General features: G+C 30.7%; 68 protein-coding genes and 1 pseudogene (1 of these 69 running past the window's edge). 61 read left to right on the top strand and 8 right to left on the bottom strand.

The window, feature by feature from the left end; genetic code table 11:
- The 10 genes from ABWP20_RS10085 to ABWP20_RS10040 all read left to right on the top strand — a co-directional run.
- Positions 1 to 197: the final stretch of a hypothetical protein gene (locus ABWP20_RS10085; protein ID WP_353095674.1), read on the top strand. Its footprint begins 856 nt before the window's first position; the window shows 197 of its 1053 coding nt (coding positions 857–1053); its start codon lies off the left edge, out of view; the stop codon is at positions 195 to 197.
- 1 nt (position 198) lies between these two features.
- Entirely contained in the window at positions 199 to 564 is a 366-nt protein-coding gene (locus ABWP20_RS10080) for a hypothetical protein (RefSeq protein ID WP_313755974.1), read from the top strand.
- 88 nt (positions 565 to 652) lie between these two features.
- Positions 653 to 1528 (top strand): toll/interleukin-1 receptor domain-containing protein, encoded by an 876-nt coding sequence (locus ABWP20_RS10075; protein ID WP_353095673.1) that lies wholly within the window; start codon positions 653 to 655, stop codon positions 1526 to 1528.
- A gap of 575 nt (positions 1529 to 2103) precedes the next feature.
- Complete coding sequence (locus tag ABWP20_RS10070) at positions 2104 to 2760, top strand: hypothetical protein (protein ID WP_353095672.1); 657 nt, start codon at positions 2104 to 2106, stop codon at positions 2758 to 2760.
- 293 nt (positions 2761 to 3053) lie between these two features.
- On the top strand, positions 3054 to 3977 hold the full coding sequence (locus ABWP20_RS10065; protein WP_353095671.1) for a DNA adenine methylase: 924 nt from the start codon (positions 3054 to 3056) through the stop codon (positions 3975 to 3977).
- Between the two features lie 38 nt (positions 3978 to 4015).
- Positions 4016 to 4432: a hypothetical protein gene (locus ABWP20_RS10060; protein ID WP_353095670.1), complete on the top strand. Its 417-nt coding sequence runs from the start codon at positions 4016 to 4018 to the stop codon at positions 4430 to 4432.
- Positions 4429 to 4719: an AbrB/MazE/SpoVT family DNA-binding domain-containing protein gene (locus ABWP20_RS10055; RefSeq protein WP_353095669.1), complete on the top strand. Its 291-nt coding sequence runs from the start codon at positions 4429 to 4431 to the stop codon at positions 4717 to 4719. The genes ABWP20_RS10060 and ABWP20_RS10055 overlap by 4 nt, the downstream gene beginning before the upstream one ends.
- Entirely contained in the window at positions 4712 to 5299 is a 588-nt protein-coding gene (locus tag ABWP20_RS10050; protein ID WP_353095668.1) for a hypothetical protein, read from the top strand. Before ABWP20_RS10055 ends, ABWP20_RS10050 begins: the two co-directional genes overlap by 8 nt.
- An 83-nt stretch (positions 5300 to 5382) precedes the next feature.
- Positions 5383 to 5781: an S-layer homology domain-containing protein gene (locus ABWP20_RS10045; RefSeq protein ID WP_353095667.1), complete on the top strand. Its 399-nt coding sequence runs from the start codon at positions 5383 to 5385 to the stop codon at positions 5779 to 5781.
- Positions 5741 to 6247: a hypothetical protein gene (locus tag ABWP20_RS10040; protein WP_353095666.1), complete on the top strand. Its 507-nt coding sequence runs from the start codon at positions 5741 to 5743 to the stop codon at positions 6245 to 6247. The genes ABWP20_RS10045 and ABWP20_RS10040 overlap by 41 nt, the downstream gene beginning before the upstream one ends.
- A 311-nt stretch (positions 6248 to 6558) precedes the next feature.
- Here the strand turns inward: ABWP20_RS10040 and ABWP20_RS10035 are convergent, their stop codons facing one another.
- A complete protein-coding gene (locus tag ABWP20_RS10035; RefSeq protein WP_353095665.1) occupies positions 6559 to 7191 on the bottom strand; it encodes a hypothetical protein in 633 nt (210 codons plus the stop codon).
- Between the two features lie 246 nt (positions 7192 to 7437).
- Here ABWP20_RS10035 and ABWP20_RS10030 point away from each other — a divergent pair, with 246 nt between their 5' ends.
- The 13 genes from ABWP20_RS10030 to ABWP20_RS09970 all read left to right on the top strand — a co-directional run bounded on the left by ABWP20_RS10030 (position 7438) and on the right by ABWP20_RS09970 (position 18845).
- The gene (locus ABWP20_RS10030; RefSeq protein WP_353095688.1) at positions 7438 to 8073 is read left to right on the top strand and encodes an ABC transporter ATP-binding protein; all 636 of its coding nucleotides are present in this window, start codon (positions 7438 to 7440) and stop codon (positions 8071 to 8073) included.
- Between the two features lie 327 nt (positions 8074 to 8400).
- Entirely contained in the window at positions 8401 to 9417 is a 1017-nt protein-coding gene (locus tag ABWP20_RS10025; protein ID WP_353095664.1) for a virulence RhuM family protein, read from the top strand.
- A 79-nt stretch (positions 9418 to 9496) separates the two neighbouring features.
- Complete coding sequence (locus ABWP20_RS10020; protein ID WP_353095663.1) at positions 9497 to 9838, top strand: hypothetical protein; 342 nt, start codon at positions 9497 to 9499, stop codon at positions 9836 to 9838.
- Entirely contained in the window at positions 9828 to 10031 is a 204-nt protein-coding gene (locus ABWP20_RS10015) for a hypothetical protein (RefSeq protein WP_353095662.1), read from the top strand. The genes ABWP20_RS10020 and ABWP20_RS10015 overlap by 11 nt, the downstream gene beginning before the upstream one ends.
- Positions 10032 to 10487: 456 nt before the next feature.
- Positions 10488 to 11144 (top strand): response regulator transcription factor, encoded by a 657-nt coding sequence (locus ABWP20_RS10010; protein ID WP_353095661.1) that lies wholly within the window; start codon positions 10488 to 10490, stop codon positions 11142 to 11144.
- A complete protein-coding gene (locus ABWP20_RS10005) occupies positions 11141 to 12475 on the top strand; it encodes a sensor histidine kinase (protein WP_353095660.1) in 1335 nt (444 codons plus the stop codon). The genes ABWP20_RS10010 and ABWP20_RS10005 overlap by 4 nt, the downstream gene beginning before the upstream one ends.
- 83 nt (positions 12476 to 12558) lie before the next feature.
- Positions 12559 to 13698 (top strand): hypothetical protein, encoded by a 1140-nt coding sequence (locus ABWP20_RS10000; protein ID WP_353095659.1) that lies wholly within the window; start codon positions 12559 to 12561, stop codon positions 13696 to 13698.
- 157 nt (positions 13699 to 13855) lie between these two features.
- Complete coding sequence (locus ABWP20_RS09995; protein WP_353095658.1) at positions 13856 to 14341, top strand: RNA polymerase sigma factor; 486 nt, start codon at positions 13856 to 13858, stop codon at positions 14339 to 14341.
- Positions 14334 to 15404 carry a hypothetical protein gene (locus tag ABWP20_RS09990; RefSeq protein ID WP_353095657.1) on the top strand — a complete coding sequence of 357 codons (1071 nt, stop codon included), beginning with the start codon at positions 14334 to 14336 and terminating at the stop codon, positions 15402 to 15404. The genes ABWP20_RS09995 and ABWP20_RS09990 overlap by 8 nt, the downstream gene beginning before the upstream one ends.
- A gap of 541 nt (positions 15405 to 15945) precedes the next feature.
- Complete coding sequence (locus ABWP20_RS09985) at positions 15946 to 16887, top strand: hypothetical protein (protein WP_353095656.1); 942 nt, start codon at positions 15946 to 15948, stop codon at positions 16885 to 16887.
- A gap of 253 nt (positions 16888 to 17140) precedes the next feature.
- Positions 17141 to 18040 (top strand): PhzF family phenazine biosynthesis protein, encoded by a 900-nt coding sequence (locus ABWP20_RS09980; protein ID WP_353095655.1) that lies wholly within the window; start codon positions 17141 to 17143, stop codon positions 18038 to 18040.
- 366 nt (positions 18041 to 18406) lie between these two features.
- The gene (locus ABWP20_RS09975; RefSeq protein WP_353095654.1) at positions 18407 to 18553 is read left to right on the top strand and encodes a DEAD/DEAH box helicase family protein; all 147 of its coding nucleotides are present in this window, start codon (positions 18407 to 18409) and stop codon (positions 18551 to 18553) included.
- Positions 18489 to 18845 carry a hypothetical protein gene (locus ABWP20_RS09970; RefSeq protein WP_353095653.1) on the top strand — a complete coding sequence of 119 codons (357 nt, stop codon included), beginning with the start codon at positions 18489 to 18491 and terminating at the stop codon, positions 18843 to 18845. Before ABWP20_RS09975 ends, ABWP20_RS09970 begins: the two co-directional genes overlap by 65 nt.
- A gap of 869 nt (positions 18846 to 19714) precedes the next feature.
- On the opposite strand, the gene ABWP20_RS09965 is transcribed toward ABWP20_RS09970, so the two are convergent.
- Both ABWP20_RS09965 and ABWP20_RS09960 read right to left on the bottom strand, forming a co-directional pair.
- Positions 19715 to 20272, bottom strand: a complete 558-nt coding sequence (locus tag ABWP20_RS09965) for an HAD-IA family hydrolase (RefSeq protein ID WP_353095652.1) — start codon at positions 20270 to 20272, stop codon at positions 19715 to 19717.
- 31 nt (positions 20273 to 20303) lie between these two features.
- Positions 20304 to 20927 (bottom strand): YczE/YyaS/YitT family protein, encoded by a 624-nt coding sequence (locus ABWP20_RS09960; RefSeq protein WP_353095651.1) that lies wholly within the window; start codon positions 20925 to 20927, stop codon positions 20304 to 20306.
- Between the two features lie 234 nt (positions 20928 to 21161).
- Here ABWP20_RS09960 and ABWP20_RS09955 point away from each other — a divergent pair, with 234 nt between their 5' ends.
- From ABWP20_RS09955 to ABWP20_RS09850, 22 genes and pseudogenes are all read left to right on the top strand, one after another.
- The gene (locus ABWP20_RS09955; RefSeq protein ID WP_353095687.1) at positions 21162 to 21644 is read left to right on the top strand and encodes a helix-turn-helix domain-containing protein; all 483 of its coding nucleotides are present in this window, start codon (positions 21162 to 21164) and stop codon (positions 21642 to 21644) included.
- Between the two features lie 619 nt (positions 21645 to 22263).
- On the top strand, positions 22264 to 22887 hold the full coding sequence (locus tag ABWP20_RS09950; RefSeq protein ID WP_353095650.1) for an ankyrin repeat domain-containing protein: 624 nt from the start codon (positions 22264 to 22266) through the stop codon (positions 22885 to 22887).
- Positions 22888 to 23025: 138 nt separating this feature from the next.
- The gene (locus ABWP20_RS09945; protein ID WP_353095649.1) at positions 23026 to 23595 is read left to right on the top strand and encodes a hypothetical protein; all 570 of its coding nucleotides are present in this window, start codon (positions 23026 to 23028) and stop codon (positions 23593 to 23595) included.
- A 108-nt stretch (positions 23596 to 23703) separates the two neighbouring features.
- A complete protein-coding gene (locus ABWP20_RS09940) occupies positions 23704 to 23895 on the top strand; it encodes a hypothetical protein (RefSeq protein WP_353095648.1) in 192 nt (63 codons plus the stop codon).
- 235 nt (positions 23896 to 24130) lie between these two features.
- Positions 24131 to 24967, top strand: a complete 837-nt coding sequence (locus tag ABWP20_RS09935; RefSeq protein WP_353095647.1) for a DUF2262 domain-containing protein — start codon at positions 24131 to 24133, stop codon at positions 24965 to 24967.
- Between the two features lie 490 nt (positions 24968 to 25457).
- On the top strand, positions 25458 to 25928 hold the full coding sequence (locus ABWP20_RS09930; protein WP_353095646.1) for a hypothetical protein: 471 nt from the start codon (positions 25458 to 25460) through the stop codon (positions 25926 to 25928).
- A 114-nt stretch (positions 25929 to 26042) separates the two neighbouring features.
- Complete coding sequence (locus ABWP20_RS09925) at positions 26043 to 26675, top strand: hypothetical protein (RefSeq protein WP_353095645.1); 633 nt, start codon at positions 26043 to 26045, stop codon at positions 26673 to 26675.
- A 283-nt stretch (positions 26676 to 26958) separates the two neighbouring features.
- Entirely contained in the window at positions 26959 to 27138 is a 180-nt protein-coding gene (locus tag ABWP20_RS09920) for a hypothetical protein (protein WP_353095644.1), read from the top strand.
- 156 nt (positions 27139 to 27294) lie between these two features.
- Positions 27295 to 27849 (top strand): NUDIX hydrolase, encoded by a 555-nt coding sequence (locus ABWP20_RS09915; protein ID WP_353095643.1) that lies wholly within the window; start codon positions 27295 to 27297, stop codon positions 27847 to 27849.
- A gap of 116 nt (positions 27850 to 27965) precedes the next feature.
- Positions 27966 to 28109, top strand: a complete 144-nt coding sequence (locus tag ABWP20_RS09910; protein WP_353095642.1) for a hypothetical protein — start codon at positions 27966 to 27968, stop codon at positions 28107 to 28109.
- Positions 28110 to 28257: 148 nt separating this feature from the next.
- A complete protein-coding gene (locus ABWP20_RS09905; protein WP_353095641.1) occupies positions 28258 to 28818 on the top strand; it encodes a hypothetical protein in 561 nt (186 codons plus the stop codon).
- 10 nt (positions 28819 to 28828) lie between these two features.
- Positions 28829 to 29209: a hypothetical protein gene (locus ABWP20_RS09900; protein ID WP_353095640.1), complete on the top strand. Its 381-nt coding sequence runs from the start codon at positions 28829 to 28831 to the stop codon at positions 29207 to 29209.
- 63 nt (positions 29210 to 29272) lie between these two features.
- Positions 29273 to 29995, top strand: a complete 723-nt coding sequence (locus ABWP20_RS09895; RefSeq protein ID WP_353095639.1) for a Cache 3/Cache 2 fusion domain-containing protein — start codon at positions 29273 to 29275, stop codon at positions 29993 to 29995.
- 447 nt (positions 29996 to 30442) lie between these two features.
- Positions 30443 to 30514: pseudogene (locus ABWP20_RS09890) on the top strand (hypothetical protein); the annotation flags it as partial.
- A 93-nt stretch (positions 30515 to 30607) separates the two neighbouring features.
- Positions 30608 to 30760 (top strand): hypothetical protein, encoded by a 153-nt coding sequence (locus tag ABWP20_RS09885; protein WP_353095638.1) that lies wholly within the window; start codon positions 30608 to 30610, stop codon positions 30758 to 30760.
- A gap of 141 nt (positions 30761 to 30901) precedes the next feature.
- The gene (locus ABWP20_RS09880) at positions 30902 to 31792 is read left to right on the top strand and encodes an ATP-binding cassette domain-containing protein (protein ID WP_353095637.1); all 891 of its coding nucleotides are present in this window, start codon (positions 30902 to 30904) and stop codon (positions 31790 to 31792) included.
- Positions 31782 to 32903 (top strand): hypothetical protein, encoded by a 1122-nt coding sequence (locus ABWP20_RS09875; RefSeq protein ID WP_353095636.1) that lies wholly within the window; start codon positions 31782 to 31784, stop codon positions 32901 to 32903. The genes ABWP20_RS09880 and ABWP20_RS09875 overlap by 11 nt, the downstream gene beginning before the upstream one ends.
- Positions 32904 to 32998: 95 nt before the next feature.
- Positions 32999 to 33178 (top strand): hypothetical protein, encoded by a 180-nt coding sequence (locus tag ABWP20_RS09870; protein ID WP_353095635.1) that lies wholly within the window; start codon positions 32999 to 33001, stop codon positions 33176 to 33178.
- Positions 33179 to 33325: 147 nt separating this feature from the next.
- Entirely contained in the window at positions 33326 to 34231 is a 906-nt protein-coding gene (locus ABWP20_RS09865; RefSeq protein ID WP_353095634.1) for a hypothetical protein, read from the top strand.
- A 592-nt stretch (positions 34232 to 34823) separates the two neighbouring features.
- Entirely contained in the window at positions 34824 to 35387 is a 564-nt protein-coding gene (locus ABWP20_RS09860) for a GNAT family N-acetyltransferase (RefSeq protein WP_353095633.1), read from the top strand.
- A 476-nt stretch (positions 35388 to 35863) separates the two neighbouring features.
- On the top strand, positions 35864 to 36415 hold the full coding sequence (locus tag ABWP20_RS09855; protein WP_353095632.1) for an RNA polymerase sigma factor: 552 nt from the start codon (positions 35864 to 35866) through the stop codon (positions 36413 to 36415).
- Positions 36345 to 36836, top strand: coding sequence for an anti sigma factor C-terminal domain-containing protein (locus tag ABWP20_RS09850; RefSeq protein WP_353095631.1), 492 nt, complete (start codon positions 36345 to 36347; stop codon positions 36834 to 36836). Before ABWP20_RS09855 ends, ABWP20_RS09850 begins: the two co-directional genes overlap by 71 nt.
- 345 nt (positions 36837 to 37181) lie before the next feature.
- Here ABWP20_RS09850 and ABWP20_RS09845 read toward each other — a convergent pair whose 3' ends face one another.
- Positions 37182 to 37484, bottom strand: coding sequence for an LPS biosynthesis protein (locus tag ABWP20_RS09845; protein ID WP_353095630.1), 303 nt, complete (start codon positions 37482 to 37484; stop codon positions 37182 to 37184).
- Between the two features lie 186 nt (positions 37485 to 37670).
- Between ABWP20_RS09845 and ABWP20_RS09840 the strand changes: the two genes are divergently transcribed.
- From ABWP20_RS09840 to ABWP20_RS09830, 3 genes are all read left to right on the top strand, one after another.
- Positions 37671 to 37940: a hypothetical protein gene (locus tag ABWP20_RS09840; RefSeq protein WP_353095629.1), complete on the top strand. Its 270-nt coding sequence runs from the start codon at positions 37671 to 37673 to the stop codon at positions 37938 to 37940.
- 62 nt (positions 37941 to 38002) lie between these two features.
- Positions 38003 to 38584: a helix-turn-helix transcriptional regulator gene (locus ABWP20_RS09835; protein WP_353095628.1), complete on the top strand. Its 582-nt coding sequence runs from the start codon at positions 38003 to 38005 to the stop codon at positions 38582 to 38584.
- 226 nt (positions 38585 to 38810) lie between these two features.
- Positions 38811 to 39050, top strand: a complete 240-nt coding sequence (locus tag ABWP20_RS09830) for a hypothetical protein (RefSeq protein WP_353095627.1) — start codon at positions 38811 to 38813, stop codon at positions 39048 to 39050.
- A gap of 10 nt (positions 39051 to 39060) precedes the next feature.
- On the opposite strand, the gene ABWP20_RS09825 is transcribed toward ABWP20_RS09830, so the two are convergent.
- On the bottom strand, positions 39061 to 40014 hold the full coding sequence (locus ABWP20_RS09825) for a helix-turn-helix transcriptional regulator (protein WP_353095626.1): 954 nt from the start codon (positions 40012 to 40014) through the stop codon (positions 39061 to 39063).
- Positions 40015 to 40250: 236 nt separating this feature from the next.
- Between ABWP20_RS09825 and ABWP20_RS09820 the strand changes: the two genes are divergently transcribed.
- The 6 genes from ABWP20_RS09820 (at position 40251) to ABWP20_RS09795 (ending at position 46603) form a co-directional block, all read left to right on the top strand.
- Positions 40251 to 41597, top strand: a complete 1347-nt coding sequence (locus tag ABWP20_RS09820) for an MATE family efflux transporter (RefSeq protein WP_503012530.1) — start codon at positions 40251 to 40253, stop codon at positions 41595 to 41597.
- A 184-nt stretch (positions 41598 to 41781) separates the two neighbouring features.
- The gene (locus tag ABWP20_RS09815; RefSeq protein ID WP_353095625.1) at positions 41782 to 42708 is read left to right on the top strand and encodes an ABC transporter permease; all 927 of its coding nucleotides are present in this window, start codon (positions 41782 to 41784) and stop codon (positions 42706 to 42708) included.
- 2 nt (positions 42709 to 42710) lie between these two features.
- Complete coding sequence (locus tag ABWP20_RS09810) at positions 42711 to 43502, top strand: ABC transporter permease (protein ID WP_353095624.1); 792 nt, start codon at positions 42711 to 42713, stop codon at positions 43500 to 43502.
- Positions 43495 to 44295: an ATP-binding cassette domain-containing protein gene (locus ABWP20_RS09805; RefSeq protein WP_353095623.1), complete on the top strand. Its 801-nt coding sequence runs from the start codon at positions 43495 to 43497 to the stop codon at positions 44293 to 44295. Before ABWP20_RS09810 ends, ABWP20_RS09805 begins: the two co-directional genes overlap by 8 nt.
- Complete coding sequence (locus tag ABWP20_RS09800) at positions 44262 to 44984, top strand: ATP-binding cassette domain-containing protein (protein WP_353095622.1); 723 nt, start codon at positions 44262 to 44264, stop codon at positions 44982 to 44984. The genes ABWP20_RS09805 and ABWP20_RS09800 overlap by 34 nt, the downstream gene beginning before the upstream one ends.
- On the top strand, positions 44981 to 46603 hold the full coding sequence (locus tag ABWP20_RS09795) for an ABC transporter substrate-binding protein (protein WP_353095621.1): 1623 nt from the start codon (positions 44981 to 44983) through the stop codon (positions 46601 to 46603). Before ABWP20_RS09800 ends, ABWP20_RS09795 begins: the two co-directional genes overlap by 4 nt.
- 37 nt (positions 46604 to 46640) lie before the next feature.
- On the opposite strand, the gene ABWP20_RS09790 is transcribed toward ABWP20_RS09795, so the two are convergent.
- Positions 46641 to 47627: an AraC family transcriptional regulator gene (locus ABWP20_RS09790; protein ID WP_353095620.1), complete on the bottom strand. Its 987-nt coding sequence runs from the start codon at positions 47625 to 47627 to the stop codon at positions 46641 to 46643.
- Positions 47628 to 48215: 588 nt separating this feature from the next.
- Between ABWP20_RS09790 and ABWP20_RS09785 the strand changes: the two genes are divergently transcribed.
- From ABWP20_RS09785 to ABWP20_RS09760, 6 genes are all read left to right on the top strand, one after another.
- Positions 48216 to 48614 (top strand): hypothetical protein, encoded by a 399-nt coding sequence (locus tag ABWP20_RS09785; RefSeq protein WP_353095619.1) that lies wholly within the window; start codon positions 48216 to 48218, stop codon positions 48612 to 48614.
- A 65-nt stretch (positions 48615 to 48679) separates the two neighbouring features.
- Entirely contained in the window at positions 48680 to 49096 is a 417-nt protein-coding gene (locus ABWP20_RS09780) for an immunity 22 family protein (protein ID WP_353095618.1), read from the top strand.
- Between the two features lie 231 nt (positions 49097 to 49327).
- Positions 49328 to 49507, top strand: coding sequence for a hypothetical protein (locus tag ABWP20_RS09775; protein WP_353095617.1), 180 nt, complete (start codon positions 49328 to 49330; stop codon positions 49505 to 49507).
- Positions 49508 to 49564: 57 nt separating this feature from the next.
- A complete protein-coding gene (locus ABWP20_RS09770; RefSeq protein ID WP_353095616.1) occupies positions 49565 to 50719 on the top strand; it encodes a hypothetical protein in 1155 nt (384 codons plus the stop codon).
- Positions 50720 to 51293: 574 nt separating this feature from the next.
- Positions 51294 to 51527, top strand: a complete 234-nt coding sequence (locus ABWP20_RS09765; protein ID WP_353095615.1) for a hypothetical protein — start codon at positions 51294 to 51296, stop codon at positions 51525 to 51527.
- A 59-nt stretch (positions 51528 to 51586) separates the two neighbouring features.
- The gene (locus tag ABWP20_RS09760) at positions 51587 to 52363 is read left to right on the top strand and encodes an SDR family NAD(P)-dependent oxidoreductase (RefSeq protein WP_353095614.1); all 777 of its coding nucleotides are present in this window, start codon (positions 51587 to 51589) and stop codon (positions 52361 to 52363) included.
- A 442-nt stretch (positions 52364 to 52805) separates the two neighbouring features.
- On the opposite strand, the gene ABWP20_RS09755 is transcribed toward ABWP20_RS09760, so the two are convergent.
- The gene (locus ABWP20_RS09755; RefSeq protein ID WP_353095613.1) at positions 52806 to 54854 is read right to left on the bottom strand and encodes a sensor histidine kinase; all 2049 of its coding nucleotides are present in this window, start codon (positions 54852 to 54854) and stop codon (positions 52806 to 52808) included.
- A gap of 57 nt (positions 54855 to 54911) precedes the next feature.
- Between ABWP20_RS09755 and ABWP20_RS09750 the strand changes: the two genes are divergently transcribed.
- Positions 54912 to 55598 (top strand): response regulator transcription factor, encoded by a 687-nt coding sequence (locus ABWP20_RS09750; protein WP_353095612.1) that lies wholly within the window; start codon positions 54912 to 54914, stop codon positions 55596 to 55598.
- 41 nt (positions 55599 to 55639) lie between these two features.
- Here ABWP20_RS09750 and ABWP20_RS09745 read toward each other — a convergent pair whose 3' ends face one another.
- A complete protein-coding gene (locus ABWP20_RS09745; RefSeq protein WP_353095611.1) occupies positions 55640 to 57472 on the bottom strand; it encodes an FAD-dependent oxidoreductase in 1833 nt (610 codons plus the stop codon).
- Positions 57473 to 57671 lie beyond the last annotated feature (199 nt).

Genomic DNA, 57671 nt, shown 5'->3' with positions numbered 1-57671 from the left:
GTGTTAGTGCGATTGAATGGGGAAAGCTAATTTTAAATATTGAACAGAAACAACTTGGACAAGTTATTTTTATATTAAGCGATGATGAAGACATATCTTTTATTGATAAATTAGAGAAGTATAGTGAATTGGATATTAGAATTGTGAGAGATAAAACAATAGAAAAAGGTCAGATAAAAATAATAGAGGGGGAATAACATGATTAAACATATTTTAAGTAAATATTCAGAGAAGGATATAGATATTAGAAAAAAAGCTGTTAAAGACACACCAGGAAAGACTACATACGAAACAAGTACAATTGAAATAAGTGATCCAGATGAATTCTTTGATATGGGGAGTACCCTAGAGACTAGAACCAAAGAAAATTCAGATCCAGACGAATTTGTATTGGGACCAACAATACTTACAGAGAATGTTGAGGTTTCTGATCCAGACGAATTTGAGGCTGCTGGACCTACTAAGAGTACTTTTACAAAAGAAGATAGTGATCCAGATGAATTTTCGGTTGATGATGCAGGGATATGTTCTAATGGAGATTTCGATGAATTTTTATTAATTTAAAATAAGGGCAAATAAAGTAAGATAAGGTTGAATGCATTTTGTAAGTACTGAGAAGATAAAAAAATGAGCACAAGTAACGGAGGTAGAAATGTCAATTGAACAGTATCAGAGAAGTGTAAATTCTCTGGATAAAGATTTAGAAACATTAGAAAAAAAGAAAGCAGATATCGATAAGAAATGTTCAGATTTACAATCAAAGATTACTTCAGCAAAAAAGAGTATAACATCCAGAACTTCTGCCTCCATGATATCAAGTAAGATGAGACAGGTTAATGGATGGCAGTCGGACTATTCAAAAAAATCATCTGAAAGTGCTAATCTTGGGAGAAAGATTTCGGATAAGCGTCAAAAACGCAATGATGCTTACCTGAAACTTCAAAAGGCACAGCAAAATGAACAGAAAAAGCAGGATAAAGAGATGAAGCGTATAAAGATGTCCTACGAAGGTAGAATCAATGAGTTAAGTAGGCAAGCAATACCACAGATGATTGTTCAGGCGCCTCCTACTCTAATAACTTCTAATGATCCTGAGGAATATGAATTATTTGTTTCCCATGCATGGGAAGATAAGGAATCTTTTGCAGACGAATTTGTTCAGGAGCTACGTGACTTAGGTGTGAAAGTCTGGTATGATACAAGTCAAATTAAGTGGGGAGATTCCATGAGAGTTAAAATTGATGACGGCTTAAAAAAATCAAAATTTGGTGTTGTAGTTTTGTCTCCTGACTACATAAGAGAAGGAAAATACTGGACAAAAACTGAGTTGGACGGCTTGTTCCAATTAGAAAGCGTTAATGGTAAAACATTACTTCCGGTTTGGCACAACTTGACCAAGAAAGATGTTATGGCTTATAGCCCCATTATTGCGAGCAAATTAGCAATGACTACAGCAAGTATGACTCCTCAAGAAATTGCAAAAGAATTAGTTACGCTGTTACCTGTAAGTGAACAAGAAGAAGCATGAGGATTTATGCTAATAATAAGATTTTCAGCTCCTTGCATTCGAAGAATTTTATGCAGCATATCATTTATAAAGTATATAGTAATATTGTAAACAATGAGTGTTATGCAGTAGTATGTATCCTAGACTAAGATAATACTTTAAATTGTAATGAACAAAGCCTTCAAATATTTTGAGGGTTTTATTGTTTACAATTGTGATATAAAAGTATTTAGATTATATTTGCAAAATAGTAAATGTCGAATTGTTAAAAGAATACTATTAAGGAGTCAATATAACTTTGATGATTTAGTATAATAAAGGTTATGATAAATTAGGGTCTCAAAACAGTTTTTTCGGAATTATACTCTTCCACTAAGGAGGTACTAGATACTTCAGACATCTTTATTGTCACCTCAAGGCACGTTGAGACGATAGTACAACTATGTCGTCAGAATCTTTGATTTGACTAGTGTTCAAGCAGTTTTGTGATTGCTATTCTTTTAGGAAAAATAGCGAAAATTACCCTGGAAAAGACCTAAATCGGAAAAAACCAGAGAGAGGCGGAAAAAGGTATCTACTATAAGGGATATTATGTGATGAATGATGCTGATGTGCTTAAACAGGTCTATGACGGTATTTATCTACCGGAACAGTCAGTTTTGGAGGATTATATTTTTGAACTTATGGTATGTGACGACACATTCTACCCATCAGATATTGATGAATGCACCATGCTCAGATTACCAGCTACCCAAGATGAAATAGCAGAAGTTCTGAAGGAACAAGACATAAAGAATTTTGATGGTTGTGTAGTATTTACCAACAAGAGTTCTATCCCAAAATTAAACGGTGTGTTTGGTGAATATGAGGATATAGAGAAAATAAAGCTGCTGGCAGAAAAAATTTATGAACTTCGTTGCCAAGGTCAGGAAGCAAAGTACAAAGCTGCACTTGAATTAATGGATTGTGCAGATATAGATCAGGCACTTGATTTGACACGGAACCTTGATTGTTATGATTTTTATTCAGAACTGTCTACCGTAGAGGATTACGTAAGGAAGGAATTTTTGGAACGCTATCATATTCCAAAAGATGAACCTTTCCTGAAATTTATACATTTCTACTGCTGTGACCATGCTCATATGCAGGAAGCAAATATGTGTACAACACCTTATGGTATTATCCGTAGCAATGACCGGGAGATGAAGCTGGAGTATTCTAGTCCGCAGCAGTTTGGCCAGCAGATGCTATAGTATCTAACATAATAATAGTAAAAAGGCGCTGTCTTATAAAAAAAGGCAGCGCCTTTTTTGTTTTTCAGAGAAAGGAGCTGAACCATGAAACATGATAAAAACTCTATACAAAAGACAGGTGTAGGAGCAACCAGCCTACCGATAAAATATACCGTACCCCCACCTAAAGATCCCAATCGCTGCGCGGGTTGCCCTTATCCCGGTGTCGGTTTCATTTGCTGGAGCACAGATGGTTCCTGTATGAAAACTGACATGGATAAGATCAGCCGTCGGAGTAAAGGTAGGTGATATAAATGAATAGCATAATAAGTTGGGTGGGTGGTAAAAAGGCATTGAGAGATATGATTTATCAAAGGATGCCCAAGGAATTTGCACGGTACATAGAGGTGTTTGGAGGTGGAGGCTGGGTATTATTCGGTAAGCTGCCCGACACTTCAATGGAGGTCTATAACGATTTTAATTCAGACCTTGCAAATCTATTCCGCTGTGTCCGTGACCGTCCAATGGCGCTTATAAAGGAACTGAATTTTTTTCCGCTCAATAGCCGGGATGAATTCAGCGTTCTGAAAAAGTATCTAGAGAAAGAGGAGTTCACCAACGGTTATCTACGGGAGGAACTGGAGATTGCTGAGCAACATCTTTCACCAACGCAATATGAAGAAATCAAATCTATCCTCTTAGAGAAAGCGCAGATGAATGATGTGACTTTCTTTAAGATCATCCGTTACAGCTACGGAAGTGGCTGTACCAGCTATGGCTGTCAGCCCTTTGACATCCGCAAGACCTTCCACTTACTTTGGCAGGGAAGACGTAGGCTTAAGAATACTGTAATTGAGAATAAGGACTTCGAGGAACTGATTCGCCAGTACGACCGTGAGAACACCTTTATTTATTGTGACCATCCATATTATCAAACAGAAGGACATTACGCGGTAGAGTTTAAAAAGGAAGATCACTACCGTCTGCATGATACGCTGGCAGCCTGTCAGGGCAAATGGTTGGTCAGCTATAACGATTGTGAATTCATCCGAGAGTTATATAGGGATTTTCATATTGAGGCTGTAAGCTGTCTGAATAATCTTGCCCAACGTTACGACAATGGCTGTGAGTATGCCGAAGTGCTGATTTCCAATTATGATACAAGCGAGCGTGTGCGAGATATACCGTCCCAGATGAATCTCTTTGAAGCCAATCTGATACCTGATGAACAACTATAACCCCGTTGCGGGGCTAAATTTTAAGGAGGAATTTTTTTATGAAAATAATTGAAATGAAACTCACAGCAGACAAGGAAAACCAGATAATCCTTCAGGCAGAAGCAATGAGAATTGCTGATCTGAAACCCGGAGATGAGGTGTATGCAATCATGGTAATGCCAGAGGAAGTGGACAGTCCGATGCTTGTCATCGCTCCTCAAGGTATGGAAGCTGCCGTCCAATTCTGTAAGGACGATGATGAGGATGAAATCCAGTTACCGCATGCACTTTTAGAAGAAGCAGGCATCCCTGTAGACAGCAATCTGGAAATTATCTGTGGTAATGGAGAAATTACCATTCGTCCTTCCGACTTGCTGAATCAGCTGCCGGATGAATTGCGCAGACTGTTTGATAACCTGGGTATCAATCCGGATACCGTCCGCGAGATTATGAAAAAGGAGGGATATTTCGTATGAAACCTATTTACAAAATTGTAGACGGCAAGGGCCGTGTGTTGATCCCCAAGGAATTTCGCTCTGCTTCCGGCATGGATCATGGGGATATTGTAAAACTGCACATCCATCAAGGCACAGTCTGTGTCAAAAAGGTTGATCTTATTGAGGGGGGTGACCAATCGCCAGAGGCTGTGGAAGCCTTTATTTATGCCGCAATAAGAGAGATGCCAGCAGAAAAGAAGATATCCATTGCAGCAAAGCTGCTGGAGCAGATTGAAAGAGGAAAGGAGCCGGATAAAATTGAGTGAAAAAGCATTGCTAACCCAGGGTGATTGTTTGAAAACGGGGGATGACATATTCATTGACAAAAAGGTGATTATCCTTCATTCTTCTGCACTTTCTGAGAATTGCAGGGAGGCAAAGCATCAGGTGTACTTCTGTATTGGAGGCAATGGCAGCAATCCTAACCCGATTGGAAGTTCTATCTTCGCGGTTTCCCTAGCAGATGGAGAGCACATTCGCTGGAACCGCAGTGACGTATTGGGAATTGCAAAACCTGAGATATTGACTGATCATGCCCGCCTCCAGCTCTCGCAGATCCGTCCGGCAGGAGCGGTGGATCTGAAAAATTATGAGCCACAGTACAGCGGTTATTGTTTTTTGCCGAATGGTCGCTATACCTCAGGCGTGTGGCTTTGCAGCCCGCAGGAGGTTGAGGACTACATTGGGATGCAGAAAGAGTACCAGCATAGAATCATGATTTGTGACCGGGATGACTTCTGTGTCTTTGAGATGGTGGACGGGCAGATTGTTCATCCATCGATGGAAAGCATAGAAGCTTTTCAAAAAGGACAACAAGAACAGGACGGGATGGATATGAAGCTATGAAATCAATAAGGAATAAAGCCGGAGGCAGGGTGCTGATTCCGGCTTTGTTATAGCCAAAAATAAAAAGAAAGGACTGAAAACCTATGAAACAAAAAGGAAAACGCATTGGCATTCTTGCTCTTGTTCTCCTTTTTCTGCTTTGCGGCGGGATTTATACGGCATACCGCCTGCATCCGGAAAACTTCATACAACAAAATGAAATCATAACCCGCGGCGAGTTTGCTGCCATTATGGTGAGGGATATTCCGCTGGATACCACAAATGCAGTGAAAGACCCGGCAAGCTTCCCTGATATTAGAGGACATTGGTCAGAGGCTAACATTGAGGCTCTGATTGATGCTGGCATCATTGATCCTGCCGATTATCCGAACGGTTTCCATCCGGATGACCCTATCACCCGTGCCGAAATCATTAAGATGCTTGTAAGGGCAATGGGAAAGGATGAGGAAAGCAAAAAACACCAAGGGACACAGTGGCTATAAGGACCAGGATGACATCAAAGATAAGGATAAAGGATATGTCATCATTGACCGTGAGGATGGTATCATCGGGGATACAAACGATGGCAAGCTCAATCCTAACGGTTCGGTGACTAAGAAAGAAGCAGATTATCTTATCGACAAGATGAAGCCGGAGAAGCCTGTGCCAGAAAAGCCTAAACCGGAGAAGCCAATGCCAATACCTCCTTCGACGACCCCAAGTACACCGGCTCCGGAGAATCCGGAACCAACTAATCCAGGCCAGAACAAGCCTACGTCTAAACCGGAACCGACACCTAAACCGGAACCAACCCGCGGTTACAACGTGGTGACCAAACAATGGGATCAGTTAGACTATGGAACAACCACAAATGGCATCACATTTACACGTAGCCTATCTCCAGGACTCTACAGTCAATTGGAGTTTTATTATTACACTAATCACGATTGCATGTACGTGCGTCCGTAAGGGCTTTATAGTATCGCCCGTATGTGGGCATTAGATTAAAGAGAAATCTAATTGGTTAGCCGACTTACCAGTAGCTGAAAGGTCAATGGGAACAAAGCACGTCGGAAAAGCATATTTGTTTGGAAGTCAGAGAAAAGCAAGATATGCAAGACCACAGCATAATATGGCTAAAACTATACTGTTTTAATCCCAGTTTCTTCGCTCTAACAGTTCGGGCAAACACACACTCACTTAAGTGGGTAATGTAAAAAGTTCTATGAAAAAATAAAAGACAAAAAAACAGAGCTGAATAGGCAAAAATCGCCTTGGTTCTACCGCCTAACAGGAGAAATTCTAGATAAAGGTTTAAAATCAATATTAAATGCTCTGTAAATATAACGCATTTTAAAAGAATGAGGTTTAATTTCAAAGAGTTCCTTCTGGTCCTTAGATAAAGAATTAAGATTCTTAACATAAAAGGAACAATCATTGTTCTTGCATTTGTAGATAACAAAGAATTTACGATCTTTAATAGGCTCAAGAGTCTTATTGCAATGAGGACACCTTAAGATCACAGATTTAGAGAAATAGTTTTTGCGGTTAAAAACAGAATTACAAACTTTACACTTAAATTGGCCTTTACCACCATTGTTATCATATAGATATAAATGAGGTGCACCACAGCAAGGGCAAGAGATAGATTCAGGAACAGGAACTTTAGAATTTACAGGTTTAAGCTCCTTACCCTTATCAAGCATATGCTTTTTAAGAAGAGCTTTATAATTGTACTTTTTAACCTTATCAAAGATAGGCATATCAGCAACTTTAAGTTTACGATAAGGCTTGTCAATTGGCTCATCAGATTGTTTGGAAGCTTTCATAGCACCTAAGGAAAATAAAAGATACAAAATAATATTGTTTTGGACTTGAATAAAGTATAGTAAATAAGTTATAATATCGAACATGGATGACAATTCCTTTCTAGTTATTTGATTGTTTTCGTCGACGATATTATAACTGAGAAATAGATATTTGTCATCCGTTTTTGTGTAAAAATATAAATTAATTTATTCTCCAAATAGGGGGTAACTAATTTTATTGATATAAAGATTTAAAAATCAAGGGTTGTCAGAAATAATCCTTAATATTTTTGACAATACCAATTAATTAGAGGAAGTGAATAGTATGATCAACATAAAAAGGCTTAAAAAATATTTTACTTAAATGATAAACCTATAGAAATATTAAAAGGTATTGACATTAATATTGATAAAGGGGAATTTATTTCTATAAGGGGGACATCTGGCTCTGGGAAAACCACACTTTTAAATATAATAGGTTTGCTGGATTCCTATAATAGTGGTGAATATATTTTCTTAGATAATGATGTGCAAAAATTATCACAGAATAATAAGGCAAATATTAGAAGAAAAGAGCTGGGATATGTTTTCCAAAACTTTAATTTAATTTCTGATATGACTGCAATAGAGAATGTGGAGATGACTTTGGGTATTGATGGTGTAAACAAAAAAGAAAGAAGAAGAAAAGCTGAAGAACTACTAGAGATGGTTAAATTGAAAAGCAAACAAAATAACCTTCCAAGCCAATTATCAGGTGGAGAGAAGCAAAGGATAGCAATTGCAAGGGCATTATCGAACAATCCTAAGTTATTAATTGCTGATGAACCAACTGGAAATTTAGATAAAGAGAACTCACTGAATATTATGAAGTTACTTTCTGATTTAAATGATAAAGGTGTTGGAATTATACTGGTTACACATGACGATAATATTGCCCGGTATGCAGAAAAACATTATATATTAGAAGATGGGTATATAAGAAAATAGGAAGGAAAAATAAAATACAAGGCTGATGAGTCTTTAAAATACAACCAAATAAAGAATAGATTGATTATGTTTTTATTTTACCTATAGATGTCAAAAATAAGTCAGGAGTATATTTAATATAGCATTGACAGTTTGAGTATATGGCAAGTAAATGAACGGCTAAAAGCTATTTTTTCTGTGTTTGATATTTGGGGGAGAAAGGATTATAATTTAATGTAATAGATAAATAGGAAATTATGAAACAGATGGGGCATAAACATTGATTATACATATGATTTAGTTAAAATATCGTGATTAGAAAGGAATTTTAATATGGAAGGTAAAAATATGCAAATACGGAATAGTACAGTAGATTTTATGGTTTTTACTAAAGATGCAGGAAGTGATTCCATAGAAGTGCGTGTACAAGATGGAGATGTCTGGCTAACCCAAAAAGCCATATCTATGCTATTTGATGTGGATAGAACTGTAGTGACAAAACATTTAAAAAATATATTTGAAACTGGTGAACTGGAAGAGAATTCAGTATGTGCAAAATTTGCACAAACTGCGGATGATGGTAAAACCTATCAATATAAATTCTATTCTCTATCTGCAATTATTGCAGTTGGTTATCGTACAAATTCTGAGAGAGCATTACAGTTTAGGCAGTGGGCAACTAAAGTCTTAGATACTTTTACAAAACAAGGATATATTTTAGATAAAAATAGATTAATCAATGGACAAATTTTTGATGAAGATTATTTTGAACATTTGATTTCTGAAATTCAGGAAATAAGAGCTAGTGAGAGACGGTTTTATCAAAAGATTACTGATATATATGCAACGGCCGTTGATTATTCTAAAGACAGTAAAATCACAAGGGATTTTTTTGCCACTGTTCAAAATAAAATGCATTATGCAATTCATGGGAATACAGCAGCAGAAGTAATAACTACAAGGGCAAATCATAAAAAGGATCACATGGGTCTAACTAGTTGGAGAAATGCGCCAGATGGTAAGATTGTAAAAACGGATGTATCCATTGCTAAAAACTATTTAGCAAAACATGAAGCAGAGGAACTGAATGAGATCGTGACAATGTATCTGGATTATGCAACAAGACAAGCAAGAAGGCATATACCCATGACTATGGCTGATTGGGCAGAAAAATTAGATGCGTTTTTAAAATTTAACGATGCTGAAATTTTATCAGGTAAAGGAAAAGTAACTGCAAAGATTGCAAAAACATTTGCAGAAAGTGAGTTTGAAAAATATCGTATCATTCAAGATTCATTATATAAAAGTGATTTCGATAAATTAATGGAAGAAAGCAATAAAGAACTAGAGAAAAAAGATGAGTAGACAAATAATTTCATACAATTTAGTTATAAGGGTTGCCATATAGTAGCTCTTTTTTCATGCTGTAAAGGAGGGTATACTTATGGCAACAACTCGCTTAATTTCCATGCACAAGAACAAGGGAAAATCCGTAGCTGATTGTATTTCTGACTGTCTTTGTCTTGAAAATGGACTGTCAATTATTCAAAATCCAAAGCGTGGAAAAAATCATTATGGTAAATGGCTTGGAGATAAAAAACCTATTACCCATTCACAAAAGCTGAGAGATGCTATAGATGAAATACTTTCAAAAAAACCTTCAGATTTTGATGCTTTTCTATTGCAAATGGAACAAGCTGGCTATTCTATTAAGCAAGGAAAACATCTTGCCTTTAAGAACAAAGAACAAAAGAGATTTATCCGTTTGCGTTCTCTTGGAGACTAAGAAAATACCTACGATAAATGCTTTGCAAAGAGAATATTTAGAATTACTTTCTGAAAAGAAAAAAGCTTATGCAAAGTACCATTCTGCTAAAAAAGAAATGAAAAATGTACTGACTGCAAAGGCAAATGTTGACCGTCTTTTAGGTGAAGATATATCAGAGAAAGAAAAAGAAAAACATAAAAAACAAAGGTGATATTGCTTATGATTTGTCAGCTCCCAAAGGGAGCGTAGCCACATAATTTATTGTGTGTTCAATGGGGATTGGGGATACTCCCCAACAAGCAGATTTGGCAAAAATCCTGTAAGGGAATTTTATGCAAAATTGCAAGGTGTGTACCACCTTGCCCTGCTTGCCACTTTTGTTTGGAATGTAATTATAGGAATACTAAATATGGAATTATTAATATGTTTACAGAGAGAAATGATATAAACATAGAAGATAAAGTGACAAATTCTTCAATCAACTTATGAGTGATAGTCTTCATTTCTTTTTATAACTAATAGGAAAGTTCTACCTTTTTGTTCTTTTAAGGGTTGTCTATAACTATAAAAAGTGATACCCTGTTAGCAAAACTAGCATTGATTCAATAAGGATTCTTACTTTTATAATATTGAAATTAGAAATCGAGAGATAATGGGGGGCAGAAAGATGGCAAAGATTTTAATAGTAGAAGATGATAAGTCTATAAATGATCTAATAGCAATGAATCTTTCTATCATTGGTTATGATTGCGAAAAAGCATTTGATGGTTATGTGGCTACGGAAATGATTAAGAATACTAGGTATGATTTAATACTACTTGACATTATGATGCCAGGAGTTAGTGGTATTGATTTATTAAAATCAAATATATGTGAAAGTACTAAAGTAATTTTAATCACTGCAAAAGGAGGATTAAATGATAAATTGGAAGCTTTTAACCTTGGGGCTTATGATTATATAGTAAAACCCTTTGAAATGCTAGAGTTAGTTGCAAGGATTAAGGTTGCATTAAAAAATGATGATGTTCAAGAGAATATAAAAATTAAGGATGTAGAAATTAGGCTTAGAGAACACAAAGTATTAAAATCAAGTGAAGAGGTTGATTTAACTATTTTAGAATATAATTTATTAGAAACACTTGTCATAAATAAGAATATAGCTTTATCCAGAGAAAAACTACTAGAACTTGTCTGGGGCTATGATTTTGAAGGAGATACCAGAACAGTTGATGTCCATATTATGAAGTTACGTAAGAAGTTAGACTTTGATGATATTATTAAAACTGTTTATAAAATGGGATATAGACTTGAGGTAAGCAAATGAAGATAAAATACAAATTAATTTTAACAACTGTATTAGTTTTTATAGTTACAATAAATATTGTAGCAGGCATTGCTATAAGTCAATATAATTCATTATTTATAGAGAGGGAAATAAAATCAGCAGAAAATGAAATGAATTTTATTATAAACAGCATTGAAAACTATGCAAAAGACTTACAGGCAAGGGGTGGAACCTATAACAAAGACAGCTTAGTTTCAATTATTGAGATATACAAAAGATATTATATAAATCAAGATATTAATTTAGACTACAGTGATGATTATAGCAAGAATAATGTTTTCCTAGATACTGAAGAAGGAAGGATTATAATTCAAAATAGATTCAGTGAGCCTTTTGAAAATATTTCTCTTGTTTTCAAGAAAAGCTTTCAAGATATTTATGATTTACAAAAAAACTGGAATAGTTTCTTTATAAAGATATATCTTCTTCTCTCAGGAATATTAGCGATTGTTCTAATGTTTATAATTAGCAGGTTATTCAAACCCTTAGAAAACTTAATCCACAAGACAGAGGAAATAATAATTGAAAATTCCAATGAAAAGATACCCATAATAGCCAACGATGAAGTAGGAGAACTTAGTATGAAATTTAATGTAATGTTAGATTTGCTAAATGAGAATATGGAAACTATTAAAGAAAGCTCGATTCAAAAACAATGGCTTTTAGATAATTTAACCCATGAAATGAGAACACCACTTACAAGTATTCAAGGATTTAGTGAATATCTCATGAGAACAAATGCCACTGAGAAAGATAGACTTGTCGCACTTACTCATATTAATGAAGAAGCAAATCGTTTGAAACAGCTTATCAATAAAATGTTTGATTTAATGACATTAAAAAAGGAAAGTTTAAATATAGTAAAATTAAATTCTGGTGAAATATTTAATACAATAAGGAAGATAGAGTTTCAAAAATTAAAAGAAATGAATATAGATCTTAAAGTAAATATTGAAACAGATTATTTTTATGGAGATGAACAATTAATTTTGGTTTTGTTGACAAATTTAGTAGATAATGCAATAAATGCCTCCAAGGATAATACTAGGATTGAAGTTGCAATTTATACCAAGGATGAAAAGACCATTATAAAAATATCAGATCAAGGTCAAGGAATAGACAGCAAGGATCTCCCTAATATTTTCCAACCTTTTTATAAACCAGATAAAAATAGACCTGCTATTTATAGGGGGGCTGGTTTGGGTTTAAGTTTATGCAAAAAGATTGTTGACCTACATAAAGGAAGTATAGAAGTAAAAAGTCAAAAAGATATAGGTACTAAAATATATATTTCATTAAAATTCACCTAAATTTACAACTCCATTACAACTTTATAACATCTTAATAAAATAACAGTGTTATTATTAAGAAAAAAATAAGGGGTGTTATAGAAATGAAAAAGATTAAAATTTTCAAATCAATGCCAGTTATTGCTGTATTAATGTTATTGATAGCATCTGCGATAGCTTTTCCTGTACTAGCAGAAAGATTCCAAGTTAAAGGAATGGAGAATGGAGCTAGAAATTTAGAGATAAGCTCATTAAAAATGCCAGATTTAGTTGTAGAGAAAAAACAGGATGAAATTAAAGTAAAAGATATTATAACTATGACAGAGGAAGAAGAAAAGGTTTTTGATGAAATTGTTTTACTACTACAAAAATCTACACTATTAATATCTCCTAAGAGCCGGGAACTAAGTGAAACTGAATCAAATAAAATGATAGAGTTAAGAAAAAAGTTTAGAACTGGAAGTATTATGAGTCAAAAGCCACTGCCAATAGGAGAAAATTTGGAGAAACCATATTTTAACCCAGAAAATGAAACATATTATTATCCTGAAGCAGAAATGACAGATGAAGAACTACTTCAGATCATAGATTTTGATGCAAAGCTAGATAAAGCATTTGCAAAGTTTTATGAAGCATATATACAGAATGAGATGGAGAATACAGACATTAAAATTACAGAAGAAGAAGCCATTAAGTCAGCTAAGAATACTATTGAAAGAATATTTGATGTAGACCTTGATAATATGGATATTAATTGTCATTTCTCTATAGATGAATATCGAAATGAAAGATTTTGGAGGATTATATTTCAACCGAAAAATATAGATATTTTAATAGAGCAGGAAAAACTTTATTGGATGTACTTTTCAAAAGTTAATATATATACTGGCAAGGTAGAATATGTAGACACATTTTACAGTGGGCAGGTGGAGGAAGTTGGGAATTCGCCAGTAACTGACTTGAAAAACATAGATGATCACAAAGAAATTGCTGAGGAATTCCTAAAAAACAAACTCAATGGAAAAAATATAGAATTCCTTAAAGCTTATATACCAAAGCATAGCAATGCACCGTTACTTAGTAGAAAGGTCTACCTTGTATATAAAGCTGAGGATAAATATATTGAGTTTGAATTTATATATGGAAGCAAAAGAATGATGGCATTATTTTTCCATGATAATCCAATAAGGTTAAATGAGAAAATCAATGGGATGGAACAAGAACCAATAGGGAGTATAAATTAGAAAAAGAATGCAGGTTCGGGGTAACTTTTTTGACAGTTATCCCATTCTCGTTTTTATTCGGAATAATTGATCAAATCTTAATAAAGAAAAAATAATTTTACATATCTATGCAACTTAAAGCGAGGATGAAACGTTTTATAGTTAAGGAGGTGGTTTTGTGGCCAGTGAATCATTGAGTGAAAATGATAAATATGTCAAAATTGTAGAAAAATATTCTGATATGGTCACAAGGATATGCTACATCCGTTTTAGTTGTCTTGCAGATGCAGAAGATTGTTGGCAAAATGTATTTATTAAGCTTTTTAACTCAAGAGAAATGTGGCAAGAATCTGAAGACTATCTTAGGTACTGGCTTGTAACTGTTACTCTCAATGAATGTAGAGATATGCATCGAAAGCTATTTCGTAGAAATCACTTGGATATTGATATATTAGTAATCCCAGACATAGAGGAGTTTGACAAGAGCCTTTTACATGCCGTAAAATCTCTTCCACATAAATACTTTGAAGTAATCTATCTCTACTATTTTGAGGGATACAACATTATCGAACTTTCTAAAATTCTCGGTAGAAAAGAAAATACCATCAAGTCTCAGCTTAAGCGAGGCAGAGAAAGATTAAAGGATGTGATTAAAAGTGAGTGATTTTAATGATTTTAAAAAAATCAAAACACCGACAGAATGGAAAGAGAGACTATACGCTAAAACAAATGAGAGACAAATAAGTTCTGTTCGCCGAAAGCGACTACCATTGACTATAACAGCGGTAATTGTATTAGCAGTAATTTTATCTACATCAGTTCTTGCAGTTTCACTTATTGGAGGGGACTTTTTCAGACAGATGTTTATTAACAAGGCTGAAACAACGAAGAATTCATATGACTATATGAATGTTGACCAACTTAGATCTATCGCAGGCACTACCATAGGAACTGTATTAGATTCTGATGAACTAAAAATTGAGATTATGGATGTGATTTCTAGTGGAAATATGGCAATGGTAATGTTAAGAGTTACCGCAAAAGAACTGGAAAGTGTACTTTTTGATACAGGATATGAAACACTAATGAATTATAGGTTTGGATCTGATAACGATGGAAGTTTATTCGAAAATATGGACCAGACTTCAATACGGTACTATTACAGTGATAATGACCCGACTCTAGCAAAGAATCAATTTGAGATACTTTACACCATTGTAAATCATCATATATTTAAGGTTGGCACCTATTCCATAAAGCTCAAAGATTTGGGGTATTACTTTAGCAATGGAAAAACCCTCGTATTGAAACCGTTGCATAAGGGCAATTGGGAATTTCAGGTGGAGTTAGCAGATGGCAATGAATACAGTCACACTGCTCTTGTACGACAGCCGGTTACAACTGGTGGATACAATTTCATATTTGAAGATATACGAATAACCCCTATGAGTTGTACAAGTGTTTTTTCATATAATTCCAATGATGTATCTTCAACTATTTTTAAAGCATTTTCATCTAATGTAGAAAGTTTAACCATTACACTTTCTGATGGTACTATACTTACAAAAGATGATTTCAGTTATAGCATTAGTAGTGGTAGTGATGGAACGGGTAATCTTGTTTCAGCTATTGTTATAAACCTCACTTTCAATCTTCCAATTACAGCAGAGTCTGTAAGAGAGTTCTCTATCTTTAATAAAACATTTTCGATTTCCAATTGGGAATAAATACATCTTCCATAGGAGGACTTGTGATCTAAAAGGTAAAGATAGCAGGAAGTAATTATGCTAATTCTAATCTACTATCTTTACTATCTTTACAATAATAAGGAAAACAAAGGACAATTGCAAAATGAAGAAAAGTAGAATAAATGAGTAATATTAAATTTATTGAGAGGGGAATCATATCTAATTGTTTTTATAGGCATTCGCTTTTTTTACTTTTTAAGTATTATATATCTATCAAAGAAGAAGAATGCTTTGCTTGCATTAATTTTACCCTTAATACTTGGATGTATTTCTATATATTATCTTCTAAGACCAATGTTAGTATACAATCCTTATCCTACTATGAAAGAGGGCATGTATATGACTTTTTTTGAGTGCTATCAATAGTTGGATTTAGTATTTCCTTTTTTACTAGATATCGTTGAAAAAAGAAAGGATAGATTAGAATGAGAGCAAAGTATGATCATTAAGAAGCGTTGTATACTAAATGTATACCAGTTAATTTATGCACAACAAGTAGAGTTATTTGGGAGGGTAGCATATGGCAAAAAGGAGAAGATATATTATTAGTGTAATATTAATTGTTTGGATTGCATTTATAATTACGGACCTTTCCTTAGCAAAGGCAAATAAATCACCTATCTTTGCAATTCCATTAATAAGGTATAAAGATGGTGGTTCAACAGAATATTACGGTTTAGGATATAAAGTCATAAAATATGTCAATTTAACTGTTGAGGAAGGTCCAGAGATAAGAAGGGTTGATTTTGGGACATGGTTAATGGTGTTTTCGCCTGCACAACTTGACCAAGGACATAATGAAGAAAAAATAAAAGAACATCTGTCAGATAGGCGCCCTATGGTAATGATTAATGGTGAATTGTACTTTGACACTAATAGGGAAAGTGATATTAATGGTAGGTGTGGTGTGATGGATGGGGAAATATCCTCGACTGTAGACACCTCTGAAATACCAACCCAAAATAATCAATCCAATTTTGGAGCTGGTTATGAATATCAATATATAGACGAAATTAGCATCGATATTTATATGAGTGGGAAGTGGATGCGCTTTGAAAAAGAAATAGATAAAGCCTATAAAAACTATGATAGAATAAATGAATACATGAAAGAAGAATCTATTGCTGTTTTCTCTTCGTACTATGAACTTTTGGATTTTCAGATTTCAAACTACGTTGAAGAGGTTGTTGACGGTGATGTTGAGGCTACATTTTTTTATAAGATAATTCATAAAAACTATGACAAAGACCCAGATACCGTAGGATATATTAAACAAGCAAAGGAAAGCGGTAATAAAAATTATCAGCAAATGTACGATGAATATTTAGAGCTTAAGGAAATGAATTTTGATTTAAAAGTTGTTATTGATAAAAATGATATAATCACTTTATACTCCAATGTTTCCCCTAATGGGGTTGAATGGGAGGAAACTGAGATGTCTGATTTTATTCTAAAAAAATAAAAGTATAAAGTGGAGGTTGATATGGCTGAAACCAATAAATGCAAAAAAATAAAACTATGTGGAGAATTATTATGATTGGATTACTTGGGGGGTTATCTCTAAATCAAGACAAGTAAAGTAATAATTTATTTCAACGATAAAAAGAGTAGACAATAAATATAATATATAATATTAAATTAAATATGAAATTTATTACTGGTGTATATCGGTAGATTTAGACGAAACAAAAATTAAAATACGAGGGGTGTTAATTATGAAGAAAATACAAGTCTATCATGTAGATGCATTTACAGATCAAATTTTCGGCGGAAATGCCGCGGGTGTAGTTCCCGAAGCAATAGGGCTAAATGAGCGCGACATGCAGAAGATAGCAAGAGAATTAAATCTTTCAGAGACTGCATTTCTATTTCCTTCTAATGATAAAAATTATGATTATGTGGTGCGTTATTTTACACCAAGTAGAGAGGTTGATTTTTGCGGTCATGCTACGTTGGGTCTGTCATGGGTTATGGCAATGGAGTATGGCTGGATGGAAAAAGCCTTACAAATTAGATTGAAAACAAATATTGGTATTGTTCCAGTTGAATGGTCTATGCAAGGAAAAAAATTAAATAGTATTGCGATGACTCAAGTTGCACCTAAAACAAAACAAGTTGAGATGGATAAGGAAGAAATCTGTCGTGCAGTCGGGATTAATCCAATGGATATTGATGATAAATATCCAATTAGGTTAGCATATACAGGAAATTGGCATTTGTTAATTCCAGTAAAGAGCAGTAAAGCAATCGACGCATCAGTACCGATATTTGAAGAATTAAAAGAATTAAATCTTAAATTGGGTGCTATTACTACACATTTATTTACTTTTAATAGTTTTGATGAAAGATATAAAATATATACAAGAGATTTTGCACCAGCAATCGGAATTGCTGAGGATCCAGTTACGGGAGCAGCCAATGGTGCGTTAGCAGGATACTTAGTATTGGAAGATATTTTAGACTCAAAAACAGACCATGAATTTATAATTGCCCAAGGAAATGCAGCTGGAAGGCTAGGAGAACTTACAATAAAGATTATTGCAGGAAAAACTAATCCGACTATTAAAGTTGGGGGAAAAGCGATTATTTCAATTAATGGAACTATAAATTTTTAATGAAACAATTGAATGAATTTTTCATTATACCAATGATACACTAGCTCTAAGTGAAATAATTATTGTACTTACAAGGTATATTGATTCCATAATTCTGACGACGAGGGTAAAAAGTGGAGATTAACCACAATATATAGCGGTTGAAGGACAAAATTTGGGTCAAAGAACAGTGAAAAAGCACCGTTTTTTGGCCCTTGAAAATAGGATGAAATATAAGACATAAGATAATTTGAATGTTGAAGAAAAGAAATAGAAAAAGTTGAGGAGATATATAGAGTAATAACTTGATGGGTTAACAGAGAGAGTATACAATGAATATAAGTAATTTTATGTGAAGTAAAGTTGTGCATAAAGGAGGATGTATAAATGATTATTTGGTTAAACGGTGCATTTGGTTCTGGAAAAACGACATGTGCCTTTGAATTAAGTAGAAGATTTCCTAATTCCTTTGTCTACGATCCTGAAAATATCGGATATTTTATTCGTAACAATACACCAAAGGCTTATAGATGACGGTATAATTTTAAAGCATTATATTTTATATGCTAATAAAGAAACCATATTAAAGCGATTGAACAAACGACTTGAACGAGGTGAAACTTGGGCAAAATCTCAAATTGATCGTTGTATTGAAGCTTTTAATACTGAAATTACTGAAGAAAAAATCATAACAGATAATAAAAGTATCGACTATGTCATTGAAGAAATTACAAAAAGAAGTGGAGTAACTCTTTTACCAGACAAAAGAACATTTTTGAAAAAAATAATTGATAGAGCAACAATATTAATAAAATATATACGTTAATAAAGAGATTTTATCAATATGTACTTGGATATGAGCACATATATCATATTGTTGATTGTAATAGGATAATTATATAAATAATCCTTCAAGTCAAGACCACTGGCTTACCCGGTGATCTTGACGTTGTTCTACACCTAAGCTTGTATGTTTCTGTCAAAAGAAATATAATGAAATCGCGGAGGAATACCCTAACAATGGACGGAGAGCTGCTTTTGATGGTGCTTAGCTTCATTGTTTACGGGATTTTAAAAAGACTTTTAGGGTTAATTCATTATGTCTTGAAAATATTGGTTTAATAAAATATAATTATGGCATATATAAAATATTTGAAAGCGATAGAGGAAGCACCACATTTTAATATGAACCAATTAAGCCATAAATAGGAATTTGGTGGTCAGTTTTTAACTGCGGATTATTTATATAATGAGAAAATGTAATCATTAAAAGGAGGTAGTGATGAATTCCAAAGAGAAAAAGAATACAATCCTACGTGAAGTTGTAAAACCTGAACTGAAACGTGTGGGATATCGTGGCACAGGGCAGACTTATAAATCTATGAGGAGTGATTGATATTCCGAATCTCATACATAATCGGCAGTGGGTTGGAACAACGGCTCAGGAAATCAAAGAGAATTACCCACTGTACCAGCAAATCAAGGCATTATCTCTATGGCCAAATGAGGATAAGTGAGCATTTATTATTGCTGCTTTGATGGCAGAGGAGGAAACAAGTGGCTAATTAAAATAAGTATTCTAACAGGATTTAAGTAAACAGGAATAGCCCGATGCAGCCTGATTTGAAAACGACTTGCTCAACATCGACTGCTCACTGATATTCAGTGTATTATTTAAGTGAATTTTCAAATCAACTAAACTATATCCAATAGTTCGGAAATATTACGTATGGTGTATTTCGCATAGGTACATATAACACTTTTGTTATGTTGATAGAAACAGGAATCAATCCCTGCATTAACGGCTTCCTGTATATCAGAAGTAGGACTATCGCCTACCATAATTATCGATGTATTATTGACTCCACATATGTTTTTGATGCAGAAGTCAAAGAAATAAGATGAAGGCTTTTCATGTTTTATTCTGTCAGATATAAAATGTCCATCAAATAGGTCTATTATTCCAGCATTTGACAGGCGTTTTATTCGTGTTGAATATACACCATTAGATGCCGAATAAATTCTTTTCCCACTTTTTTTCAGTTCTGTTAATGTGTATTCTGCATTGGGAATGAGAGCGGAAGAATTATCAAGGTAAAACCTGTATGTTTTTTCTATATCCATGCCATCAACATTAATATCATACAGTTTAAAAAACTCGCTGAAACGCGTATTAAGAACAATTTCTTTGGAAATCTTTCCTTGTTCGAGGTTATTCCATAAAGATTTGTTTATTTTTCTGTATTGCTGCAATAACTCATCTTTATAGTTTAGTCCTATTGCTTCAGTGATTTTTTTGAAAATAATATGAGAAACCCATTAACCGGGACAGCAGAAAAAAATTAATGATAGTCCCTTCCCTTATATAGAGATTATGGCTGGTCATTAAAGTTAGTATTAAAGTGCTAAGCATAAAGAAAATATCAAATCGCATTCGAATAGTCGTTAGATTGTATCTAAGTTTTTGACCTAATACAATACATAAACTTTCAAGTGGGAACTGAATGATTTCCATAGCCAAAATTGCACCTAAACTAAGAGAGGCTAAACTAAGCCCGATCATAAATGTCAATACTCTTAAAAAATATGATTGTATTATCAAATGGTCAAAAAGAAAATAGACAAATAAGTTGACAATATAACCATTTACTATAGTTGCCACAACTTGAATAATATCTCGATGGCTTATGTGAGATTTTCTAATAATAAGGTAGAGAATAAAAAATAACATATTTAATAAGTTAAGCATGGTACCAATCTCTAAATTAAATAATTCTGCTAAAATTAAAGCGAATGCATTAAGCATACTTTGACCAATTCCGGCCTTGATTTGCAAAGAAATGCCTAAGCCAAGCATCAGAAATGCTGATACTGAGTATAAAACTTTTTTCATATATTGTGGAATCATATTTCACCTCGGATAATATATTTTCTTCTTACTATAAAAATGTTATGATAAAAAAAGAGAATTTGATATGAGAAATATCATATATAGGAGAGAAAAGAAATGATTTTTGATAATGAAATACCCTCAATAATATTTGAAAATGGAATGAAAAGGACTTTTATCAAAGATAGTAATATTTATAAAATAAACAGTAGTGTAACACATTGCTACTTTCTTTTATCGGGTACCGTTTAAATTTATATTGATCATAAAAATGGCCGACGCTCAACCCTTGATTTTGTCGGAAGTAATGGCTGGTTGGGTGAGCTTTCTTTGTTCTGTAACGAATCAGACATAAAAGAAAATAAGGTTCTTCAAGATGTAGAATGTTTGGAATTTAATATTGGTGAATTACGAAAATTATGCAAAGAAGATGCAAAAGTTGCATTTTATTTTGCTTCGTATATTGCCGATAAATTATTAGCAAGAAGTTATAGAATGAGTGAGAGCTTGAATTATTCTTTGGATATCAGACTTGCTTCCTTTATTCTTCAACATCAGCAGAAGGGAATATATAATATTCCACATACAGATGTATCTGAATACATGAATGTTAGTTACCGTCATGTGTTGTACGTCATTAAGAAATTCTGTGAGTTAGGGATATTAACAAAAGAAAAGGGAAAAGGGTATACTATTTCTGACATGGAAAAATTGAAACAATTGCAGGATAAATGAAAGGGAACTATAGGGGAGATAAAGTACTTGGTGTTGGTTTCAGAAAGGTAGTCTATTACTAAGGGGATAATGTTCACTTATGACATCATTATTGTAGTTCAGAGGATGGAAAATAGGGTTTAATAACCATATATAGTAGTTTTGAAGTGAAAAACAGATGAAAATTTGGGTCGAAAGGTGCATTTTTAGACTCGATTTTTTAAGGATTTTTAGAGATGATGTTCAGTATTTTTGAAGATTGCACATTAAAACATAAATTAAATAGAGGAAATTTAAAGGTATCAGGATGAAAAAATTCTGATGTCTTTGTTTTCGTAAAAATCAACATGGCTGAATTATTTCGATATCAGGTAAAAAATTTAAGAAGCCATGTTTTTCATGTATAGGAAAGTGTAACTCTGTTCCTATTGCTTATAACAGCAAATTTTATTATAATGATGAAAAATAGGATTATTCGTAGTATTCCATAGTGAAAGTTTTAGACAAAGAACGGAACTGATAAGACAAAGTGTAAATAAATTTTATTGGTTAGATAAACGAGAATTTATTGAACAGTTTTATGCTAAAGGTTATTTATATAATCTCATATAAAGACAAATCGGAAGTTGTGGAGGAGAAAATGAAAAACAATACAAAACCAACCAAAGCGGAAAGCTATATAAATCCAGAAGAAAAGATGCTGTTTGATGAAATAGAAAAGGAGCTTTTCCATGAAGCAAGCCCTGGCCATTTCATAAAAAAAGAAGAACCATTAACTATAGATCCGAATGAAGCGTGCTATAAAGTCATCGCTACTTATATTTATGGTTTTCAAGAATATGCTGAAAAGATAGGGAAAGTCACAGATATTAACTATGTGAGGCAGAAGTTCCACAAAAGTATGCTCCATGAAAGCATTTCAACAAACAACAAATTTGATATTGCCATTGACCTTATACAGCGTGGCATAGATGTGGATATTCAAGATTACAATGGTAATACAGCACTCCATTATCTTGCAGGTAATATACATCAACCGGGAGCTTGCCAAGTGTTTCGTCTGATTTTAGAACAAAATCCCAACATAAACCTTTTGAATAAAAGGGGATGTTCTATCCTTTGGCTTTTGGTATCTTATGTTGGAATAAATTCCACGGATGAAGAATGGTCTTTGATTAAGAAGTTAGTAGAAATGGGGGCCGATAAGAGTGTTTTGCCAGAAGTTTTTCAAGAAAAGTTAGAACTGATTTTAGACATGAAATAAAAATGCAAAAATCCAGTTTATTGGTGAGATTATGAGCATAATCGGAAGCTGAAATTCCAATTTAGGTGAGATTTTGAAATACAGGTTATTTATATAACACTATAGAACAATAAATCAGAATATGGCGGAGGTATTTGAATGGATATAATTAAAAAGCTGCAAGAAGATGGTGATTTAGCTGGAACTTTATGTGATATTTGTGATGTGAATATACTTCCGGAATTCATTTTACCACAGGATGAAAGGGGACATCTAGCTTACAATATTCATGGAAAAACATTTGCAAAGGAAGGAACTGGAAGTGAGTATATTTTGCTCGAAGATGGTTCGGTTGGTTTTTGGGGAAGTGAGGGAGAAGGAGGCAGAATTGCCGACACTCTTTATGACTTTTTTGTATTAATGGTGAATTGTCCATTTTGGAGAGAATATGTGAGTAGTGGACCCTATCAAGATATGGAAAATCTTCATGAGTTTGCTGAAGAACTTTATGAAGAACATACGGAGATGGCTCAAGAAGATATGGAGATAGATTTGCGTGAAGCACAACAAAAATTAGCAGGTGGGTTAGGAATTACACTTGATGATGATATTTCCAAGATTCTGATGAAATTTTATCATTGCGCCAATCGTGAGCCAAGGCTAACCGCCACATATACTGAAGATGATGGCAGTAAGCATAGTAACTCTGGATCATTGTTTGAAGATTGAAGGACAATCAATGCAAGATAATGAGCATTCGCTCCTGTAGGCGAATTAAACAAAGCTACAGGAAATTTATTTGACAAGAAGATAATTTAAAGTAAAGAGGATGATAGAATGACAAAGAGGCTTGAAGAACTAAAGAGAAATCAAGCTTGCCATAATCTTCTAAAAAATATGCCAGCACTTAAAATTGTTGGTATTGAAGAGAGTATACGATATGACGATTTTTTAGATGCTTATTTTGATAAAGCACTTTCAATAAGTAAAATTTCTTGTCATACAAATATCAATGAGATTATAATCTGATTACTAAATTCATTAGAATTGGAAATAGGAAAAGAATATATCTTTTTTGATGAATACAATTATCAGATATATTTAACTCATTTCCAACAGGAGAAATTTTAAGCTAGTTAGAAATATAAAAGGAGTATTCACTCCTAGAGGCAGATAAAACATAAAATTGTAGGAATTTTATGTTTTATCTAAGGAGTGGATTCTGTAATCTGGATCATAAAGAGTAATTGGAGGGATAATTATTGTGGAAAAAGAGCAACTAAAATTTGAAAAAAGATTTGATACAAGCATTAAAGAAGTTATTGTATTGACCCAAGATGGCGTTGGTGCTGGTAAAGTAGGAGCAGCAACATTATGGAATGCACATATGAAGACTTTGGCTTATGTTGATGTTCAAACAGGGGCGGTGATTAAAAAAAACACCATATTGACCTGGCAGTTGACGGATGCAGAATGTCGAACAAAGGAACGAATTTTTAATCTTAAGAAAGAATGGATTTATCGTCTTAAGGTGCGAAAATCACTGCCGGATGTTCATGAGAATGTTAGCTGCGGACTGAATTTGATGGTGGTTGAAGTGCTGGAAAGAAATTGCAGAGATGATCGTCTAGAGGAAATATTAAGGGAATATCAGAAGCCAGTAAAGATTCATCCACTTGGATGCAGTGAACTGTTACTGGACAAATCTTTAGGAATGTTTGATGGTGATTGTAAGTGGAATGGAGAAAGATGTATGGTCCACCTAGATGTAGATGAGGACGGCGCTGAAACTGCAGAGGATGCGATTGTAACATTGGCAGAACTATTATCACACAGCAAAATATGGGATGACCAAGCAAGAAAGTTTGCAGCATCCGAACTGGCAGAAATGGCTAATGAATGGCAACCAGAAGACGAGGAAAATGCGTTAGAAATTTCAAAGGAAGATTTTGAAAAACGATTGACTATCAGTGAACTTTGTATTTCGATAGATGGTGATTTCGAGATTTTTTATGACGATGATGATATGTTTTGGGGGCATGTAATTATTGTCAGTGGCAATATTAAGAAAGGACTGGAGGATGCTACTATCGCTGGATAATTGATTCTTTATAGTTTATCTGGAGAGATTATGATCATTTGCTCCTATATGCAATACAAAGATATAGGAAATGTATATTTGGCGTGGTACGCAATATGGCAATAAGACGAACAGTGAAAATCGAAATTTGGAGATGATATGTATGAAAAAAATCAAATTTGGAAAATAATTAAAATGAGCGTAAAGCATGTTTGCAGCGAGCCGCACAGGGATGACGTTATTTTTATATAATATTACAGATATAAAAATCAAAATGTGAGGTGCGAAAGTGAAATACAACATAAGTTTTGGTTCCGATGATATTGAAGAGGGAATATTGCTCTATATCAAGCAACCTCTTACATACTTTTTTGAATGTCAGTAATAAAATTCGGTTTGACTGTGAGATTATGAGCGAACAATAGGTAGGTGGTCGATCAAGGACAAGTGTGAGGTGTTTTATGGTATCTTTTTATAGTGTTATTTATCATTTATCGAAGGGGAAACCATTATGGATATTAGAAATGAAATAAAGAATATCGACTGGAGTCAATATGAAACTGCTTACGGAAATGCTAATCAAGATATTCCACAATATTTGGACCAATCAAAATACATTCCCAAAGTTTCAAGCTTGCTATTGGATTTATTTTCAGAAGATAAAGAATGTGCTATGAAAGCAACACATTATTTATGGTGTGGTTTATGCCATCAGCATGTATCTGTATCTTCTGCTGCGCTTCCTGCCTATGATTTTCTTATTTACGGTCTAAAGAATTTGGATGACAATTTGAAGATTGAAATATTAGACATACTAATAGGTTTTTCTATTTGTACAGCTGGAGCGAATCTACCTGATTCATGGCAAGGGAAATTAAGAAATAAGTTAAAGGAAGATATGGGATATTTTCAAGAATTGGCATTGAATACAAATGAAGAAATCTTATCTTTTGCTGAAAGTGTTATTGAATGTTTGGGGTAAATTAGATTTTTTGTAGAAAATGAGCATTCGCTTCTGTAGGTGAATTATAGCAAAGTTACATGAAATTTATATAAACAGATGAATAAAGGGTTGAATTATTGGAGGTATATTATTGTGTCAAGAGCTAGTGAAGAATTTATAACCGAGTTTAATCAAATATATGAATTAAAAAAACAAAGCGAAGAACTTATTTACAAAATGAATGATTTTTGTTCGAAATGGGATGGCAATCTAACTGTTTCAGAGATTCCCTATTTAATTAAACTTTTTGATGATAATTGTTCTACTTCTGAACAAAATGAGTTTATCGTAGAGGCAATTAGGAGTATTTATGAAAAATCTCCATTAGATACTGTAAGATGTATTTTAGATAATACAAGCATACTATCGACTGAAAATTCGGAGGAATGTTTCTTCTGGTTATGTATCTTTGTGATTCCTACATATAATGGATACAAAGAATTTTTGCCAGATATCATTTCTATTTTGGCGAAGTATCCTGGTGAAGTCGTAAAAGAATACATTTCATACTGTGAAGAACAAATTGAAAAAGAGAAAAATAGTATTAAAAAACGTAAAGAAAAGATAAAAGACTATGAAAAAAATATACAAGAAAAGCCAGGACAACAGAAGACTTATAAAAGATTAATCGAAAATGAGAAAGAATGGATTGTTTTTGATAGTAAGTTACTATATTTTTATCAGAATTTTTTAAAGCAATATCGCAAATTCCAGTTTGAATTATGATATTAATTTCAATCTTCAATGAAGTTATTGAAGTAAAATTTATATAGTTTAACTTGTTGTGGTAGTTAAAATTTACAAATAGGAAGACTCAAGCAAAATATGTTAACCTAGGTGCAGATATTTGGGATATTTTAGTAGGTGAATTTAATACAACTAACTAGATTGCAAGTATATCAAAGCAACTTTTAACTAGTTATTATTTTAAAATAAGGTGTCTAGATTAGTAGATTTTAATGAGAAAGGAATAGAGATATGGATGAATTGAATTAGGAATATAAGATTATTGGTGAAGATAAAACTGAAGAAGGAAGCAATTTTATATGAAAATGAGTGGTGTAAACTACAAATTGAGTTATCAAACCTTTCAGATGAAGGAAGATTAATAATTGCTGAAAATAGCGACCACGAAATTTATTTGGATCGACCTGATGTAATTATTCATAATTTAAAGACATTAATATAGAGTCTTTTATCTGATAAATACATTTTGTATTGATAATTTCAGTTATGATAGGGGAAAAGTAGAAAAAGTTGAGTTGATAAATTGATGGATGAACTATATGCTATAATATATATTAGTATAATATGATGAATTATATTTAGAAGGGCAGGTGGGAATATGAGTTGGGTCGATTTAATAAGAGAATTTGTCCCTTTCAATGAGCAAGAGATAAAAGACAAGGAAGCAACATTGAAGTACATAAATATGTTTGAGAATATTCTAAAAAGAGACAATGAACTTATTCATATAACAAGCTCTGGGTTTGTTATAAATAAAAATAAGGATAAAGTATTGATGGTACACCATAATATATTTAATGCTTGGTCTTTAACAGGAGGACATGCAGATGGTAAAGAAAATTTAATAGATGTTGCCATGTCAGAGATTACAGAAGAAACGGGAGTGAAAGATATTCATCCTATTACTAATAAGATTGTTTCATTAGATATTTTACCTGTACTTGGACACCTTAGAAAAGGAAAGTTTATAACATCACACTTACATATATCAGTCACATATTTATTTCAGGCTGATGAGAATGAACAGTTGATTGTTCAGCAAGATGAAAACAGTGCTGTCAAGTGGATACCAATCAATGAGATAGATATTTATTCAAGTGAATTTCATATGAAGAAAATTTATAACAAAATAATATCTAAAATTGAAAATTAACTTATATAAATATAAAATTATACTAAAGAATAAGTGATAATGTAAAATAATCTGTGTTTAAGTAAAAATAAATGCTTTTTTCTGGCAAGAATTAAAACCAGAAAGGAGCATTTGTTATGCCAATGGCAAGAAAAGAAGTTTTAAGAAATATGATTAATGATGGAGATTTAAAAACAGCAGGAGATCTTCATCCTTATCTAAGAAGAATTTGCATAAATTCAGTTCAATATTGCTTTATAAATGAATATCAATTAAACTAAAGGTATATGGTATAATTGCACTTTATAATTATTTAATAAATATGGTCGAAAAATATAAAACAAATAAAAAGGGAGGAAGTTACCAAGGAATAGAGATATATAAAAGCATTCAAATTATAGAGTTTTGTAAATCTTTGGTAGCGGTAAAATGAATAGAAAGTTATTTAGTAAAATGAGCACAAGGCTATTAGGATTAATAGCCTTTATTGCAACTGGAGGAGGCTTAATTATTTCAACAGCAGCTAATGAAAAAAATTTTCATAAGACAGAAATTTTAATAATTTTTGGATGCTTTTTTGCCATAAGTTTAGCAGATCATTTTAAAAAGTTGATAGAAAGAGACGATAAAATTAAGTTTAATAAGAGAAGTTTATATGTTCTAATATGTTCATTTATAGGAGTTACTTTAACATGGTTTATAAATCATAAAATGGGATACGGACCAGTTATTGCTAATGGATTAGTAGGTGTAATGGCTGCCATATTTCTTCCAAACGACTTAGCTGGCATAACTTATACATCATCATTTGTTGGAATGAGTTCATTGACAGTAATACCTTCTATGACAGTAGCTGCACTAGGAAGTTTGATAGTGGGCTTAATTCTTTTAACTACTGTGGAAATTTATGCAGGTATTGGTGGAAAAGGTGGAACGACAGCAGCATTGTCTACAATAATTACGAAAACAATAATGAGAATTTTTAGTTAGGAGGTATTAAATGGAGGAAATGATAATTTTAATAATATCAATAGCTGCAGGTCTGGCTACCTATATAGTATCTAATATTTTACAGAGAGGAGCGGTTATTGCTTCAGCAATAATAACTTTGGTATCGGGTCTTATGCTTCCATATTTTTTCCCTTTAACTGGTGATGTATTGGCAACAGCTGCAGCCTGTTCTTCTTATGCTGGAATGATTTCTCTTGAAAATGCACTAAATCTTTTAGAAATGGCTGTAATATCTTTAATGACAGGAATACTGTTTATAGCAGCTAGAAGTGCATATATAGGTATTGGTGGAAGGCTCGGTACAATAGCTGCTATATCATGTTTTGCATGGTTGGGCTTTAAGAAAGTATTTGTAGGGATAGATGAATAATCGGGGCTAAATATTTGTTACATAAAGTCTGAAGTGTAAATGGTAAAACGGAGGGAGCAATTTATGAAAATTAACAAAATAAAGTTAATAGCATATTGTGGGATGATAGCCTTGTTGGCTAGCTTGATTGTAGGATTATTAGGATTTTCATACAGTACCAAAGAAATAGATAATATTAAAAATCAATTGTTAAAAAATCATGTTGAAAATAATATAAATTTAACAATGAAATATATCAATAACTCTTATGGTACATTAACTCAAGGAGATGGAACTTTACTTGATAGTGATGGTAATAGTATAGAAGGTAGATTTGGAGTAGTAGACACTGTATTAGAAGATTTAGGTGATAAGTCTTCTATTTTTGTTAAAGTTAACGATGACTTTAAAAGAATTTCAACAAATATTATGTCTGATGAAAACGAAAGGGCAATAGGTACATTTTTAGGTAATGAACATAATGCATATCAAACAGTAATGAATGGGGAGTTATATATAGGAGATGCAGAAATATTAGGTGAAAGCTATTATACAGCTTACCAACCGATAAAAGATAAAAATAATAATATAATAGGACTATTGTTTGTAGGTACACCAACAAGAATATTGGATAATATTATAAAAGTACATGATGCAGAAATGAGCAAAATCAACATATTAATTATCGTATTAAGGACCATTTCATTAGGATCATTAATTGCACTGGCCGGTGCATCAGTGGCGGGTACTAAATTTAATAATGCTAAGACACATATATTAGAGGAACTTTCTGATATATCTGAATAACTATCTCTAATTTTAGATGATATATAATCAAGACTTAGTAAAAAAGCAGAATAAATTAAGATGAAGGAGACTATATATTTAAGACATCATTATTGTACTATCAGGGCATATGGAATCCATAATTATATTACAACGAAAAAATGTGTTAAATATATAGAAGAAAAGTTGATATAATGAGTTAGTTAGAATTAAGGGCATGAAAATAAAAGTCTTCATGTCTTTTTTTATAGAAAACTAGAGTCTTTTATATTTACAAATTCTACTATTATTTTATTATTTTGCTTAGTTTAACTAGTTCAATAGATTAAGCTATTAAATATAGTGAAGTTTATTTGTTTGTTCTTATATTTTTATTTTAGAAAATTTCAAAAAATATACAAAAGTTAGCTGACAAGGATTTTATTATAAAATATATTTTAATCATAGAAACAAAGAAGAAGTAGACAAATTTCAATAGGTCAATGGCAAAAGTTAGCACTTGCAAGAACAATAATAAAAGAAGCTGATTTATATATTTTTGACGAGCCAAATTCGCCTTTAGATTTAGTTTCTGAAAATATGGTTTTAAAGTCAATACTTTCAGAAATAGATAATAAGATTGGGATTATTATAATGCATAGATTTAATAATATGGTTTCAAAAGCAACTAAAATTGTAGTATTAAAGAATGGTTGTGTAGAAGAGACTGGAACTCATAGTGAATTATTAAAAAATAGAAATATATATTATGAGTTATATTCAATACAAAATAATTTAGAGGAATAAATTAAATTTACAAAGTATTACTTATATAACAAGTTTAGAATATCGACAATAATTTTATTTATATACATTTTTATAGTTTTGAAGTATCTATATAGATACTTCAAATATTTAAGCACTATTTTATTAGGAGGGACAAACATTATGAGTTTACAAATAAAAAACATTAAAAAATCATATGGAAACAATGTCGTTATTGATGATATGAGTGCTACCATAGAAAATGGTATCTATGGATTTTTAGGGGCTAATGGTGTTGGTAAGACAACTCTTTTTAAAATAATTAGTGGATTTTTAACTGATTATCAAGGAACGGTAATTTATCCTGACATAGACGATAAAAAAGATGTTCTGCTAGGATTTTTGCCACAAAAATTTAACGGCTATCCAGATATGAGTATCTGTGAATTTCTATCATACTTAGGTAATATAAAATCCAATGCTAGTCAAAATAGAATAAATAATGATATAGATGAAAAGCTTAATTTGTTTAATTTAACAGATCTTAAACATAAAAAACTAAAAAGATTGTCTGGAGGTCAATTGAGAAGAGTTGGGTTAGCTCAAGCTTTTTTGCTTAATCCAAAGATTATTATGCTTGATGAACCGACTACAGGTTTAGATCCAACTGAAAGAATTAATTTTAAAAATTATATTTCAAATTTTGGACACGAGCAGATTATACTAATATCAACCCATATTGTTACTGATTTAGAATTTATATCAAAGGAAATTTTTATTTTAAAAGATGGACATTTTGTAATGAATGGTACCGAAAAAGATCTAATTAATCGTTGTGATGATTTCGTATGGGAGGCAAACTTCAACAATCAACTAGACATGCATAATGAACTGAAAGTACATAATAAAACGGAAGATTACGTAGTATCAATGGTTTATGAGTCGGAGGGGACTATTAAAGCTAGAATTATTAGTTCAACACGCCCTGTGCCTAATGCAGTAAAAGTAAAACCCACTTTAAATGATGTTTACCTCATTAACTTTAAAAAGGAGGCACATTCAAATGTTAAGTGAATTAAAAAAGTTTTGGAATGAACTTCATGTAAAAATTTTAGTCCTGCTTGCTATCTTAGTTTCCATAGCACCTATAAGAAGTTTTTCCGTAATAGAATCTCCAAATAGTATTAACAGAATTAAGGGGAGAGCTGCTATTCATGTAATGAGAGAACGATATAAAAACTCTAAAGGTGAGTTAAGTATCAACAAAATAAAAGAAGTTCTAAGTTACTTGCAATCAATACCATCCCCTGAGTTAGCCTACTTAGAAAGTGATATAAAATATCCAGGCATTATTAATTTATTATCTTATGCATATTCGCCAAGTAATCCAGAGGAAAGAGCAAATCTGCATACAATGAAAAATGTAGATGATTTTTACAATAGAAATATAATAAAAATAGAAGATACTTTAAATAATTCACCGAATGATTATAAATTATGGGAAAAGGATGCTATATTGAAAAGAGCAGAGACCATAGAAAAGCCATTTGTCATAAATTTCAGTAGACAATGGGTAGAGGTTTACAAATCATTAGCTATCTTATTTATTATTATTTCCATATCTGCCATTGTTGTAGGATCAAGACTTTTTTCTTATGAGAAAGAAAAGAATATGGATATTATATTAGTTACGTTTGGAAGTAAAAAACTACAAAGCATTGGAAGAAATAAAATATTTGCTTTGCTAACCTTTTTGACGATAGAGTTTTTAGTTAGTGTGTTAATAGTCTCTATAATAGTATTTTCAGCTACTGGTATAGATGGTTGGTCAAGTCAAATTCAAATTGAATTTTTTACTTCCATATATAATTTAACTTTTGGTGGTGTGTACTTGTTGTTCCTATTCATGGGTTGGATTAGTATTATAGCAATAGGAACTTTAGTTGCAACTATAAACGCCTTTATGCAAAAATCTTATGCATCATTAGTGATTGGGTTTCTAATGGTATTTTTGCCCTTGGTAATTATAAGGTTTGATTCTATCCCTATATCTGTAAGAAAATTTTTGAAGGTGCAGCCAATTAATGGTTTTATGACGATAAGAAATATAACATCACTTCAGATGTTTAAGTTTTTTTCATTAAAAGTCTTACAACGACAGCCATTATTTTATGTTCTCTTATAATTTTAATAATTTGTGTTTTAATAGTACCTAGATTATTTAGCTCGAGGATAAAAAACGCTTAGAAACTAATCTTTATATTGAAAGGATGAGTTACAATGGCTTATGAAATGAAGAAATTTTATAAAAATCCGGCTGTCATGATTTTGCTAGTGTTGGCAATATTATTATCAATAGTCATGCCAATTTTCTTTATTACTAGCTATGAAAGTTACGATTACTCTACTGGGAAGGAAGTTATAATAAAAGGTTTGGATGGTTTTGAAGCTAGAAAATAAAAAATAAAAAAGACATCTGGAATATTAAGCATAGAGAAACTGAACGATGCCCTTACATTTTATAAATCACTTCCGAAGGGGGAAACCGCATCTTTTGGAATTGAAGAAGAGTATCCAGGAATATTTCTTCTTTTAAAAGAAGCATATTTGCCAATTACAGGATCATGTGAATTACCATCCATAGGGTCTTGTGGATTTCAAGTTAGCAATCTACCAAATACGGATGACTTTTATGATAGAAATATGAAAAAGATAGAAGGAAGGATAAATATCTATGGAACTAATTTTTTATCGAGCTCTGAAAAACAAGAAGCATTAAAAAGAGCTTCTCATATAGAAAAACCTTTTACGTTTGAATTTATCGATCAGTGGCCAATTTTAATTAAATCCTTATTTTTCGTATATTTTGCAATAGTTTTTTCTGCTATTATAATATCTAATCAGCTTTTTTCATTTGAAAAGGAACAAGACATGGATATAATATTGAATGCTGCTGGAAGAAAAAAACTTATATTCATAGGGTTCAATAAGGTACTTGCATTGCTCACCTATTTAACATTGAAATTTTTAATATGTAGTATAATCGTATCATTTATTGTATTCGGAGTTTTAGGGGTCTCTGGTTGGAATGCACAAATACAAATCTTACCTGAATTTTTTATGGTAATATATAATCCGTCATTTGGACAGTTATACATTTATTACATGGTAATTGCATGGATATGCATATTGTGTATAACTCTTATTGGGGCTTTAATAAACTCTATATTTCAGAAGACATATACATCATTGCTAGTATCCTCTCTATTGATAGTTCCACCAATGTTTCTAAGAAATAGTGAATACTTACCAATAGTTGTAAAGAAACTTTTGCATATACAGCCTATTAACGGAGTTAACTTATTTTCGTTTATAGTTTCGTTATACAGTTACAATCTATTTAATAATAGAATTCTCACATCAACTGCAGTTCTAATATTTGCCATAGTTTGTTCAATTATATGTATATTTCTATCATCTTTGATATCTGCACATAGGATGAATGAGTGTTAGATTTCTAGTGGTTCAGTGCTCAATTATTATACTAACATTAACTGATAAAATTAATGACTACCGTTCCAAAGGATTATCAGTTGTTAAGATGACTGAAAATAGAAATATTGCTGTCCATAAACTTAGATTATATAAATAAATTTAACAGAGAAAATAAACAACAATCTAACTAGGGATATAAAGGTATAAAATGTAATATGCCATAAAGTAGAGAAAAAGAAGAGAATTCTTGATTTTTCAATATTTGATATATATTCCTTGTTGAATGAAAAAGGAATTATAAAGGGAATTAAAGAAATAAATGATTTCTTAGATACACTTGAATATCAATAAATTCTTTAATTAATGATTTAATATGGATTATATTGTCTATAACATCAAGAAATTTGAGCTTACTGATATGCAAGTACTTGTTTTTATATTTAAATATTATTATGAATTAAGGATACAAATTAAGTATTTTCCAATATGTTGAAAATTAGTTTGAATTGCATGTAAGAAAGATATATAATTTAATTTGAATGATAAGACACGATTGTAAGAAAATACGTTATATAAAAATAATAAATTTTTAAATCAATGGGGGAGTATTATGCCTAAACAAGCAAATATAATCTTGAGAGAATTAGAAATTAAAGATTTAGAGGATTACTTATATTGGAATCATCCTTCATGTGAATTCCATAAATTTAATGGTCCATACTATGGGAAAAGAAGTGAAGAAGAGCTTATAAAGTATGTTGAAGAACTTAAAGAACTATTATTAAAAGGAGAAAGAAATGTCCTAAAAAATAAAAAAATAATAGCTAATAAAGATACTGATGAGATAATAGGCCAAGTTAATTGGTATTGGAAATCTCAAGAAACTCTCTGGATGGAAGTTGGAATTGTAATTTTCAATGAAAATTATTGGGGAAATGGTATAGGCTATACAGCTTTAAAGATGTGGATAGATGAAATCTTTGCTGAAAACCCAAAACTTATAAGGCTTGGATTGTCAACTTGGTCTGGAAATATGAGAATGATGCGATTGGCAGAGAAATTGGGCTTGAAAAAGGAAGCTGTTTACCGAAAAGCAAGAATTGTTGATAATAAATATTATGATTCTGTGAGCTATGGTATCTTAAAGGAAGAATGGCAAATGTTATTTAAGTAGTATAATGTACTGTTCTTATTTAACGTCATAGTTATTAAATGGTAGAAGTGGCTTACTCTTAACGGTAAGCCTAATTTTATTAATAGTATTATTTTCTAAGATAAACTTTACTACATTTTTAAGGGTTAGTTTGTTTACCATCAGCACTCAAGGCATATGGAGTCTGTTTGTTTGCTGACAAGAAATGGCTAGTAAAATCATGGGCTTGATGGGGTTATTAGTTTAATAGTTACGCGTGGTTATAGTATTAGTAAATTGAAATTACCATTTTTATTGTCAGTAATAGAATGGGATTTTGCTGGTATAGTTGAATAAATTAACAAAATAGAATAAAAGTGATTTTTTATAGCTGACTTAGACCATTGGTTCTGAGTCAGCTATAAATATAATTTGTAAATTATTTTATTTTTAATTTTTTGAGTAAAAATGTAACCTAAATCTTTATAATTCATTTATATATTGAAAGGGGTATCGAAGTGATAAATGATCAGATGGAAAAATTATATATTAAATATCACAGAGAATTATATCTCTATGCATTTTCATTGTGTAAAAATCATCATTTAGCACAGGATATAATGAGTGATACCTTTTTTAAGGCATATTTGTCTCTTGATGATGTGAGTTACTTTAAATATTGGCTATTTAGAGTTTGTAAAAATCTATATTTAGATTTTCTTAAGAGAGATAGGGAGTATAGCAGTGGAAATAATCTTGAAGATATTTTATCTAATAATGAAACACCATTAGATAAAATGATCGCATCAGAAAAAAATAAGTATTTATATAATTTAGTATTAAATCTAAATGAGGCATACAAAGAAATTCTTATTCTTTATTATTTCTGTGGTTTTTCGATTAAAGAGATTAGTAATTCAAGAAATATTACAGAGGGTGCTGCTAAGACAATGTTATTTAGAGCTAGAAAAAGGCTTAAGAAAGAATTGGAGGGAGAAAATGGATTATCCATCACTGAACTTCAAATGGGTAGGAATCCGAACGGTGGATTCAGGAAATCAGTGGAGTGAGACTCAGCTGATGCATTTAATTGGATTCAACCCGAACTTTAATGATGAACTATCTTCTAATCGACGTCCTGATCCAGAAAAATATCCTATTTTTTATCTTTTAGATTTTAGGGAGGATTCTGTACTGTCAGAAAAAGATTATCCGAAAGCTATTTCTGAAGCCTATGGGATTCATTTCAGATCACGCCTGGATTATCTGAGAAATCGAGAAGAATTTGTAGACATCTTTGATTATAATTATTTCAAAACAGATTTCTATGAAGATGCTCTTGCATATATTGATGAGCACGGAGTCAAGACCTACGGAGTTCTTGTTTTTGGAACAGCCGAAGAATTCCTTGAGAATATAGATGATATCCCTTATGATACGCTTCGTATCAATGAAGTTTTACCTATAAAACCAAATATCTACTATAAATAAGTAACAACTACTGAACTTCAAAATATATTAGATTTTACGAATGATATTAACTTTATAGTATATTATTGAATTAGTGTATTGATACTTGGTAATCATTGATAAAAGTCTATGAATTATAATAGGTGATAGTTTGTGAGATAATAAAATCTTAGTATAAAATTACTTATAGGATATATAGAATTATGTGATTTATCTCTTGTAAGTTTAAAAAATAAAATTCAATGAAAATATAAAGGCATTAAGATGAAACATCTTAGTGCCTTCGTTTTCATATAAACAAAAAAGAATTAAATAAATTTGCGGTCAAGCATACGAGTTATGAGATATTTAAAAGTTTATAAAGTCCTACCTCTTTAAATCATCAATTATTGTATGTTCTGTCAGTTCAGATATTTTTAAAATCTTTTGATTCACCATGATTCGGAAACAGTTTGGTAGATGATCCTGATGTGCTCTATGTATTGCTACACATTCTATGCATTTGCCATGAAACTTGCAAGCCTTTTTACATGAACAATGGTCTTGTGTTTTCATAGCATCACGTAAATCTTGGATAAATTCGTCTTGAATTTTCAAGCCTTCTGCTCTATTGCCTCGGTGAAATGCCTCCATTGCTTCTTTCTCTTTTGGATGCCCGTCAATTATCATTCAATTACCTCCTAAGTTTTAAAATAGGGAATAGATATTTCTTTTTTATAAATTAGTTTATCACCATTCGCAAAGTATTGACTATTACCTTTGCTAATAGATATAATAATATCATCTTATTATTTTGCTTAATACACATATATAAGCAGATAAATATAATAATATTATCAAATATAGGGGGATACAATGACAGATATATACACAGATGAAATTATACATTCTATAAATCCACTAGGAGATACAGCTTTTCCATTTTTAACTTTGGAAATAGAAAGCAGAGAATGCTTTCCTCTAAACTTAGGATTTAAAGCTATGCATTGGCATGAAGAAGTACAGTTTGTCCTTGTGTTAAAAGGCATAGTCCATATTCAAACAGTTAATTATTCATGTGATTTAAAAGCAGGAGAAGCTATATTTATAAATAAAGGGTATTGCACCAAATTACTGAGAAATTAGATTGCCATTATAGAAGTTTTATATTCCCACAACATTTCCTCACTTTTTACCCAGGTAGTTTTATGGCAGAAAACAATGTGCTACCCTTTACTAACAGTTCTTCACTGCCATTGATTGTTTTTAAATCAACAGAAACATGGCAAACACTGATTTTGACTATGTTAAGTGAATTAAGCCAATTGGTAAATAGCAAATATAATATAAAATTTTATGAATATCAGATATCCATAAGGCTTGTTAATATCTGGTTTACTATTATATCAAATGTAGAAATCCCATCTTCAGAATTATCTAAAGTCAATAGCAGAAAACAGGAGCGAATGCAGACTTTTCTATCTTTTATCAATACGAGCTTTGAAAAGAATATTTCCTTGGAGGACATTTCTAAGAGTGCACATGTAAGCAAAGCAGAATGTATTCGTTGTTTCAAAAGTATTTTGCAAACTACTCCTTATAAGTATTTGCTAGGTTATAGACTCAATAAAAGCATTGAGTTGTTAAAAACCACAGATTATTCTATAACAGAAATAGCCTACATGATCGGATTCAATCATACAAGCCATTATATTAAATATTTTAAGCAGAAGATGATGATGACACCACTAGAGTTCAGACGGTACTTATCATCATCTTCTTCAAAATAGGAAACTAACTTTAACCCTCAAATTTTGAACAGAAATTAGTATTATATAAATAATCAAAATGCGGAATTTAGGACACTATAAAGTATTTACATCATGCCAATCTAAAGAACTCATTCAGGAATTTGGAGATCTTAAATCCATATTTATATTTAGATATTTTTATATATTGGTACGAGTAAAGAAGTACCTATAGAAATTCAAATAAAATTCTTTAGGAGGAATAGATATGAGAAAGTATATATCGTTAGTTATAGTCATAACTTGTGCGACTTTGCTTTTGATACGTTGTGATCAAGATACTGCTGTTCTAGGAAGTGGTGAACATTCTAAACCTATTGTGGTCACCGATGAAGTCGCATGGGACAGGATTCCTATGGTAAAGGTTAATGGTGAATTATATGTCTTTAAGTTAATAATCCTAAGGTTCTACTCCAGAACTTTAGGATTATTTTTTATATCTATCTAAAATAGATTTATCACAAGCAATGTATATTTCTATATTCACTAGGTAATATATTTGTACTTTCCTTAAAGACTTCTGTAAATCTACTTTGGCTAGGATATCCTAGTTGTTTTGATATATCTTTGATACTCAGAGTATTATCTTTTAATAATGTTTTAGATTTTTCTATTTTATTTAATTTAATAAATTCAGAAATAGTTAGATTATTTACTTTTTTAAACTGAGTTTGTAGTTTAGTTTTTCCCATAAAGAATTTCTCACAGAGTTCCTTTTGAGATATATTTCTATCTAAATTATTTAATATATATTTATTTATGTCTTTAATTTCTTGATATTCTTTATTAGATACATATATATTTTCTTCTTCTACTTTAGCTAAAAGAAGTGCTACGGCTTCAGTAACTTTACTTTCGTAGAAAAGTTCTGCAGAAAGTCCTATTCCTTTAAAGCTTATTATCTCTTGAAGAAGTATCATCATTTCATAGAAACCTGTGTCACCTTTAAAAGTTAAAAGGGCATTTTTTAAATAATTCTTTTCCAAACCAAATCTATTAGTAAGTTCTTCATAATATTTGGGATAGATTTCTATAGAAATAGAATATACAGGCGTATTGTTTTTTATAAGTGCATGTATTCTATTTTCTCCATATAAAAATCCATTTATAGAATTGTTTCTTATATTTAACTTAGAATCTAAAAAATCGCCTGTAATATCTATATTATATGAGATACTCAAATACTTAGGATCTTCATCTACATACATATCTGTTGAAAAATAAAAATCATTAAAGAAATAAAAATCATGAATACTTATGGCAAAAAGGCCTTTATAATCATATAGCCAATATCCACCATTACCTATTTTTTTATTTAAATTAAAATATTCCCCATTTCTATAAAATGGATTTTCTTTTTTTATAAATCCAAAATATTTTAATTGTTCTTTTCTGATTTCACTACAATCCATAATATCACCTATACATTTTGACCTTTTAATTATCTATTTAAGTCGTACTAACTCTTAAACTATTGTTTTAGAAATTAAAAAACTATATCATTGATAATGATTATCAACAATATAACATAATATAAATGCTTTTACAAGGAGGAGATAATATGAAAGAGATTAACAGAAGACTTAAGATATTATAAAACAGGAACGCCTAGTATTTAGCAGATAAGAGTAATTAAAAGGAGAGAGAAATGACTATGAAAGATGAAATATTAAATCAGGATATAAAAAAACTTATGTTTAAATTATCTATTCCTGCAATTATAGGAATGGTAATAATAGGTCTCTATCCCTTTATGGATAGAGTTTTTGGAGGACAAATATTAGGAGAAAAGGCCATGAGTGCCATAAGTATAGCAACACCCTTTACCATGCTTAACAACGGAATAGCCACGCTAGTAGGAGTAGGTTCAGTTTCCATACTCTCTCGTGCCTTGGGAAGAGATGATAAAAAAACTGTAGACAAGATTATGGGAAATCTAATGGCATGGATAATTCTTTTTTCAACAATAATAACTATTTTCGGAATCACTTTTTCAAGAAAACTAATAGGAATGTCCGGTGCAACTGGAGAAATATTAGATTTAGGAGTTAGATATCTAAGAATTGCATATATAGGATCATTATTTGTAAACTTCACTCAAAGTGCTAATATGTTAATCCGCGGAGAAGGTCTTATGAAAGACGCTATGAAGATTATGGGACTTGGAGCTTTTATAAATATAGTACTAGATCCAATCTTAATGAAGAACATGGGAAACTATGGAATAGAAGGGGCTGCAATAGCTACTGTAGTAGCACAAATAATTCAGGCAATAGTAACATGGAACTACTTTAAAAACAAAAGCAAAAATATAAAGATAACAAAAATAAAATTTGAAAAAACCATCTACTTAGAGATGTTTCAGGTAGGAATATCTGCAATGATAATACAAGTACTTATGATGATTCAGCAGACTCTTCTATACAGACAGTCTTTTAAATATGGAGGAGAGATCCATGGGATTTTAATGTCAGCAAGTCTAAGTCTTTATGCATTTTGCTTTATACCTATATGGGGAATGAGTCAAGGACTTCAACCTATTGTAGGAACAAACTATGGCGCCCAAAAATATCATAGAGTAATAGAAGCAGTAAAAATATTTATGAAATGGGGCACTATCCTTGCTGGAATTTTTTATCTACCAATTATGTTAAAACCAGATTTTATTTTAAGTCTTTTTAATATAAATAGTGAAATAATAGCTTTAGGCATAGGATATTTTAGAAGTTTCTATACCGTATTCATTCTTTATGGAATAATGATAATGAACATAACATTTTTTCAATCCATAGGTAAAGGCAGCATTGCCAGTAGAATAGTTTTACTAAGACAACTAATATTATTTGTTCCTAGCTTACTATTGTTTTCAAAAACATTTGGAATCAATGGAGTTTGGTTCGCTCAACCAATTGTAGACTTCATCATGATTATAGTAGGACTAGCATTACAGAAAAAAGAATATAAAAGATTAAAAGCTATAAAGATAGAATTATAAAAAACTTAGAATATAAGATTAATCGAGTAGGAGGTAGTTGATTATCTCCTACTTGCTTACTATTAATTCACAAAAATATCTAAAAGGGAAAAGAAAAGTCCAAACAGGAAAGATAATCATTATCAATTAGTGTATATTTATTCTTATGAAAATCAATTAAGAAAGTAGGTGATGTATTATAAAATTGGATGTAAAAAAGATTATAAAGAGATTAAGTGAACTTTTTTTCACTTTATTATTTGTAACTTTACTTTCATTTATACTTATGAGAGTTTCAAAAGTTGATCCTGCAACGGCTTATGCTAAAAGGGCAATAGGAAATCCAACAGAACTTCAAATAGAAAATATTAGAATCAGTATGGGTTTTGATAAACCATTACTTGTACAATATTTTTCTTGGCTAAAAGGATTATTTCAAATGGATTTAGGAAAATCCTTAGTAAGTGGATATAGTGTTTGGGATGAAATATGGAAAGCCTTTCCTAAAACATTATTAATTGTAGGAATATCATCAATTATACAATTTGTATTAATCATAGTTATTGGGTCACTTATGTTTATTATAAAAAATAAACTCATAAGAAGATTATTTAAAGTATTATGTATAGTTGGAATATCAGTACCATCATTTTATATATCTACTTTATTTTTAGATATTTTTGGTGTTAAATATAATTTAATTTCTGTTACTAATAATATTGGGTTTAAAGGTTCAATTCCTCCAGCTATATGTTTAGCAGTTTTTATAATATGTTTTTATGTACCGTTATTTTATAACGGGCTAATTAAAGAGAGTAATGAAGATTATTCTACGTACTTAAGATGTCAAGGTTTGTCTGAATTTAAAATGCTTATAAATCATTTAATCCCAAATGGAATACTAGGAATTATTCCGAGTTTTCTACAGAGTATAGGTCTATCCATAGCAGGGGCTACTGTAATAGAGAGAGTGTTTTCAGTACCAGGTTTTGGATATTTAATTGTAAATAGTGTTATAGAAAGAGATGCTCCTATGATACATTCAACAGTATTTTTCTTGGCTTTTTTCATAGCTTTAATGAATATTATGGCGGATATTATAAATGAAAGAATAGAAGGAGAAAGGAGTTAGCTATGAATAAGAAATATATAACTGTAGGAATTTCTATAATATTAATTATTTTAATGTTTATGAGTTTTTTATTTGCACCAAATGATCCACAAGAAGCAGATATTATGAATAGATTTCAAAGTTCTTCTAATAAATATCTACTAGGTACAGACCATTTAGGAAGATGTGTTTTATCTAGATTATTATACGGAGGAAAAACTACATTAGGAATTATTTTATTTGGTGGACTAATTATATTTATAGTAGGAACTTTATTAGGAGTGATACTTTCTAAATCTATAATTGGAACTTACTCAATAGTAGATGGAGCTATAAATGCAATAACTTCTATTCCGCCAATTGCATATTTAATAGTTTTTATAGGTGCTTGGGGAAATGGAATTAGAACTATGATTTTAGCTATGACAGTTTCTTATTCTCTAAGATATATGAAACTTGTAAAGACAAAGACAGATTTAGAACTAAAAAAAGCATATGTATTATGTGTTAGGTCATCAGGAGCTTCAAAATTTAGAATACTATTTGTTCATATTCTACCAAATATATTTAATGATATGATTGAGTTTATCTCATTATCTTCAGCAGACATGATACTTACAATAACAGGATTTTCCTTTATAGGATTAAATCTTGGGGATAATGTGGTGGACTGGGGAACTATGATTCTAGAATCTAGAAATTATGGACTAGTAAATCCTAAACTAATTATATATCCAATACTTGCTGTAATAATATCCTCTTTAACTTTTAATATTATGGGAAGTAGTATAGGAGGATTGAATAGCAATGATTGAAATTAAAAATCTAACAGTAGGAACAAATGAAAAGAAGATTATTAAAGATATAAATTTAAATATATCTAAAGGAGAAATAGTAGGATTAACAGGTAAAAGTGGTTCGGGAAAAAGTACTCTTTTAAAAACTATTTTTGGAATAAATAATTCTAATTTCAAAAAATATAATGGAGATATTTTTATAGACAGTTTAAATATAACTGATTTGTCTAATAAGGAAATACGAAAAATAAGTGGAAGAAAAATAGGTTATATTCCACAAAATCCAATGTCAGCTTTTGATACTAGATATACTACTGAAAAATTAATGATTGAAATTTTTACAGATAGATTAAATATATCTAAAAAAAATGCGAAATCCATAGCAGTAGAAAAGCTAAAACAACTAGGACTAAATGATACAGATAGGATTTTAAATTCAAATTCCAATGAATTATCAGGAGGACAGTTGCAGAGAATAACTTGTGCAATATTAACTGGTTTAAATACGGATTATATATTGGCTGATGAGCCTACTTCTGCATTAGATTTTGAAAATACTAAAATATTGGTCAATGAATTAAAAAAGTTCAAAGAATCTTCAGGTATTTTATTAATATCTCATAATATAGATGTTCTTGAAGAAATATGTGAACAGGTTTATGTAATGGAAGATGGAGAAATGGTAGGAAATGGGTCTATAAGTTCTATATTATCAGAACCTAAGAGTGAGTTTATGAAACAGATTAAGAAGATGAGAAAGTTAAAGGATGATAGAACATGGAATACAGAGAAATATTGCTTCAAGGCATAAATAAAACCTATATGACTAATAAAGGTGAATTTCATGCTTTAGATAATATAGATTTTAAAATAAGGTCTGGAGAAAGTATATCTATATTAGGTGAAAGTGGCTCTGGAAAAAGTACACTTGCTAAAATAATTTCTAAAATAGAAAATCCTACATCTGGACAAATGTTTTTTGATAAAGAAAATATTACAAATTTAAAAGGAAAAAAGTTACTAAATTTTAGAAAAAATATTCAAACAGTATTTCAAGATACATCAGGTACATTAAATCCTAAATTAAGTGTTTTAAGAAATATGGAAGAAGGCCTAGTAAATCTAACTAATTATAATAAAGATGAAAGAAAAGAAATCCTTTTAGAACTTATGAAAAAGTTAAATATGAAAGAAGAGATTTTAAATACCCCTGTTAGAAAATTATCTGGCGGAGAAGCTAGAAGAGTATCTTTAATTAGAGCCTTAGGAACAAACCCTAGTTTTTTAGTATTGGATGAAATCACTAGTGGATTAGATTTGATATCTGAAGATATGGTTTTAGATATGATAAGTAATTCTATAAGAGATTTTGAAATGACAGTAATATTTATAACTCATGATGAAGAAAGTGCTAAAAGGATTTCTAATAGGCTTTTATATATGGATAAGGGAAAGATAATGTATGAAAAAGCTACAAAAGAAGAAAGGATGATAATATGAAAATTAAAAAAATAGGTATACTTGCTTTAACTTTAATGTTATTAGTAAATATATTAACTGGATGTAGCAAAAAAGAAGAGGTAGCAGTAGAAGAAGCTTTGAAAGAGGAAGTTACAAAAGAAGAATCTAAAGAATTAGTAATATGTACTGCAAAAGAACTTACTAATTTAACTACACTGACTATGAATAAAGAAAACAATATAGCTTGTGGACTTATATATGAGCCATTAGTTAAATATGAAAATGATAAGATTGTTCCAAATTTAGCTAAAGAATGGGAATGGAATGATGAAGGAACAGTTTTAACTTTTAAATTACAAGAAGGAATAAAATATCATGATGGAGAAGATTTTAACGCTGAATCTGTAAAAAAGGCTTTAGATTTTAATCACTTAAACCCTAATTTCAGTGGTATAAAAGCAGTAGCAGAATTAGAAAAAGTAGAGGTCATAGATGAATATACAGTTGCTATAACTTTTCCTCGACCATCTTTATTTTATATAAATGATTTTTGTTTCCAAAATGTTATGTCTATGATGAGTCCTAATGTTATAGAAGAAGGAAATTATCAAACTTTTACTGATGTAATTGGAACAGGTCCTTATGTAAGAGAAAGTTTTATATCTGGAGATTCAACTGTATTTGTTAGAAATGAAAATTATTGGGGAGAAAAACCATATTATGAAAAAATCATAGTAAAATATATCCCAGAAAACTCATCTAGAATACAAGCTTTAAATTCTGGAGAAGTAGATTTAGTATATGGAGCGGATTTAATAACATATGACGATTTTACTCAAGCCATATCATTAAAAGATATAAAAGGACAAGTTAATGAAAATCCGACTCTTACAAGAAATTTAATTTTAAATGCGTCTTCTGAAACTTTATCAGATATAAATATTAGGAGGGCCATAGCTTATGGAGTAAATAAAAAAGCTATTGCAGAAGGATTAACTTTAGGAAATGAAAAAGTTGCTGAAAGACTTTTTAGAAAGGGAACACCCTATACTGATGTAGAAATAGATGAAGTGTATGATTATAATGTAGATAAAGCCAAAGAATATATTGAAAAGTCAGGATGGACTTTAAACGAAAGCACAAATATTTATGAAAAAGATGGTAAGAAACTTAGCATTTTATATACTTATTGGACAGATTTATCATTATCAAATGAAATAGCTCAAGCTGTGAAAGCAGATTTAGGAAAAATAGGTATAGCGGTTATAACTGAAGGAAAAGACCAAATGACTTGGTGGGTAGATGGGGTAGAAGGAAAATATGATATAACTACTTGGAATACAGAAGGTTCTTATACTGAACCAAATAAATTCTTTACAGAATCTATGGGAGCAGACCCTCATAATATATCATACCAAGGTTTAGATAACTACGAAGATATAAAAGGACAAATTGAAGAATTCTCCAATACAAAAGATGAAGAAAGAGTTAAAGAAATCTTTAAAGTATTATTAAATGAAAATAACAACAATGTAGTAGATTTACCTATTAGTTATGCAAAAGATTTAGTAGTATATAATGGAAATAAGATAAAATCTTATAATTTCTCAAGTGTGCCACAATTTTTTGATATTTTTGGAGTAGTTCCAAATAACTAAAAGAAATAGCTTTAAACCATATGGTTTAAAGCTATTTTTAATAAGTTTGTTTTTGATTATTTTGTTTTTTAATTTTTCTATAATCAGAAGGTAGTAGATTAAACTCTGTTTTAAAACTTGATGAAAATTTACCTGGACTTTTATATCCAGATTTTAGAGCAATATCTAAAATTGTATCATTTGTAGTTGATAGTAATTTTGCGGCTAAATCCATTCTATAAGATCTAGTAAAACTATAGATAGTAGTTCCATACACATCTTTAAAACATTCTTTCAAAGATGATTCTGAAATATTAAAAATTGATGATAATTCTTTAATAGTGTAATTCTTAGAAATATTTTCTGTTAAAAACTCTTTTATATTTTTAATAGTGCTAACTTGATTTTTATAATAGTATTTAGGAGTATCAAAAATAGATTTGCCGTCAATTTTACTTAAGAACAATATAATTTCTAGTACCTTTAATTTAAAATAGTATTCTAAAAGCTCTTTAGGAGCAGAATTTAATTCTTCAAAAATATGATTTATTTCTTTAGCATTTCTTATAATCAATCTAATCTGTGAATTGTCATTCTTCAAATTATCCCTAATCTCATATAAATCTATACTGGTAAGGTCCATAGATTTAGCAATATTATTTAAACTTATATTTGCCTTTGGAATATTTATTAAAATAGATATTCCGTGATAATGATTTAATGGAAAAGTAGAATTAATAGCTTCATGAGATAGTTCAAAAATAGATAAATCACTTTTCCCAATATATATGTATTTTCCATCATTAAGTTCAGATTCAATCCTTCCTTCTGTACAAAAATTAATCTCAATAGTATCTTTTATAGGAATTTTATCATAATCATATTTTTCTAAATGCATACTATGATAGAAAATTTCAATTCCTGAAAATACATTATATTGTTTAACAAAACCTTCCCCTGTATTATTAGAGAGTATATATGTAATTGAATTATCTTCATTTATATTCCTTTTAACATCGTCAGGATAATAATATGCTATATCCAAAGTAACACCCCTTTACTTATTAAGTAAAAATATATTAATCAATTATATTGTATAATAAAGTTCATTGATAGTAAATCTCATGTTATGAATCAGCGTTGAAAATGAGTCTTAACAAGAGAGAAGAAGTCCTTGTTAAAATGAAAAATAAAAGGATATATATTTATTGAACTAAATAATATAAAAAATTAAAATATAAATAGAAGAATAAAGTTAAGTACCTAGATTTTGTACAAATAAAACTATAATGTTTTCATAAGTTTACCATGAGAGTATTACCCAAACACATTATTCATGGAAAATAGCCTATCTTTATCAAGTACAGATCTAGGCTATTGTTGCTGATGCGTTTCGATTATAAACGATTAGACAAACTTATATGGAAAAAAGTATAGTGCTAAAGATTCTGAAATCATGTATAATTTTTATGAGGAATATTTTACAGAGCATAAAATGATAAACAAGCACAAATTTGACTACACTATCAAACTTAAGGTTTATTAAACGTATATTATGAGTATTTGTTCCCGTAGGAGAAATAAAATAAATCGACAGAAGTTTTATATTTTACGATGAAAGGAGCAAAAAGAAATGACAAGTATCTATTACCAAGTGAATAGAAGCTATCCACTTACTAAAATAGAGCAAGATCAGATTACACAGATTTTAAAAGAATGTGAGGCAAGCTATCCCTATCTGGAAAGTGGTGAAGCACTATGTCAGTATTCCTATGACCTAGCAGATCCCACTTGTATCTTATCTGGGTCTGCAAAGCTTCCTTATCCTTATGATGATATGCAGGATCAGGACTCGTTAGAAATGCAAACAAAAGCATTGTTTTTCCTTATACAATGGCTAACGACACTTCGTAGGGCGATTCCCAATGCGGAGTGGGATGCTTCATTGGAAGATGTTACGTTGATCTGGGAAGAGGAAAATGGATGGCGGTTGATGACCAACGAAGAATACAATAATTTAAATTACAAATAGAAAGTAACTAAAAATTGTCAAGTTTTTAAAATATAATTTTGTAAAAGTGATGGGGAGAATAAAATATGAGAGAAGTTGAACAAAAGAATTACACTTATAGTAATGATGAATATGTTTCTGTTTTTATTGGAAATTGTAATTCACAAGAGTTACTTAATAGATATTTAGAAAAAGATTATGAAATGTTGGATGTTGATTGTATTGGTTCTGAATTTGGAATTGATTTTGGAATAAATACTTATGATGAGGATTTTTTAGTTGCAATTGCAAATACAAAAGCATCAAATTCGATAGAGGAAATTTTTGCTGAAGCAGATGTGTTTGATATTGATAAGCTTAAGGCAAATTATCCAAATGATTTAGAAGATTTTTATAATGTTGCTATTGTAATAGGGAAATTAAAATATGAAGGTGATACTAAAGAAATTCAAAATAATGAATTTGGACATTTTAAATTTTTAGGTGTATTTCCAGAAGAATAAAGAATGGAAAACTTAAAGTAACTAAAATAAAGTTATAGGAAATTTATATAATCCAACTAAACAGCAATTCTAAATTTGGAATAAAATAATAAAGAAGAGAGTATAACCTTGTTTGCACTTGTTTTAGTTGCTCCTGTACTGATTTTGATTACTATAGTACAGGCGATTCGATATCGGAAACAGAAAATATATTTCAGAAACTGCCTGTTATCAGTATTCATTTCTATAGGGATGATTGCGGGCGGATGGATAGTTGAGCCGTACACATCTCCTCTGCTGTCAGATTTTAAAACTAATTTGCAGATTCGCAGATATCAAGCCATTGTAGATAAAATCCACAGAGGTGATATAGAGAAAGGCAATGCCTATTCTGTAGGCGGTCAAGCTGGATGGAGTGGATATAAATCATAGTCTTAGTAGAATGGGATAAAATTAAAATACAATCTATATTTTGAAAGGAGAAATCAAATGAAATCACGAATTATGTACATACTTCTTGTGTTTCTGTTAAGCACTTCAATTACTGCGTGTTCAGGTAGTAAAAGTGATTTAAACTTAAATAATAGTAGTAGTGTGAATAATAGCAAAGATACTGACACCAGTCCTTCTTTGGACAGCAAAAGTGAAGATACAAAGACCACAAATAATTCAGTATTAGAAGCATATAAAGCAGTATTGCTAAATAATGCTGAGTTTTTCAGCGTTGATAACAAGAAAAAATTATCTTTGAATGATTTTTTAACTAACAAAGAGATTTATGGAACCATCCTAAAAGTAACACATTTTACAGTACTTGATATGGATGGTGATGATGTGCCTGAAGTTATTCTTGAATTAGCAGTAGATAATAATCCAGAGTTTTATGAAGTCTTACATTATATGGATGATACAGTTTATGGATACAATATTGTATACAGAGGTTTAGAAGGGCTTAAAACAGACGGGACATTTCAGTATTCAAACGGTGCAGCAGATAATGGATATGGAAAATTGAAATTCCAATCAAATGCCTACGAAACTGACATATTGGGATATATGGAATCAAGCCAAAATAATGATGACATAACCATATCATACTTCATTAATAATAAATCTGCTACAAAGGAATCGTATAATTCTTCCATTAAAGAACAAGATGAAAAAGAAGATGTAGTTTGGTATGAATTTTCTCAAAAGAATATGGAAGCAGAACTTTCTGTGCATTTAACATGGCCAGATGGAGAAATGAAACCAGGGGAAATTTATAGTGGACATAGCAAGGAAGAAATAGAAGATTTTGCAAAAAGAGTTGTTGAATTAATCCAAAATGATGAAAGTCACGATCTGGCAGAAATTATTCAATACCCACTTAATGCTAATCTAGATGAACAAAAAATATATATCAAAGATAAAGAAACATTTCTTGAAAACTACAATCTGATATTTAATGATAAATTTAAGTTGAAAATTAAAGATGTATACACAAAGAATATATGGAGTAATTCTGTTGGGTTTATAATAGGGAATGGAGATATATGGTTTGCTAATGATTCATCAGATGGAAAGCTTAAGATTATAGTTATTAATAGCGGAAAGGGTGAAATGCTGAAAGACGAGGAAGAGTATGGAATAACACAGGGATAATAAAAGCAGTTACTAGACAATCTTTTTCATCACCAAAGAGCGTCAACATGCATCACTGATGTCAGAACCAAATTGTGTTCTTGTCGCTACACTAATACCAGCTCCATGCAAAATATCACGGAATCTTTTCCTAGTGCCTTTGTCAGATGAGTCAAATTTTCGTTTTATAGTTAAAACCAAATGCTAGTTTTTCATCAGGGGTTATGATATAGTTTAATGGTATCTCTCTGCAGAACAGAAGGCAAATATGACTGAGAATGAAAGACGAAAAGGACAACCTCTCAGTTGGATGGACTGCCATGAGATACAGAAAGACCTACATGAGCACAGATTTTTGTTGAAATAGCCAGAATTATTGGTTGTGCTCCCAAAACCATTTCTAAAGAAATCAGAAATCACAGATACTACAAGAAGCATGACTTCAGTAAGTTTATATCTATGAAGGAGTGAAGGGAGGAAAGCTTTTACAGGCCTTTTTGTGGAGAGAGAATAATTTAATGCTGGTATTCCTGGTTGAAAGTAAAGAAATGGCAAATACATTTGGAATGTTGGATATCCAAAGGACATACTGCAATTGTTGTTGGCGGCGGACCAGCTGGAATCTGTGCATCTCAATTTAAAATCAAGTATTGATGATCCATGGGCAGAACTGCTGGTTAACATCATAATAGGTGGTGCTTACTCAAAGAACAGTTGGTTAGTACACAAACTTAATTTAGTAGAAAAATTAGAAGCCAATGATGTAATTCCATATTTGTTAACCGGACACTATGACCGTACGGCATTTATGGAAACAGGCCGTATTTAATTCAATATTTGGTAATATTATTTATAGTCTCTATTAATAAAAAGAAAGGATGTATATAAATGGAAAATTTTTTTGATTTAACTGGAAAAGTAGCTGTAGTAACAGGAGCAAGTTCAGGGCTTGGAGCAGATGCGGCACTTACCTATGCAAAAGCTGGAGCAGATGTTGCATTACTGGCAAGACGTATAGAAAAGCTAAACGAGGTAAAAGCAGAAATTGAGAAAATAGGCAGAAAGGTAGTTGCGGTTGGATGTGATGTTACAAATGAGGAAAGTGTAAAAACAGCGATGCAAACCGTGCTTGATACCTTCGGCCATATTGATATTTTGTTAAATAATGCAGGAATTGCTGTTCATGGCGGAGTAGATACCATGTCAGTGGAGGATTGGGATAGATCCTTTGATACGAATGTGAAGGGAATCTTTTTAGCAAGCAAATATGTACTTCCTCAAATGAAGGAAAGAGGCTATGGTAAAATTATTAATATCGCATCCGTAAATGCAGTAGTTGTAGATAAGTTTGATGTATTTATTAGACATTCCTATAATTCTTCCAAAGCTGCAGTGGTTGGCTTGACAAGAGGTATGGCAGCTTCCTATGCAAAATATGGTATCACAGTGAATGCCATTGGGCCGGCTCTTTTTGAAAGTGAAATGACGAGTGAAACCTTATTTAAGTCTGAAGAATTTCTGAACAAATATAATACAATGAACCCAGCAGGACGCCCTGGAAGAAAAGGAGAATTAAATGGTACTGTTCTCTATCTTTCTAGCGATAGTTCCAGTTATGTTCAAGGTCAGTTCATAATCGTAGATGGCGGTGGATCCCTTGTATAGAATTAAGTATTTTAACTGGCAGGAGTACAAAAGAAAAACAGCAATTTCGAGAGTTGCGGTATAAGGATTAAAACAGCAATTGATAAAATTAAAGTAAGCCAGAAAAATAGAAACTTAAACCATCAGAATAAAATAAGTTACTTTACAACGGCCTCATTTTAAAAACACGTTCAATGTTTGGGATACATTACAAAATTGGACGTGTTTTTTAATTGGCATATTATAAGGAAAGTTACGATGCGATTCTGAATGATCAAGGTAAACTTCAATCAGAAAGAGTAGGGTAAAATTTCAGCAAAAAATATTTGAATAATAACTACAAGAAAATTTCTTGTAGTTATTATTTTGCTATGAAAAAATCCAAATATAGATTTAGTAAGTATGATAGGAGAAATAAAAAATACCTAAGTTTTGTTATAATTTTCTTTTGAGAGATGATAGTTTATACATCATTATTTTCTAAAATATTAATTATTGGAAAGCTTATAAAAATAGTTGTGCCTTTGTTAATAATGCTATTTACCCAGATAGATCCATTATGTTTTTTTATAATTTCATGAGAGATAAATAATCCTAGTCCTGTTGAATCAGAATTATTATTTCTATCTATTGTTTTATAATATCTATTAAAAATTTTAGGTAAATCATCTTGAGAAATTCCTATACCATTGTCTTCCACAGAAATTAAAACTTTATATTTTTCTATTACATCCATTTTTACTTTGATAGAACCATTGATTTCAGTATATTTAAAAGCATTATCTAGGATATTTTCAAAAACTTGTTCAATTCGATATTTATCAGCTTTTATATATATAATCTCTCTAGGTAAATTCAAATGAAAGTTTATTTTTTTATTGGATGTTTTGACTTTCATATCATTACATATATCAGTTAGTAAAGAATTTAGATTTATTTTATTAAAGTTGAATTTGACTTTATTATCTTCTAGCTTAGTAATTAAAAATAAATCTTCTATAAGTTTTGTTAGATAGTCCGTTTTTATTTTCATACGATTTAAATATAGATTAATAGTCTCAGGATCATCAATAAGACCATCTGTAATTATTTCCAAGTATCCTTTTATTACAAATAGAGGGCTCCTTAAATCATGAGAAATACCAAGCAATAAATTATGTTTTGTATTCTGCAATTCTATAATGCTATCATAAGACTTTTTTAATTCATTAGTCTTTTTACCTACTATTTTTTCAAGGTTTTTATTGATATGCTCTAGTTTTATAGAAAGTTGATCAGCTTCATTAAATTTTTTTGCAAATTTATTAGCCACAATAAGAACAATAAATACTGTAAAAAGTAAATAAGCATATTGAGAAGTATTTATATATACACTTATTATACCAACAGGAATTAAACCAGTATTAATACAAACTTCTAAAACAAAGGCTGTCCCAAACAAAAGTCCGCCAAAAAGAATTAACAAATTACATTTATTTCTAAAAAAAGCAATTATTATAGTTATAACATTTATAGGAACTAAAATCCTGACAAAAAATAAACTTAAATTTCCAATAGAAAGAGAAATACTTAAAGGCAAAAATGCTATAATTACAGCTAAAATAGCAGAAAAAACAATAATTAATTTTTGTGCTTTTCTTGAAAGTGGACTATAAAATAGATTATTACATAGAGCAAATATAAAAATAGGAATGAACAAAGTTGCAAGATTTATTAGTTTAATCCATACTTCTGATTTAATATTTAAAAAAGGTATAATAGCTAAAATATTAGAATCTAGAGAGTTGGCGATAATATTATTTATTCCAAAAAGGCCAAGATATAATAGATAATCTTCACTTTGTTTTTTTATAAAAAGTGAAAAACTATAAATAATAACTAAAAAATAACAACCAATAGCTAGAGAATTTAAAACCAAATTTGCATTTTCAATATTGATTATTGCTGATGGAGAACCAATTAATATTTTAGTAGGCCTTTCTCTATGGCTAATTCTATCTTTAACTGATAATACTATATCTAGTTCATACCCATTTTCAATAGGTTTATATAGATTGGAATCTATTGGTATTGTATTCATACGTTTAATATTAGAATTATCATCATTGAACCTATAATTTAAAATAAGAGAATTATTAATCCAAATTTTAAAAGCAGTAATATCAGGAATTAAAAGATATAAATTTTCAAGGTTTTTTGTGATGATTTTCACTCTATAAGTTCTTTTATGGTATTTAGTATTTAAGTCATTAATATTTTCAGATAATAATGATTTATCATTTATTTTAGTAATAATTTGATCAGGATTAAGTAAAACACCATCATATAATTCCCATTCACCACCAATAATATATTTATTATTTCCAGATAAATTCTGTTCTTTTAAATTTAATATGCCATTTTTGGCAAATAATTTATATGCTGTTTTATTGTATTTAGTTACTGATAAAAATAACGTCATCATAATTATAGATATAAAAAACAATATAAGAATTCTTTTTTTTAGTGTCATGTTGTACTCCTTTAAAATCTACTTACTTTATAGTATAATACATTTGGAGGTTTTTCTATGTATAAAATATTATTAATAGAAGATGATTTAGATATTTGTGAAATTATAAAATTATACTTGTCGAAGACAAAATATTCAGTAAGTGTTGTAAATACAGCTAAGGAAGCATTAGAAACAGTAGAGGTACAAAACTATGATTTAATTTTATTAGATATAATGTTACCAGATATTAATGGAGTAGAATTATGTAAAAAGTTGAGAAAAAATATTTACTCACCTATTATATTTATAAGTTGCATAGATGATGATGGAACAGTAATCAAAGCTTTAGAAATTGGTGGTGATGATTATTTAGTAAAACCTTTTAATAATAGTATATTAATAGCAAGAATAGAAGCTAATTTAAGAAGAGTTGAAATTGAACGTAAAAATATCTCTAAAAAGAATATTATAGATTTTAAAGATTTTATAATTGAACCTAAAAAACATTTGATTATAAAAAATAATGAAGAGATATATTTGACACCTATAGAATTTAAAATTTTAATATTCATGATAGAAAATCCTAATAGGATACTAATACTTGAAGAAATATATGAAAAAATTTGGAAAGAGAAAAGTTATGATGATGTAAGAACTGTGAAAGTTCATGTAAGTAATTTAAGAAAAAAGATTGAACAAGATGCATCAAATCCAGTATATATACAAACAATAAGAAGAACAGGATATATATTTAAAACATAAAGAATGCTAAAAATTCTATGCATTCTTTATGTTTTTTATATTTATTTTATATTTTCAGTAGCTGAATATCCAGCTATAAATGCTGAAGATAGGTTCCAAGAATTCATCATAGATGGCAATGAGTCATTTCCATTAGCCCCTCCGATAACTTCACCAGCTGCAAACAAGTTATTAATTTTATTACCATTTTTATCTAGAACAGCCATAGAGTTTTCATCTACAACTAAACCACCTAAAGTTGTAGCAAAACGAAGTTTTTGTTCTACAATATAGAACTTATCTCCTTCTATAGGATATAAATATTCTTTAGATTTTCCAAATTCTTTATCCTCACCATTTTTAGCATATTGATTATATAAATTAAGTGTTTCTTTCAAACTTTCAGCATTTATATTAGCCAATCTAGCTGCTTCTTCAATGGTATTAGCAGAAACTAAAACAGGGGTTTTTGAACCATTATTGTCTAAATACTTTTGGATAGTCTCTTCTGAAAAACCATGAAGTAATAATAATTCATAGTATTCATTCCATATATTTTCATTCATAACTAGGTATGCAACACTATCTTCTTGTTCCATAACTTTATTTCTGAAATCACTATATGGTAAACTTTCATTTAATAATCTTTTCCCTTTAGAATTAATATATATTGCCCCTAAATCGGTAGCTTTTTTAGAAGAGTAAGTAGTAAGTTTACCTATACCTGGTTCTATTTCTAATCCATGAGGATATATTTTATACCAATCTAAATTTCTAGAATCTGCTCCTATATTAATAGCCATTTTAAGTCCATCACCAGTTGAAGTAGAGGGACCATAGTATAGATATCCATCCATATTTGAAGGTCTAAGTTCTACATCTGCTCCATATCCACCAGTAGCAATAATAACAGATTTTGCATTAAAATTAATAATGTTATTTGCATTTTCTGCTCTAGCACCAATAACAGAATTATTATCAGTAATAAGTTCTAATGCTTTAGTTTCTAACATTATTTTTCCACCTAATTCTTCAAACCTTTTAGAAACAGCATCAATAACTTCAGCACTACTTGAAGATTTCACCTCTATTTGTCTGTCGACAGAGTGATCTACAACTTGAGTTTGAGCAATATGGTATTTGATATTAGCAGTTTTAGAAACCCAATCAATAGCTTCTCCTATAGTTTCTGTCATTTTTTTAGTTAATCTAGGATCTACAGTGCCATTACAACCATTACTAAGATCTTCATATAAACGTTCTGGAGAATCACCATTATTGCCAAATAACTCTTTAGATAAATTAGAATTAGTTGCTACAATATTAGAACCATTAGTTATAGTTGCACCACCAAGAGAGCCATTCTTTTCAATTAGTGTAACAGTATATCCAGATTCAATGGCTCTTAGAGCAGATTGAAGTCCAGCACCACCACCACCAATTACTAGAACATCAGTAGATTCTTCAATTTCTTTTTTTGCAGTACTTTCATCAGCGTTTGATAATTTGAAATCATCAGGATTGCCACCAGCTTGGGTAATACAATCAATAATAGCTTCAATAACGCCATTTGTAGAATTTGTTGCTCCTGAAACAACATCTATATTAAGGCTTTGTGTCTTAATAATTTCATTAGGAATACGCTCAATTACAGGATCTACAATACCTGAAGTTTCATTATGTTCTAAAACATTAATTGTATCGATTTTGTTATTTTTTACTGTCATTTCAACTTTGATTTCTCCGTTATTACCATTTCCAATTCCAACATATGTTCCATCTTTTAAGGTATTAGGATTTTGTTCTGAGTTTCCAATATTTTTATTATTAGTACATCCTGTGATTAAAGTAAGTATTAGTACTAAAACTAAAAATACTGATAAGTGTTGTTTCATAAATATTCCCTCCAATTTTATTATGTAATATTCTCTAAATTAGATTATATATTAAATTTGGTAAAGTATGTTTAAAGATATGGTAAAGATTTGTCAATGATAATATAAAAAATTAGTTTTTTGTATTATTATTTTATAAATTCATATGTTGGTGTTAGTATATAAGTATGGACACAAAAAGTTTAACACGATACAATAA

This window comes from Tissierella praeacuta (assembly GCF_040396155.1).
In the GTDB taxonomy this organism is placed as follows: domain Bacteria; phylum Bacillota; class Clostridia; order Tissierellales; family Tissierellaceae; genus Tissierella; species Tissierella praeacuta_A.
The sequence above is the reverse complement of the archived record's forward strand: the minus strand, read 5'-3'. Positions and strand labels throughout refer to the sequence as shown.

Coding starts and splice junctions, on each gene's coding strand:
- ABWP20_RS10080 (WP_313755974.1), top strand. CDS start 199: ATGATTAAACATATTTTAAGTAAATATTCAGAGAAGGATATAGATATT.
- ABWP20_RS10075 (WP_353095673.1), top strand. CDS start 653: ATGTCAATTGAACAGTATCAGAGAAGTGTAAATTCTCTGGATAAAGAT.
- ABWP20_RS10070 (WP_353095672.1), top strand. CDS start 2,104: ATGAATGATGCTGATGTGCTTAAACAGGTCTATGACGGTATTTATCTA.
- ABWP20_RS10065 (WP_353095671.1), top strand. CDS start 3,054: ATGAATAGCATAATAAGTTGGGTGGGTGGTAAAAAGGCATTGAGAGAT.
- ABWP20_RS10060 (WP_353095670.1), top strand. CDS start 4,016: ATGAAAATAATTGAAATGAAACTCACAGCAGACAAGGAAAACCAGATA.
- ABWP20_RS10055 (WP_353095669.1), top strand. CDS start 4,429: ATGAAACCTATTTACAAAATTGTAGACGGCAAGGGCCGTGTGTTGATC.
- ABWP20_RS10045 (WP_353095667.1), top strand. CDS start 5,383: ATGAAACAAAAAGGAAAACGCATTGGCATTCTTGCTCTTGTTCTCCTT.
- ABWP20_RS10040 (WP_353095666.1), top strand. CDS start 5,741: ATGAGGAAAGCAAAAAACACCAAGGGACACAGTGGCTATAAGGACCAG.
- ABWP20_RS10035 (WP_353095665.1), bottom strand. CDS start 7,191: ATGTTCGATATTATAACTTATTTACTATACTTTATTCAAGTCCAAAAC.
- ABWP20_RS10025 (WP_353095664.1), top strand. CDS start 8,401: ATGCAAATACGGAATAGTACAGTAGATTTTATGGTTTTTACTAAAGAT.
- ABWP20_RS10020 (WP_353095663.1), top strand. CDS start 9,497: ATGGCAACAACTCGCTTAATTTCCATGCACAAGAACAAGGGAAAATCC.
- ABWP20_RS10010 (WP_353095661.1), top strand. CDS start 10,488: ATGGCAAAGATTTTAATAGTAGAAGATGATAAGTCTATAAATGATCTA.
- ABWP20_RS10005 (WP_353095660.1), top strand. CDS start 11,141: ATGAAGATAAAATACAAATTAATTTTAACAACTGTATTAGTTTTTATA.
- ABWP20_RS10000 (WP_353095659.1), top strand. CDS start 12,559: ATGAAAAAGATTAAAATTTTCAAATCAATGCCAGTTATTGCTGTATTA.
- ABWP20_RS09985 (WP_353095656.1), top strand. CDS start 15,946: ATGGCAAAAAGGAGAAGATATATTATTAGTGTAATATTAATTGTTTGG.
- ABWP20_RS09980 (WP_353095655.1), top strand. CDS start 17,141: ATGAAGAAAATACAAGTCTATCATGTAGATGCATTTACAGATCAAATT.
- ABWP20_RS09975 (WP_353095654.1), top strand. CDS start 18,407: ATGATTATTTGGTTAAACGGTGCATTTGGTTCTGGAAAAACGACATGT.
- ABWP20_RS09960 (WP_353095651.1), bottom strand. CDS start 20,927: ATGATTCCACAATATATGAAAAAAGTTTTATACTCAGTATCAGCATTT.
- ABWP20_RS09950 (WP_353095650.1), top strand. CDS start 22,264: ATGAAAAACAATACAAAACCAACCAAAGCGGAAAGCTATATAAATCCA.
- ABWP20_RS09945 (WP_353095649.1), top strand. CDS start 23,026: ATGGATATAATTAAAAAGCTGCAAGAAGATGGTGATTTAGCTGGAACT.
- ABWP20_RS09940 (WP_353095648.1), top strand. CDS start 23,704: ATGACAAAGAGGCTTGAAGAACTAAAGAGAAATCAAGCTTGCCATAAT.
- ABWP20_RS09930 (WP_353095646.1), top strand. CDS start 25,458: ATGGATATTAGAAATGAAATAAAGAATATCGACTGGAGTCAATATGAA.
- ABWP20_RS09915 (WP_353095643.1), top strand. CDS start 27,295: ATGAGTTGGGTCGATTTAATAAGAGAATTTGTCCCTTTCAATGAGCAA.
- ABWP20_RS09910 (WP_353095642.1), top strand. CDS start 27,966: ATGCCAATGGCAAGAAAAGAAGTTTTAAGAAATATGATTAATGATGGA.
- ABWP20_RS09905 (WP_353095641.1), top strand. CDS start 28,258: ATGAATAGAAAGTTATTTAGTAAAATGAGCACAAGGCTATTAGGATTA.
- ABWP20_RS09900 (WP_353095640.1), top strand. CDS start 28,829: ATGGAGGAAATGATAATTTTAATAATATCAATAGCTGCAGGTCTGGCT.
- ABWP20_RS09895 (WP_353095639.1), top strand. CDS start 29,273: ATGAAAATTAACAAAATAAAGTTAATAGCATATTGTGGGATGATAGCC.
- ABWP20_RS09885 (WP_353095638.1), top strand. CDS start 30,608: ATGCATAGATTTAATAATATGGTTTCAAAAGCAACTAAAATTGTAGTA.
- ABWP20_RS09880 (WP_353095637.1), top strand. CDS start 30,902: ATGAGTTTACAAATAAAAAACATTAAAAAATCATATGGAAACAATGTC.
- ABWP20_RS09875 (WP_353095636.1), top strand. CDS start 31,782: ATGTTAAGTGAATTAAAAAAGTTTTGGAATGAACTTCATGTAAAAATT.
- ABWP20_RS09870 (WP_353095635.1), top strand. CDS start 32,999: ATGGCTTATGAAATGAAGAAATTTTATAAAAATCCGGCTGTCATGATT.
- ABWP20_RS09860 (WP_353095633.1), top strand. CDS start 34,824: ATGCCTAAACAAGCAAATATAATCTTGAGAGAATTAGAAATTAAAGAT.
- ABWP20_RS09850 (WP_353095631.1), top strand. CDS start 36,345: ATGGATTATCCATCACTGAACTTCAAATGGGTAGGAATCCGAACGGTG.
- ABWP20_RS09845 (WP_353095630.1), bottom strand. CDS start 37,484: ATGATAATTGACGGGCATCCAAAAGAGAAAGAAGCAATGGAGGCATTT.
- ABWP20_RS09840 (WP_353095629.1), top strand. CDS start 37,671: ATGACAGATATATACACAGATGAAATTATACATTCTATAAATCCACTA.
- ABWP20_RS09835 (WP_353095628.1), top strand. CDS start 38,003: ATGGCAGAAAACAATGTGCTACCCTTTACTAACAGTTCTTCACTGCCA.
- ABWP20_RS09830 (WP_353095627.1), top strand. CDS start 38,811: ATGAGAAAGTATATATCGTTAGTTATAGTCATAACTTGTGCGACTTTG.
- ABWP20_RS09825 (WP_353095626.1), bottom strand. CDS start 40,014: ATGGATTGTAGTGAAATCAGAAAAGAACAATTAAAATATTTTGGATTT.
- ABWP20_RS09820 (WP_503012530.1), top strand. CDS start 40,251: ATGACTATGAAAGATGAAATATTAAATCAGGATATAAAAAAACTTATG.
- ABWP20_RS09810 (WP_353095624.1), top strand. CDS start 42,711: ATGAATAAGAAATATATAACTGTAGGAATTTCTATAATATTAATTATT.
- ABWP20_RS09805 (WP_353095623.1), top strand. CDS start 43,495: ATGATTGAAATTAAAAATCTAACAGTAGGAACAAATGAAAAGAAGATT.
- ABWP20_RS09800 (WP_353095622.1), top strand. CDS start 44,262: ATGGAATACAGAGAAATATTGCTTCAAGGCATAAATAAAACCTATATG.
- ABWP20_RS09795 (WP_353095621.1), top strand. CDS start 44,981: ATGAAAATTAAAAAAATAGGTATACTTGCTTTAACTTTAATGTTATTA.
- ABWP20_RS09785 (WP_353095619.1), top strand. CDS start 48,216: ATGACAAGTATCTATTACCAAGTGAATAGAAGCTATCCACTTACTAAA.
- ABWP20_RS09780 (WP_353095618.1), top strand. CDS start 48,680: ATGAGAGAAGTTGAACAAAAGAATTACACTTATAGTAATGATGAATAT.
- ABWP20_RS09775 (WP_353095617.1), top strand. CDS start 49,328: ATGATTGCGGGCGGATGGATAGTTGAGCCGTACACATCTCCTCTGCTG.
- ABWP20_RS09770 (WP_353095616.1), top strand. CDS start 49,565: ATGAAATCACGAATTATGTACATACTTCTTGTGTTTCTGTTAAGCACT.
- ABWP20_RS09760 (WP_353095614.1), top strand. CDS start 51,587: ATGGAAAATTTTTTTGATTTAACTGGAAAAGTAGCTGTAGTAACAGGA.
- ABWP20_RS09755 (WP_353095613.1), bottom strand. CDS start 54,854: ATGACACTAAAAAAAAGAATTCTTATATTGTTTTTTATATCTATAATT.
- ABWP20_RS09750 (WP_353095612.1), top strand. CDS start 54,912: ATGTATAAAATATTATTAATAGAAGATGATTTAGATATTTGTGAAATT.
- ABWP20_RS09745 (WP_353095611.1), bottom strand. CDS start 57,472: ATGAAACAACACTTATCAGTATTTTTAGTTTTAGTACTAATACTTACT.